The 57671-nt window shown below is 70.9% G+C and carries 46 protein-coding genes, 1 tRNA gene and 1 riboswitch (2 of these 48 only partly in view); of the genes, 19 read left to right on the plus strand and 28 right to left on the minus strand.

Going from position 1 to position 57671, the window contains the following annotated elements:
• The 7 genes in view from AB0I66_RS33005 to AB0I66_RS33035 are tightly spaced (at most 55 nt apart) and all read left to right on the plus strand, a layout consistent with a single transcriptional unit that may run on beyond the window.
• Window positions 1-985, plus strand: partial view of an aminotransferase class I/II-fold pyridoxal phosphate-dependent enzyme gene (locus tag AB0I66_RS33005; RefSeq protein WP_363211659.1) — the 3' portion only. The gene continues 854 nt to the left of window position 1, outside the view; the window shows 985 of its 1839 coding nt (coding positions 855-1839); the start codon falls outside the window, past its left edge; the stop codon is at window positions 983-985.
• A gap of 10 nt (window positions 986-995) precedes the next feature.
• Complete coding sequence (locus AB0I66_RS33010) at window positions 996-2588, plus strand: D-alanine--poly(phosphoribitol) ligase (RefSeq protein ID WP_363211660.1); 1593 nt, start codon at window positions 996-998, stop codon at window positions 2586-2588.
• Between the two features lie 55 nt (window positions 2589-2643).
• The gene (locus tag AB0I66_RS33015) at window positions 2644-3501 is read left to right on the plus strand and encodes an alpha/beta fold hydrolase (RefSeq protein ID WP_363211661.1); all 858 of its coding nucleotides are present in this window, start codon (window positions 2644-2646) and stop codon (window positions 3499-3501) included.
• Window positions 3498-4556, plus strand: coding sequence for a methyltransferase (locus AB0I66_RS33020; protein ID WP_363211662.1), 1059 nt, complete (start codon window positions 3498-3500; stop codon window positions 4554-4556). Before AB0I66_RS33015 ends, AB0I66_RS33020 begins: the two co-directional genes overlap by 4 nt.
• Window positions 4557-4593: 37 nt before the next feature.
• A complete protein-coding gene (locus AB0I66_RS33025) occupies window positions 4594-7329 on the plus strand; it encodes a PEP/pyruvate-binding domain-containing protein (protein ID WP_363211663.1) in 2736 nt (911 codons plus the stop codon).
• A 2-nt stretch (window positions 7330-7331) separates the two neighbouring features.
• Entirely contained in the window at window positions 7332-8141 is an 810-nt protein-coding gene (locus tag AB0I66_RS33030; RefSeq protein ID WP_363211664.1) for a hypothetical protein, read from the plus strand.
• Window positions 8142-8149: 8 nt separating this feature from the next.
• Window positions 8150-9367, plus strand: coding sequence for a RedV protein (locus AB0I66_RS33035; protein WP_363211665.1), 1218 nt, complete (start codon window positions 8150-8152; stop codon window positions 9365-9367).
• A gap of 301 nt (window positions 9368-9668) precedes the next feature.
• On the opposite strand, the gene AB0I66_RS33040 is transcribed toward AB0I66_RS33035, so the two are convergent.
• A complete protein-coding gene (locus tag AB0I66_RS33040; protein WP_363211666.1) occupies window positions 9669-11060 on the minus strand; it encodes a cystathionine beta-synthase in 1392 nt (463 codons plus the stop codon).
• Between the two features lie 149 nt (window positions 11061-11209).
• On the opposite strand from AB0I66_RS33040, the gene AB0I66_RS33045 reads away from it, so the two are divergent.
• The 3 genes from AB0I66_RS33045 to AB0I66_RS33055 all read left to right on the plus strand — a co-directional run bounded on the left by AB0I66_RS33045 (window position 11210) and on the right by AB0I66_RS33055 (window position 14832).
• Window positions 11210-12232, plus strand: coding sequence for an SGNH/GDSL hydrolase family protein (locus AB0I66_RS33045; protein WP_363211667.1), 1023 nt, complete (start codon window positions 11210-11212; stop codon window positions 12230-12232).
• A 318-nt stretch (window positions 12233-12550) separates the two neighbouring features.
• Window positions 12551-13771: an acetyl-CoA C-acetyltransferase gene (locus tag AB0I66_RS33050; RefSeq protein WP_363211668.1), complete on the plus strand. Its 1221-nt coding sequence runs from the start codon at window positions 12551-12553 to the stop codon at window positions 13769-13771.
• 233 nt (window positions 13772-14004) lie between these two features.
• Window positions 14005-14832 (plus strand): hypothetical protein, encoded by an 828-nt coding sequence (locus AB0I66_RS33055; RefSeq protein WP_363211669.1) that lies wholly within the window; start codon window positions 14005-14007, stop codon window positions 14830-14832.
• A gap of 42 nt (window positions 14833-14874) precedes the next feature.
• On the opposite strand, the gene AB0I66_RS33060 is transcribed toward AB0I66_RS33055, so the two are convergent.
• Window positions 14875-15156, minus strand: a complete 282-nt coding sequence (locus tag AB0I66_RS33060; RefSeq protein ID WP_363211969.1) for a hypothetical protein — start codon at window positions 15154-15156, stop codon at window positions 14875-14877.
• Window positions 15157-15288: 132 nt separating this feature from the next.
• Here AB0I66_RS33060 and AB0I66_RS33065 point away from each other — a divergent pair, with 132 nt between their 5' ends.
• Entirely contained in the window at window positions 15289-15519 is a 231-nt protein-coding gene (locus AB0I66_RS33065) for a DUF4287 domain-containing protein (protein WP_361832622.1), read from the plus strand.
• 103 nt (window positions 15520-15622) lie between these two features.
• On the opposite strand, the gene AB0I66_RS33070 is transcribed toward AB0I66_RS33065, so the two are convergent.
• From AB0I66_RS33070 to AB0I66_RS33080, 3 genes are all read right to left on the minus strand, one after another.
• Entirely contained in the window at window positions 15623-16534 is a 912-nt protein-coding gene (locus AB0I66_RS33070; RefSeq protein WP_363211670.1) for a Bax inhibitor-1/YccA family protein, read from the minus strand.
• A 66-nt stretch (window positions 16535-16600) separates the two neighbouring features.
• Window positions 16601-17998, minus strand: coding sequence for an MFS transporter (locus AB0I66_RS33075; protein WP_363211671.1), 1398 nt, complete (start codon window positions 17996-17998; stop codon window positions 16601-16603).
• A gap of 54 nt (window positions 17999-18052) precedes the next feature.
• Window positions 18053-19231 (minus strand): 4-hydroxybenzoate 3-monooxygenase, encoded by a 1179-nt coding sequence (locus AB0I66_RS33080; RefSeq protein WP_363211672.1) that lies wholly within the window; start codon window positions 19229-19231, stop codon window positions 18053-18055.
• A gap of 147 nt (window positions 19232-19378) precedes the next feature.
• Here AB0I66_RS33080 and AB0I66_RS33085 point away from each other — a divergent pair, with 147 nt between their 5' ends.
• The gene (locus tag AB0I66_RS33085) at window positions 19379-21016 is read left to right on the plus strand and encodes an IclR family transcriptional regulator C-terminal domain-containing protein (protein WP_363211673.1); all 1638 of its coding nucleotides are present in this window, start codon (window positions 19379-19381) and stop codon (window positions 21014-21016) included.
• Window positions 21017-21038: 22 nt separating this feature from the next.
• On the opposite strand, the gene AB0I66_RS33090 is transcribed toward AB0I66_RS33085, so the two are convergent.
• A tRNA-Leu gene (locus AB0I66_RS33090) sits at window positions 21039-21121 on the minus strand.
• Between the two features lie 387 nt (window positions 21122-21508).
• Here AB0I66_RS33090 and AB0I66_RS33095 point away from each other — a divergent pair.
• Together AB0I66_RS33095 and AB0I66_RS33100 are read left to right on the plus strand one after the other, a co-directional pair.
• Entirely contained in the window at window positions 21509-22279 is a 771-nt protein-coding gene (locus AB0I66_RS33095; protein ID WP_363211674.1) for an ABC transporter ATP-binding protein, read from the plus strand.
• A gap of 57 nt (window positions 22280-22336) precedes the next feature.
• Entirely contained in the window at window positions 22337-24844 is a 2508-nt protein-coding gene (locus tag AB0I66_RS33100; protein WP_363211675.1) for an FtsX-like permease family protein, read from the plus strand.
• 68 nt (window positions 24845-24912) lie between these two features.
• On the opposite strand, the gene AB0I66_RS33105 is transcribed toward AB0I66_RS33100, so the two are convergent.
• The 15 genes from AB0I66_RS33105 to AB0I66_RS33175 all read right to left on the minus strand — a co-directional run bounded on the left by AB0I66_RS33105 (window position 24913) and on the right by AB0I66_RS33175 (window position 42050).
• Entirely contained in the window at window positions 24913-26208 is a 1296-nt protein-coding gene (locus AB0I66_RS33105; protein ID WP_363211676.1) for a cyclopropane-fatty-acyl-phospholipid synthase family protein, read from the minus strand.
• Between the two features lie 200 nt (window positions 26209-26408).
• Window positions 26409-27812 carry an NAD(P)/FAD-dependent oxidoreductase gene (locus tag AB0I66_RS33110; RefSeq protein ID WP_363211678.1) on the minus strand — a complete coding sequence of 468 codons (1404 nt, stop codon included), beginning with the start codon at window positions 27810-27812 and terminating at the stop codon, window positions 26409-26411.
• Between the two features lie 398 nt (window positions 27813-28210).
• The gene (locus tag AB0I66_RS33115; RefSeq protein ID WP_363211680.1) at window positions 28211-29137 is read right to left on the minus strand and encodes a Ppx/GppA phosphatase family protein; all 927 of its coding nucleotides are present in this window, start codon (window positions 29135-29137) and stop codon (window positions 28211-28213) included.
• Window positions 29134-29688 carry a DUF501 domain-containing protein gene (locus AB0I66_RS33120; protein WP_363211681.1) on the minus strand — a complete coding sequence of 185 codons (555 nt, stop codon included), beginning with the start codon at window positions 29686-29688 and terminating at the stop codon, window positions 29134-29136. The genes AB0I66_RS33115 and AB0I66_RS33120 overlap by 4 nt, the downstream gene beginning before the upstream one ends.
• Before the next feature lie 65 nt (window positions 29689-29753).
• Window positions 29754-30236: a septum formation initiator family protein gene (locus tag AB0I66_RS33125; protein WP_363211682.1), complete on the minus strand. Its 483-nt coding sequence runs from the start codon at window positions 30234-30236 to the stop codon at window positions 29754-29756.
• A gap of 138 nt (window positions 30237-30374) precedes the next feature.
• Window positions 30375-31655 (minus strand): phosphopyruvate hydratase, encoded by a 1281-nt coding sequence (eno, locus tag AB0I66_RS33130; protein ID WP_363211683.1) that lies wholly within the window; start codon window positions 31653-31655, stop codon window positions 30375-30377.
• A gap of 226 nt (window positions 31656-31881) precedes the next feature.
• Window positions 31882-32589: a transglycosylase family protein gene (locus AB0I66_RS33135; RefSeq protein ID WP_363211684.1), complete on the minus strand. Its 708-nt coding sequence runs from the start codon at window positions 32587-32589 to the stop codon at window positions 31882-31884.
• Between the two features lie 3 nt (window positions 32590-32592).
• Window positions 32593-32787, minus strand: a riboswitch (cyclic di-AMP (ydaO/yuaA leader).
• Window positions 32788-32968: 181 nt separating this feature from the next.
• On the minus strand, window positions 32969-33961 hold the full coding sequence (locus AB0I66_RS33140; RefSeq protein WP_363211685.1) for a transglycosylase family protein: 993 nt from the start codon (window positions 33959-33961) through the stop codon (window positions 32969-32971).
• A 163-nt stretch (window positions 33962-34124) separates the two neighbouring features.
• A complete protein-coding gene (locus AB0I66_RS33145) occupies window positions 34125-35438 on the minus strand; it encodes a cytochrome P450 (protein ID WP_363211686.1) in 1314 nt (437 codons plus the stop codon).
• Between the two features lie 76 nt (window positions 35439-35514).
• Window positions 35515-35766 carry a PIN domain-containing protein gene (locus AB0I66_RS33150; RefSeq protein ID WP_363211688.1) on the minus strand — a complete coding sequence of 84 codons (252 nt, stop codon included), beginning with the start codon at window positions 35764-35766 and terminating at the stop codon, window positions 35515-35517.
• On the minus strand, window positions 35763-36749 hold the full coding sequence (locus AB0I66_RS33155) for a nucleoside triphosphate pyrophosphohydrolase (protein WP_363211689.1): 987 nt from the start codon (window positions 36747-36749) through the stop codon (window positions 35763-35765). Before AB0I66_RS33155 ends, AB0I66_RS33150 begins: the two co-directional genes overlap by 4 nt.
• 45 nt (window positions 36750-36794) lie before the next feature.
• The gene (locus AB0I66_RS33160) at window positions 36795-37460 is read right to left on the minus strand and encodes a SurA N-terminal domain-containing protein (protein WP_363211690.1); all 666 of its coding nucleotides are present in this window, start codon (window positions 37458-37460) and stop codon (window positions 36795-36797) included.
• Window positions 37461-37591: 131 nt separating this feature from the next.
• On the minus strand, window positions 37592-39115 hold the full coding sequence (locus AB0I66_RS33165) for a serine/threonine-protein kinase (RefSeq protein WP_363211970.1): 1524 nt from the start codon (window positions 39113-39115) through the stop codon (window positions 37592-37594).
• Between the two features lie 59 nt (window positions 39116-39174).
• On the minus strand, window positions 39175-39738 hold the full coding sequence (locus AB0I66_RS33170; protein WP_363211691.1) for a hypothetical protein: 564 nt from the start codon (window positions 39736-39738) through the stop codon (window positions 39175-39177).
• A gap of 194 nt (window positions 39739-39932) precedes the next feature.
• Window positions 39933-42050, minus strand: a complete 2118-nt coding sequence (locus AB0I66_RS33175) for an N-6 DNA methylase (RefSeq protein WP_363211692.1) — start codon at window positions 42048-42050, stop codon at window positions 39933-39935.
• Between the two features lie 209 nt (window positions 42051-42259).
• On the opposite strand from AB0I66_RS33175, the gene AB0I66_RS33180 reads away from it, so the two are divergent.
• A complete protein-coding gene (locus AB0I66_RS33180; protein WP_363211693.1) occupies window positions 42260-43054 on the plus strand; it encodes a hypothetical protein in 795 nt (264 codons plus the stop codon).
• Between the two features lie 36 nt (window positions 43055-43090).
• Here the strand turns inward: AB0I66_RS33180 and AB0I66_RS33185 are convergent, their stop codons facing one another.
• The 3 genes from AB0I66_RS33185 to AB0I66_RS33195 all read right to left on the minus strand — a co-directional run bounded on the left by AB0I66_RS33185 (window position 43091) and on the right by AB0I66_RS33195 (window position 45331).
• The gene (locus AB0I66_RS33185; protein WP_363211694.1) at window positions 43091-43834 is read right to left on the minus strand and encodes an N-acetyltransferase; all 744 of its coding nucleotides are present in this window, start codon (window positions 43832-43834) and stop codon (window positions 43091-43093) included.
• A gap of 61 nt (window positions 43835-43895) precedes the next feature.
• Window positions 43896-44585, minus strand: a complete 690-nt coding sequence (locus AB0I66_RS33190; RefSeq protein WP_363211971.1) for an HNH endonuclease family protein — start codon at window positions 44583-44585, stop codon at window positions 43896-43898.
• A 32-nt stretch (window positions 44586-44617) separates the two neighbouring features.
• Window positions 44618-45331, minus strand: coding sequence for an MOSC N-terminal beta barrel domain-containing protein (locus AB0I66_RS33195; RefSeq protein ID WP_363211695.1), 714 nt, complete (start codon window positions 45329-45331; stop codon window positions 44618-44620).
• A 143-nt stretch (window positions 45332-45474) separates the two neighbouring features.
• Between AB0I66_RS33195 and AB0I66_RS33200 the strand changes: the two genes are divergently transcribed.
• Window positions 45475-45897 (plus strand): nuclear transport factor 2 family protein, encoded by a 423-nt coding sequence (locus tag AB0I66_RS33200; RefSeq protein ID WP_363211696.1) that lies wholly within the window; start codon window positions 45475-45477, stop codon window positions 45895-45897.
• Window positions 45898-46057: 160 nt separating this feature from the next.
• Here AB0I66_RS33200 and mfd read toward each other — a convergent pair whose 3' ends face one another.
• The 3 genes from mfd to AB0I66_RS33215 form a co-directional block, all read right to left on the minus strand.
• Window positions 46058-49588 (minus strand): transcription-repair coupling factor, encoded by a 3531-nt coding sequence (gene mfd, locus AB0I66_RS33205; RefSeq protein ID WP_363211697.1) that lies wholly within the window; start codon window positions 49586-49588, stop codon window positions 46058-46060.
• A gap of 241 nt (window positions 49589-49829) precedes the next feature.
• The gene (locus AB0I66_RS33210; protein ID WP_363211698.1) at window positions 49830-52415 is read right to left on the minus strand and encodes an FtsX-like permease family protein; all 2586 of its coding nucleotides are present in this window, start codon (window positions 52413-52415) and stop codon (window positions 49830-49832) included.
• Entirely contained in the window at window positions 52412-53200 is a 789-nt protein-coding gene (locus AB0I66_RS33215; RefSeq protein WP_363211699.1) for an ABC transporter ATP-binding protein, read from the minus strand. The genes AB0I66_RS33210 and AB0I66_RS33215 overlap by 4 nt, the downstream gene beginning before the upstream one ends.
• Window positions 53201-53624: 424 nt before the next feature.
• On the opposite strand from AB0I66_RS33215, the gene AB0I66_RS33220 reads away from it, so the two are divergent.
• The 3 genes from AB0I66_RS33220 (at window position 53625) to AB0I66_RS33230 (ending at window position 57555) form a co-directional block, all read left to right on the plus strand.
• Window positions 53625-55232 carry an MFS transporter gene (locus AB0I66_RS33220; RefSeq protein WP_363211700.1) on the plus strand — a complete coding sequence of 536 codons (1608 nt, stop codon included), beginning with the start codon at window positions 53625-53627 and terminating at the stop codon, window positions 55230-55232.
• A 287-nt stretch (window positions 55233-55519) separates the two neighbouring features.
• Window positions 55520-55903 carry a DUF485 domain-containing protein gene (locus AB0I66_RS33225; protein WP_363211972.1) on the plus strand — a complete coding sequence of 128 codons (384 nt, stop codon included), beginning with the start codon at window positions 55520-55522 and terminating at the stop codon, window positions 55901-55903.
• Between the two features lie 71 nt (window positions 55904-55974).
• Window positions 55975-57555, plus strand: coding sequence for a cation acetate symporter (locus AB0I66_RS33230; protein WP_363211973.1), 1581 nt, complete (start codon window positions 55975-55977; stop codon window positions 57553-57555).
• Window positions 57556-57623: 68 nt separating this feature from the next.
• On the opposite strand, the gene AB0I66_RS33235 is transcribed toward AB0I66_RS33230, so the two are convergent.
• A protein-coding gene (locus AB0I66_RS33235; protein WP_363211701.1) for a cellulose-binding protein crosses the window boundary here: on the minus strand, window positions 57624-57671 show its end. 837 nt of this gene lie beyond the right edge of the window; 48 of the gene's 885 nt are visible here — the last part of the coding sequence; its start codon lies beyond the right edge, outside the window — the gene reads right to left on this strand; the stop codon is at window positions 57624-57626.

A 57671-nucleotide genomic window follows, 5' to 3' on the forward strand; every position in this document is an offset into this window, starting at 1 on the left:
TGCCACGCACACCGGCTCACGCATCATCGGCGGCACCAACGAGCTGCACCGTGAGCTGGAGCGCAGGCTCGCCCGGCTCAAGGGCCGGCAGGCCTGCGCGGTGTTCCCCGGCGGGTACTCGGCCAACCTCGGCGTCATCTCCGGCCTGGTCAAGAGCTATGACGCGGCCGTGGTCGACAAGCTCAACCACATGAGCATCGTGGACGGCTGCAAGCTGTCCGGCGCCGTCCGCAAGATCTACCGGCACAACGACATGGCCGATCTCGAACGCGTGCTGCAGCGCTGCCAGAGCGAGGCGATGGGCAAGCTCATCGTGGTCGACGGCGTGTTCAGCATGCACGGCGACATCTGCGACCTGCCCGAGATCGTCCGCCTGGCCCGGGAGTACGGCGCTCGGGTGCTGGTCGACGACGCCCACGCCACCGGCGTCCTCGGCGAGCGCGGCACCGGCACCGCCGAGCACTTCGGCCTCAAGGGCCAGGTCGACCTGGAGCTCGGCACGATGAGCAAGACCCTCGCCGGCATGGGCGGCTTCGTCGTCGGCGACGAAGAGGTCATCGACTATCTGCGCTTCTACGCCAACTCCTATGTCTTCGCGGCGAACATCCCGCCCGGCACGGCCGCCGGCCTGATCGCCTCCATCGACGTCATGGAGTCCGAGCCGGAGCGCGTCACCCGGCTCTGGGAGAACATCCGGACGCTGCGCACCGCTCTGACGGACGCCGGTTTCGACCTGGAGCAGTCCGAGAGCGCCATCCTGCCGATCGTCATCGGCGACGAGCGCACCGCGATGGAGATGGGCCGGGCCGTGCGCGCCCGCGGCCTGTTCTGCCAGACCGTCGTCTTCCCCGGCGTGCCGCTGGGCGACGCCCGGCTGCGGATCAGTGTCACCAGCGAGCACACCGCCGCCGACCTGCGGGAAGCGGCCGGAATCTTCGTCGAGGCCGGACGTGAGGCCGGGGTGCTCGCCCCGTCCGAACAGTGAGGGGCGCACCGTGAACAAGGGGAACATCTCCGTGATCCGGCTGCCGCGGAACCTGAGCGGGAGCGATCTCGCCCGTCCGGCGCTGGTCGGCGACGAGCCGGTCACGTACGCCGAGTTGACCCGGCGGGTGGACGCCCTCGCGCTGCGGCTGCGCACGGTCACCGCCGGGCCGGGCGAGCGGGTGGCCGTCTGGCTGGGCAAGCAGCCGCGCTATGTGGAGGCGATCCTCGCCACCCTGGAGGCCGGATGCGTGTACGTGCCGCTGGACGGCGCGCAGCCCGCCGGCCGGGTGGCCACGATCCTCGGCGACTCCTCGCCCACCGTGCTGTTCACCGACAGGGCACGGTTCTCCCGGCTCCGACGCGACGAGCTGCCGCGCTCGCTCCGCGCCGTCGTCCTCTCGGACGATGACGACGGCGCGGAGGCGGGGGACGCGGAGGAGCCGGTGCCCGTCCGCGGCTGGGCGGCGTTCGTCGCGGCCACGCCCACCGGAGCGGCGGCACCCGCCGAGCGCACCGTCGCACCCGACGACCTGGCCGCCCTGCTCTACACCTCGGGTTCGACCGGAACGCCCAAGGGCGTGAAGATCTCCCACCGGAACCTGGCCAACTTCGTCGGCTGGGCGTCACAGGAGCTGGACGTGGGTCCGGGCGACGTGTTCGCGAACCACGCCTCGTTCAACTTCGACCTCAGCACCTTCGACCTGTTCACCGCGCTCGCCGTCCGGGCCTCCCTGTGGGTGATCCCGGACGCCCGGTCCAAGGATGTGTCCGCGCTCGCCGAGGGCATCCGCGAGCACGGCGTCACCGTCTGGTACTCGGTGCCCTCCATCCTGCATCTGCTCACCACGTCGGGGGCGCTGACACCGCGGACCGCGTCCACACTGCGGTACGTGCTCTTCGCGGGCGAGGTCTACCCCATCGGTCAACTGACGCTCCTCTCAAGCCTGTTGCGTGAGGAGACCGAGCTCTACAACCTCTACGGGCCCACCGAGACCAACGTCTGCACCTTCCACCGGTGCACCCCCGCCGACCTGAAACGGGACCATCCCCTGCCGATCGGCACCCCGATCAAGGGCGCCCATGTCCGGGTCGAGGACGAGGACGGGAACACCGTCGACGACGCGCGGGAGCCCGGCGAGCTCGTCGTCAGCGGCGCGTGCGTCACCCCCGGCTACTGGGGCCTGGAGCACGAGCCGGCCGCCGACGACCACCGCAAGGGACAGCACCGCACCGGGGACCTGGTGACCTACGAGGACGGCCGGCTGGTCTACCGCGGCCGCAAGGACCGGATGGTCAAACTCTCCGGCTACCGGGTGGAGCTCGGCGAGGTCGAGGCGGCCGTGCTGCGGCACCCGGCCGTCGAGGACGCCGCGGTCATCACCGCGGAGACGGGCGGCCGGACCGGGATCGCCGTGTACTACGTGCTGCGCGAGGGCGCGAGACAGCCGAACCTGCTCCAGTTCAAGCAGCACTGCAAGGAGCATCTGCCGCCCTACATGCTGCCGCACTCGGCGACCCGGCTCGACGCCCTGCCGCGCAACGCGAACGGCAAGACCGACTACCGCGCCCTCGCCCGCGACGCCGCCGCACCGCCCTCCTGACCGGCCACGCCCCACCGGTCCCCCGCCCTGCCCACACCACACACCGAAGGTCACCGTGCACCCAGCCCGACCGCCCGTCCGCACACCACCGGAAGCCCGTGCCGCCGGCCCGTGGTTCCCCGCGGGGGGCTCCGGCACCTCCGCGCCGGGAGCGCTGCCGCTGGTGTGCTTCCCGTACGCGGGCGCCACCCCTTCGGTCTTCCACCGCTGGACCGCCGCGCTCGGCACCGGCGTACGGGTCGAGCCCCTGCTGCTGCCCGGCCGTGGACTGCGGCTCGCGGAGGAGCCGTTCACCTCGATGGCGCCTCTGGTCGAGGCGATCACCGAAGCTCTGCTGGAGCGGGGCCTCGACGCGGACTGCGGGTTCTTCGGGCACAGCATGGGCTCCGTCCTCGCGTACGAGGTCGCCTGCGCGCTGCGGACGCGCGGACGGCCCGGCCCCAGGGGCCTGTTCCTCTCCGGCAGCCGGGCTCCGCACAGCTACGGCAACCGCAGCGACAGCACCCTGCCGGACGAGGAACTCATCGCCCTGCTCGGCGACCTGGGCGGTGTGGGCGGCGGCCGAGACGCCGTACGCCAGACCTATCTGCGCCGCCGGCTGCCCGCGCTCCGCGCCGATCTGCGGGTCTGCGACCACTACCGGTGGCAACGGCGGCCCCCGCTGGACATACCGCTGACCGTGCTGGCCGGTTCGCACGATCCGCTGGCCACCGCAGGGCAGGCCGAGTCCTGGCGTGCGTACACCACGGCCGCGTTCCACCGGCGCCAGGTGCCCGGCGGCCACTTCTACCTGCTCGACGAACCGGAGCTTCTCCTGCGCGAGCTGCGCGACTGGTGCGCAGCCCTGGCCTCCGCCGAATCGGCCACGCCCGGCCTCCACGGTCCTGCCCACACACCACAGAGGTACTCATGACGTCGACCGGACACCGCTCCCGCAAGGCCTCGACGCGGACGACCGCGGCGACGGTGGCAAGGCTGCTGCGCTCCCCGCAGATCAGACTGCTCCTCTCCCTCTCGGGCAAGCTGGTCGTCCCGGTCTACCGGGCGGCCTTCCTCACCGGCGCGGCCTCCAGCGGCGTACTGCGCCGGCTGGCCGACGGCCCCGCCGATCTGCGCACCCTGGCCGTGGAGTTGGGCGCCGAGGGCGACACGCACCGGCTCGGGCGCTGGCTCGACGCCGGGGTGAAGCTCGGCCAGCTCCAGTCGCGCGACGGCCGGTACGCGCTGAAGAGCCGGCTGGCCAAGCAGCTGGCCCGGGTGGAGAACGACGCGGCCGCTGGAGCCCTCGAAGAGGTCGTCCGCTTCCACTACCCGGTGCTCCTCGACGCGCCGCGCATGGTGCGGGAAGGGCGCTCGTTCAGCCTCGGCGACCAGGACGGCTCGGTCATCGCCCGCTCCTCGCTGGTCGTGCAGCCGTTCATCGAGGAGGCCGTCTCCCGCATCCTGGACCGGCAGGGCGCCGTCCGGCTCCTGGAGATCGGCTGCGGCAGCGGCGTGTACGTGCGCCACGCCGCCGCGCTCAACCCCAGGCTCACCGCGCTCGCCGTCGACCTGCAGCCCGAGGTGGCGGCGGAAGCCGCCCGCAACATGGACCGCTGGGGGCTCGCCGACCGTGTCACCACCCGCCAGGGAGACCTGCGCGACCTGGCATCGGACGAGCGCTACGACCTGGTCACCCTGCACAACAACATCTACTACTTCCCCGAGGACGACCGCGTCGAGGCGCTCTCGCGGGCGCGCGAGGCCCTGGCCCCCGGTGGCCGGCTGCTCCTCACCACCTCGTGCCAGGGCGGCAGCCCGAGCCTCGAAGTCCTGAACCTCTGGTTCGAGTTCGCCGACTTCGGCGGCCCGCTGCCGGTGGAGGAAGAGCTGGTCGGACAGCTGCGGAAGGCGGGGTTCACCGACGTGGAGGCCCACCGGATCGTCCCCGGCGAACAGTTCCGCGCCTTCGTCGCCACCAACCCCTGACACACGCCACCCATCCCGGCCCATCCTGGAGGCCTGCATGACCGCCACCGACGGCACGCCGAACACGGAAACACCCGAGGACGACCCCGAGTTCGTCGTCATCCTCGGCAGCGGCACCCCGGTCGCCACCGAGCATCTGGGCGGCAAGGCCGCCCGGCTCGGCGAGATGATCGAGGCCGGGGTGCCGGTCCCGCCCGGGTTCTGTCTCACCACCCGGCTCTTCCAGCGCTTCATGGACGAATCGGGTCTCGCCGAGGAGATGCGCAGCGGCGACACCCCGATCCGCAAGGAGATCGTCGCCCGCGAACTCCCCGAGCCCATCGCCCGGCTGATCCTGGACGCGTACGCGGCGATGGGACGGCCGCGGGTCGCCGTGCGGTCCTCGGCGAGCAAGGAGGACTCGGCCGCCCAGTCCTTCGCCGGACAGCACGACACGTTGCTGGACGTCGGCGGGGACGAGGCGGTGCTGACCGCGGTGAAGGAGTGCTGGGCCTCGCTGTGGTCGGACCGGGCGACGGTCTACCGGGAGGGCGGCGAATCGGTCGGCGCCATGGCCGTGGTCGTCCAGGAAATGGTGCACGCGGACGTCAGCGGCGTTCTGTTCACCATCGACCCGATGGGCGGCAGGCCGCACCGCATGGTCGTGGAGTCCTGCTGGGGCCTGGGCGAGGGCCTGGTGTCGGGCAAGGTCACCAGCGACCTGTTCGTGGTGGACGACCGCACCCTGGAGGTCGTCGAGAAGCGGGTGCGGTACAAGGTCACCCAGTGCGCGGCCGTGGAACCCGGCCGGGTCGCCATGGTCAAGGTCGACACCGCCAAGCGGAACCGGGCCAGCCTCACCACCGAGCAGCTGGGTGAACTCGCCCGGCTCGCCGTCCAGGTGCGCGACAGCTACGGCACCGAGCAGGACATCGAGTGGGTGCTCAAGGACGGCCGGATCTCGCTGCTCCAGACCCGGCCCATCACCACCAGGCCGCGGCCGGCCGGCAAGCACAGCCCGTACATCAAGGACGTCCCCGACCACGTCCGGCAGAACACCATGTGGTCCCGCATGGACATCGGCGAGATCTTCGTCGGCGAGATGACCCCGCTCGGGCTGAGCTTCGCCCGCTACTACCAGCAGAACATCCACGGCGACTGCGTCCGGTCCATCGGCACGCGCGACACCGGCGACATGGATCTGCACATGGGCTACCTGCAGGGCCATGTGTACCTGAACGTCTCCTACACCTCGTACGTCCTCACCCAGAGCCCTCCCACCAAGGACGCGTCCGTCTTCACGGAACGCTTCGCCAGCGAGGAGGTGGACATGCCCTCCTACCGCTCTCCCTTCGGCCAGTTCACCAGCGGTCTGCGGAGCGTGGCCGCCGCCGGTGTCTGGGCGCGCAGCTTCGCCCTGGAGCTGGCCCGGATGCGCAGGCGCTGCGAGCGGATGGCTGACTCCCGCCACCGCGCGTACGACCGGGCCCGTGCCATCGACCTCAGCAAGCTGGACCGCGCCGAGCTGGGCCTCGAATTCCGTCGCTACCTGGCGTACTGCAACGCGATGAACGTGGGCTACATGCCCTACTACATCAACGCGTTCGCCTTCTACAGCGCGTTCTCCGACCTGTGCGGCCAGTGGCTCGGCGACAAGGGCACCAACCTGCAGAACCGCATCAAGACGGACATGTCGAATCTGCGGACCGTCGAATCCGCCCGTGAGCTCTGGGATCTCGCCCAGGCCGCCCGGCGGCGCCCAGAGGTGCTGCGGACGATCATGGAGTCCTCGCTGACGGACATCGAGGCCGAGCTGTGCGCCACCGATGACGGCCGCGACTTCTGGACGTCCTCCGTCCTGCCGTTCATGCGCGCCAACGGCACCCGCGGCAGCCAGGAGATGGAGCTCACCCACCCGCGCTGGGTGGACGATCCCGCCTACGTCTTCCAGATGGTCCGCCGCTACGCGCAGGACCAGGAGTTCTCCATCGACGACCTGCTGCGCGGCGACGCCACCGTCGCCCAGGAGGCCGAGGCCGCGCTGCGGGAACTGCCCGCGGTGAAGCGGGCCGTGCTGCGGAAGATCATGTCGCTCTTCGCCACCTGCAGCGAACTGCGCGAGATCAGCCGGATGGCGATGGTCACCTCGGTCTGGCTGATCCGCACCGTCGTCTACGAGGTCGGCCGCCGCCTCGTGGAAGAGGGCGTCCTGCGCTCCGCGGACGAGATCGCTTACCTCGACTTCGAGGACATACGCACCTATCTCAACGGCAACCGCGCCGCGACCGAGATCTTCCCGCGGGCCCGCCTCGACGAGCGCCGGCGCACCCACGAGTACCACAGCCGGCTGCCCGAGCCGCCGCTCACCTTCATCGGCGAGTACGACGTCACCCAGGCCCTGCGCACACCGGACGACACCGCCCGCCTCGAGGGGCTCGGCTCCAGCCCCGGCAGGATCGTCGGCCGGGCGCGGATCATCGAGGACCTGGCCTGGCAGGCCGACGAGTTCCAGCCGGGCGAGATCCTCGTCGCCCGTTTCACCGACGCGTCCTGGACACCCCTGTTCGCCATCGCGGGCGGCGTCGTCACGGACATCGGCTCGATGCTGTCGCACAGCTCCATCGTGTCCCGCGAGTTCGGTCTGCCGTCGGTGGTGAACTGCAAGCACGCCACCCAGCGCATCAACACCGGGGACATGATCCTGGTGGACGGCGACGCCGGTCTGATCGAGGTGGTGCAGCCCGCCGGGTCCACGGACACGCCGGACGCGGCGGTCACGGAAACCGAGGACTGACCGTGCCCCGCACGCGACCGCGCGGCGGGCCCGCCGGGCGCCACGCGCTCCTGGCGGGCCTCGACCACCGGCTGCGGCTCGACCCCGCACGCCCGCTCCTCGTCCACCGGGCGCCGGGCCCTCTCACCTTCGCCGTGGTCTCCATCGCCTGGCTGCGGGCCCTGGAACCCGGCGTACGGGAGCGTCTCGCCGAGACCCGGCTGCACGCGTCCGAGCGTGGCTTCCTCCGCGGACTCACCCTGCCCAAGCGGCGCTCCGAGTGGCTGGCCGGCCGGCTCGCCCTCAAACACGCGGTCGCCGACCAGCTGCGCGGGAGTGACCCGTCGGCGCCCGGTGGCACGCGCGACCCGCGCGACATCGTCGTACGAACGGTCGCCGACGGCCCGCGTGCCGGGAAGCCGTTCGTCGAGGAGCCCGCGCACATCGCGCTCTCCCACTCGCTCGACTACGCCATCGCCGTCAGCGGCACCCGTCCGCTCGGCATCGACCTGGAGGGGCAGCCGATGGGGCCGTACGTCGCGCGGATGCTCGCCGTGCCCGGCGGCAGGCACGTCCCCGCCGGGCTGCGGCGGGTGGCGGGCATGCCGCTCGCGCTGCGCTGGGCCTGCCGGGAGGCCGTCGTCAAGTACACCGGCGTCGCCGGCCGGAGCGCGCTCAGCCAGACCACGGTCACCGACTGGCTGCCCGACGGCACCTTCCGATGGTCCCCCGGGGCCGCCCTGCTCCAGCACTCCCGTGGAGCCGAATCCCTGCCGGCCCACGGCTGGGCACGACAACTCGGCTCGTACGCACTGGCCGTCACATGGAGGTAAGACCCGCCGTGGTCACCGCAGATCTCACTTCGTCCCGCATCCTGGTCACCTGCAGTGACTTCACCCGGGCGCTGCAGACCGCTGCCGAGACGGCCCGGCTCGCCCCGTCCTCGCACAACTGCCAGCCCTGGGCGCTGGTCAGGCTGAGCGGCGCCCGGGCCCGCGCGAGCGCGGCCCGGCTGCTCGGCTCACCGGGCGGTTCGCTCCCACGGGACGACAGCGAGTACGTGGCCGTCGTCCTCGACCGGACCCGGCAACTGGACTCGCTGGCGTCGCACGAACTCGAGATGCAGCTGAGCTGCGGCGCGTTCACCCAGCTGCTCGTACAGGCCCTGGCCTGTCAGGGCTGGTGGCTGGAGCGCAGCGCGCTCACGGACGAGCCCGGAGGATGGGCGTACCGCTCCGTGCCCGCGCCCGTACGAGCGCTCCACGACCTCGGCTGGCGCCCCGGCTGGTCACTGCTCGCCGTCCTCGAACTCCGGTACGCGGGGATGCCCGAGGGAAGCCTGACGGAGTACCAGGAAGTCGCCGCGCGCCGCCGGACCAACCGCGGGCCCTATCTGGACCGGGCCGTCGACGCCGACGACATCGAGCAACTCCTCACCGCCACACCGGGGTTGTCCGCGGACGCGCCCGTCGGCATCCGGCACCTGCGCTCCCGCGAGGAGCGCGAGCGCTTCGTCGACTTCGTCGCCCGGCACGCCGACCGCGACTTCAGCGACGCGGCCGCCTGGCGCGAGACATACGGCTACGTCCGGCCCACCCGGGCCGAGGCCGCGCGCCGGGGCGACGGTTTCAGCCTGAGCCAGCTCTTCGGCCGCCTCCACCCGGTGCGCGCCATGATGCTGCGTACCGCGCTGCGGCCCACCACCATGCGGGCGCTCAAACACTTCGGCTATCCGCACATCCTGGCCGGCCGGCTCGCCGCCGCCGTCCGGCCCACGCCCGCCATCGTCGCCATGGGGTTCACCGAGACCTCGCCCAGCGCGGCCGACGCCCTGCGCGGCGGGGCCCGGCTCGCCGACTACTGGCTCGCCGCCACGCGCCGCGGGCTTGCGCTCCATCCGATCAGCATCGTCCTCCAGCACGAGGACCTGCGCCTTCGGCTGCAGTCCACGCTGGCCCTGCCTGGGCGCACCTTCTTCATCAGCAGGCTCGGCCACCCCGGGTCCGGCTTCCCGCCGGCTCCCCGCCGGGCCCCGGACAGCTTCACCCACACCCTGTAGGCGGTCGTCGCGCGGGCGGCGCGGCACGTATACGAAGTTCATGCGCGGGGACCGCCGCACCCCCGGTTCACCGGGGGGCGGGACGACGGCGGTCCCCGCGGGGGACCTGGGCCGGGTCAGGACCGGGCCCACGTCCGGGCGTTCAGAGGTCCGGGAGCCGCTCCGGAGTTCCTGTACGCCGCCAACCACCAATGTGCCGCAGGCGTGTTAAGCGGGTGCTGCGCGGACGTGTCGCGCTCGTACCACTTCCGCGAAGTTCGCCCCACGCCGCACCGCTCGCGGCGCGGGGCGCACCCGGCGGCTACTGGCCCTGCTGCTCCGCGAGGAAGGCCAGCAGGTCCTGACGGCTCACCACGCCGGTCGGCTTGCCCTCGACCAGGACAATCGCCGCGTCGGCCCTGCCGAGCACCGACATCAGGTCGGCGACCGGTTCGCCGGAGCCGACCTGCGGAAGCGGGTCCGACATGTGCTTCTCCAGCGGGTCGCCGAGCGAGGCGCGCTGCGCGAACAAGGCGTCCAGGAGCTCGCGTTCGACGACGGAGCCGATGACCTCCGCGGCCATCACGTCCGGGTGGCCGGCGCCCGGCTTGACGATGGGCATCTGCGAGACGCCGTACTCCCGCAGTACGTCGATGGCCTCGCCGACCGTCTCCTCCGGGTGCATGTGGACGAGTGAGGGCAGCTCGCCACCCTCCTTGCGGCGCAGTACGTCACCGACGCGAGGCGCGTCGCCCGCCTGCTCCAGGAACCCGTAGTCGTTCATCCACTCGTCGCTGAAGATCTTGCTCATGTAGCCGCGACCGGAGTCGGGCAGCAGCACGACCACGACGTCGTCGGGCCCGAGCCGCTCGGCCACCCGCAGCGCGGCCACGACGGCCATCCCGCAGGACCCGCCGACGAGCAGCCCCTCCTCCTTCGCTAGCCGCCGCGTCATCTGGAAGGAGTCCTTGTCGGACACCGCGATGATCTCGTCGGTCACGTTCCGGTCGTACGCCGTCGGCCAGAAGTCCTCGCCGACCCCCTCGACGAGGTAGGGGCGCCCGGAGCCCCCGGAGTACACGGACCCCTCGGGGTCGGCGCCGACGACGGTGACCCGCCCCTCGGAGATCTCCTTCAGATACCCGCCCGTCCCGGAGATGGTGCCGCCGGTCCCGATGCCCGCCACGAAATGGGTGATCTTCCCTTCCGTCTGCTCCCACAGCTCAGGGCCGGTGGAGTGGTAGTGGGAAAGGGGATTGTTCGGGTTGCTGTACTGGTCGGGCTTCCAGGCGCCGGGCGTCTCGCGCACGAGGCGGTCGGAGACGTTGTAGTACGAGTCCGGGTGCTCGGGGTCGACCGCGGTGGGGCAGACGACCACGTCGGCGCCGTACGCCCGCAGGACGTTGATCTTGTCGAGCGACACCTTGTCCGGGCACACGAAGATGCACTTGTAGCCCTTCTGCTGGGCCACGATGGCGAGGCCGACCCCGGTGTTGCCGGAGGTGGGCTCGACGATGGTGCCGCCGGGCTTCAGCTCCCCGCTCTGCTCGGCCGCCTCGATCATGCGCAGCGCGATGCGGTCCTTCACGGAACCGCCGGGGTTGAAGTACTCGACCTTGGCCAGGACGGTCGCCTGAATGCCCGTGGTCACGTTGTTGAGCCTCACCAGCGGGGTGTTGCCGACGAGACTGATCATCGAGTCGTGGAATTGCACCGTTGTCTCCGGGCTGCGATGTAGTGCGACGAATGGGTGTCGTCAGCCTAAGGGTCCCGTTCAGTCGTTCACCTCCGCTTGCGATTGGCCGACCGTCCTTACGGGGCAATGAGTTGATGTAGGGCGGTACGAGGAGGTGGCTGCAGGGCATGTCGAGGGCGAGGGTGGCGCGGCGGATCGCGGCGGGCGCGGCTTACGGCGGCGGAGGTATCGGGCTGCTCGGAGCGGCAGCCGTGGGAGTGGTCCTCGCGGAGGTCCAGCTGGCGAAGCGGTCCGTCGGGAACAGCGGGGAGCATCCGGCTCCACCGCGGGCGGACGGGCGGTACGGCTGGGGCTACGCGGACCGGCAGGACGGGGCTGAGCCCTTGCGGTTCGCGATGCTCGGCGATTCCACGGCGGCGGGGCAGGGTGTGTACCGGGCCAGGCAGACCCCCGCCGCGCTGCTGGCGGCGGGGCTCGCGGCGGTGGCCGAGCGGCCGGTGGAGCTGCGGAACGTGGCGCTGCCGGGCGCCCAGTCGGACGACCTCGACCGCCAGGTGACGCTGCTCCTCGCCGACCTCGCGTCGTGGGCGCCGGACGTGTGCGTCGTGATGATCGGCGCGAACGACGTGACGCACCGGATGCCCGCGACGCGGTCCGTGCGCCTTCTGGCGTCGGCGGTGCGCAGGCTGCGGACGGCGGGCGCGGAGGTGGTGGTCGGAACCTGCCCCGACCTGGGGACGGTGGAGAACGTCTACCAGCCCCTGCGCTGGATGGCCCGGCGGGTGTCGCGCCAGCTGGCCGCCGCGCAGACCATCGGGGTGGTCGAGCAGGGCGGCCGCACGGTCTCGCTCGGGGACCTGCTCGGCCCCGAGTTCCTGGCGAACCCCCGGGAGCTGTTCGGTCCCGACAACTACCACCCCTCCGCGGAGGGGTACGCGACCGCGGCGATGGCGGTGCTGCCGACGCTGTGCGCCTCGCTGGGCCTGTGGCCGGAGGAGGAGCGCCCCGACGTGTCGCGGCGCGAAGGCTTCCTGCCGGTGGCGCGGGCTGCCGCGCAGGCCGCGTCGGAGGGCGGCACGGAGGTGGCCGCCGCGATGCCCACGGGCCCACGAGGCCCCTGGGCCCTCATCAAACGCCGACGCCGCCGCCGTATCCACCACACCCCGGACCCTTCTCCGCTGCCGCAGTAGCCCTGCGGGGGTCCCGGTCTGCCACCGGCCGGTGGGGCGCTGCGTGCCGCCCCACCTTGTCCCGCCGGGCAACGGGGCGGGCATGGCTTCAATGCCGGGTGAACGGGTGGGTGGGTGGGGGAAAGCCGCCGCGCAGCGGTGGGCTGGAGTGGTGGTGCAGCGGCGGGCCGGCGTAGGCACCGGTCAAGGCGACCCCGCCAGCCTGAGCAAGCGCTTAGAAAAATGCGGCCCGCATCACAGTCCCCGCCCGATGACCTATGGCGATACGTGCAGGTAACTTCCCAAGGAGTCCTGCCCCCTCGCCCCAGGAGTTCCGTGATGCCCGAAGCCGTGATCGTCTCCGCCGCCCGCACCCCGATCGGCCGCGCCTTCAAGGGCTCCCTGAAGGATCTGCGGCCGGACGACCTGACCGCCACGATCATCGAGGCCGCCCTCGCCAAGGTCCCCGAGCTGGACCCGAAGCTCATCGACGACCTGATGCTCGGCTGTGGTCTGCCCGGCGGCGAGCAGGGGCACAACCTCGGCCGCATCGTCGCCGTACAGATGGGCATGGACCACCTGCCGGGCTGCACCATCACCCGGTACTGCTCCTCCTCCCTGCAGACCTCCCGCATGGCCCTGCACGCCATCAAGGCCGGGGAGGGCGACGTCTTCATCTCCGCCGGCGTGGAGATGGTCTCCCGCAGCGTGAAGGGGTCGAGCGACGGACTTCCCGACACCCACAACCCCCTCTTCGCCGACGCCGAGGCCCGCACCGAGGCCGTGTCGAAGACCGAGGGCGCGGACTGGCACGACCCCCGCGAGGACGGCCTGATCCCGGACGCCTACATCTCGATGGGGCAGACCGCCGAGAACCTGGCCCGCGCCAAGGGCGTCACCCGCAAGGACATGGACGAGTTCGGCGTCCGGTCCCAGAACCTCGCCGAGGAAGCCATCAAGAACGGCTTCTGGGAGCGGGAGATCACCCCGGTGACGACCCCCGACGGCACCGTCGTCAGCAAGGACGACGGCCCCCGCGCCGGCGTCACCCTCGAAGGCGTCGAGGGCCTCAAGCCCGTCTTCCGCCCCGACGGCCTCGTCACCGCGGGCAACTGCTGCCCGCTCAACGACGGCGCCGCCGCCCTCGTGATCATGAGCGACACCAAGGCCCGCGAGCTCGGCCTGACCCCGCTGGCCCGCATCGTCTCCACCGGCGTCACCGGCCTCTCCCCCGAGATCATGGGCCTCGGCCCGGTCGAGGCGTCGAAGCAGGCCCTGTCCCGCGCCGGTCTCACCGTCGACGACATCGACCTCTTCGAGATCAACGAGGCCTTCGCCGCCCAGGTGATCCCCTCCTACCGCGACCTGAACATCCCGCTCGACAAGCTGAACGTCAACGGCGGCGCCATCGCGGTGGGCCACCCCTTCGGCATGACCGGCGCCCGCATCACCGGCACCCTCATCAACAGCCTCCAGTTCCACGACAAGCAGTTCGGTCTGGAGACGATGTGCGTCGGCGGCGGCCAGGGCATGGCCATGGTCATCGAGCGCCTCAGCTGACCCTCTGACCCCCGCGAATCCCTCACGTCTCCATTGATTCGTGACTCAATCTCCCCCAGGATGTGACCTATCTCCTGGGGGAGATGCATATGCCCAGCTCAGAGCCCATCTGTGGATAAACACCGGGCCGAAAGACCTGTCCAATTCGTGACGTAATGCACTGACAGGTGGATCGTGCAGGCTTCAAGCTGATGTAGGAAGTCGGGGGTCGACTTGAAACCGGGAGTACGTCAGTGAGCGCTCTGCCTATTGCCTTGCTGCTCTCCACGGCCGCTGCCACGGCCGTGGGTGCCGCCGCCCTGCACGCCGTGCACGGGCTGCGGAAGCAGCTTGCCGAAATCACCGCCCTGCGCACCGAGCTGGTTCAGAGCCACTCGGCGACCGCGCACGCCACCGTGCCCGCCGCCCGCACCACTCCGGACACCGACGAGATACGCACGGCTGTCGCCGAGGCCCTCGCCGAGGAACGGGAGCGCGAGCTGGCCGAGGCGCGGGCCTTCTGGGCCGCCCAGGAAGCCCGTGACGCGTCGGACGCGCCCTCCCTGCTGAGCGGCCTGCCCGGCCTCTCCGACATGGCCGACGAGCTGTTCCTGCCCCGCCAGGCGGACCTCGCCGGCCTGGAGTCGGACAGCCTGGAGCCGGTCATCGAGCCGTACGCGGACCCGGTCGACGAGTTCGCGGGCGACTCGCCCGAGCTGGCCGCGGCCCGCCGCCGCCACCCCTCGCACCCGGACTTCGTGCCGGTCCAGTCCCCCGTCAACGGCGACCACGAGCGCACTGTCGCCTGTCTTGAGGAACTGGCCGACGCCCGCACGGCGCTCGCCGACGTCCGCCCGGGCCCGCTCGGCACACTGGACGTCTACGTCTTCGCCGACGGCACCACGCTCTGCATGACGCCGGGCCACCGCGAGACCGCGGAGCTGCTCGCCGACGCCCTGCGCGACGGCCACACCCCGGTCCTGCTGGGCGGCTCCGGAGTCTCCGGCGCCTACGCACTGACCTTCGAGTGCGGCACCGAGAACGTCTACATCCTGGCCGACCGCGTCATCGCGTCGGTCTGACCGAAGCGGCCCCGGCGTCCGCCGGGGTCGGCCCACACCCCGTCACACCCCGGCGCGCTTCTGCGCCTTCTCCACGAGCGTCAGCGCCTCCGCGAGCTGACCCTCGTCGTCGAGCACAAGGGCCAGATCCCGCCCCGCCACCGTGATCTGGTCGGCCGCCGCGAACATCCCGGCGTCCGGCATCTCCCGTGGCTCCGCGTCCGGCACCTCGATCCGCTGCGCCCACGCCGCCAGTTCCCTGGCCAGAGCGAGCGCCTCGGTCGCCGCCCCCCGCTGCAGGCGGCTCTGCGGGGCGGCCCGCAAGCGGTCGGCGAATTGGTCCACTGCGGCCGTCAAAGGCGTCGTATCAAGCACCCGGCGACCTTATGCGCCTGGGCGGGACTGTTGCCAACGTCCCGACGCTCAGGCACGGTGGCGTGAAGGACGGAACACATCGCGACGCGTCCGGAGGCGCCGATGTCACAAGTCTTCTCCGAGGAGACCCACCGCAACCTGATCGCCCGAATCCCCCACTGCACCGGTCGTGAGATCTCCGACTGGATCCGCGCCGTGGACGAAGGCCCTTCTCTCTTCCGCTTCGAGGAGAAGGTCAGCTGGCTCCGCGCGGAGCACAACCTGGCTTATGGGCACGCCAAGGCAATCATTCACGAGTACGACTTGCGCCGGGCCGCGCGCAAGCTGCTCTGACTCCCCTGTCCCCCTCACACACCACTCACCCACCACTCACCCACAACGGCGAAGGGCCCCGCGGAACATGCGTTCCGCGGGGCCCTTCGTCGAGTCGGGCGCGTCAGTCGTTGCCCTGCAGGATGGCGATCAGACGCAGGAACTCGAGGTAGATCCAGACGAGCGTCATCGTCAGGCCGAACGCCGCGAGCCAGGCCTCTTCCTTCGGCGCGCCGTACGCGATGCCGTCCTCGACCTGCTTGAAGTCCAGGGCCAGGAAGCACGCGCCGAGCAGGATGCCGACGATGCCGAAGACGATGCCGAGGCCGCCGCTGCGGAAGCCGAGGCCGTCACCGCCGCCGAAGACCATGAACAGCAGGTTCACGGCGGTAAGGAGCAGGAAGCCCATCGCCGCGGCCATCACGAAGCCGTAGAAGCGACGGTTGACGCGAATCCAGCCCGCCTTGTAGGCGATCAGGACACCGGCGAAGACGGCCATCGTGCCGAGCACGGCCTGCATGGCCGCGCCGTCCGCGATGCGGTTGTCGACGACGCTGGAGACGACACCGAGGAAGACACCTTCCAGGGCGGCGTACGCCAGGATCAGCGCGGGCGATGCCTTGCGCTTGAACGCCTGCACCAGGCCGAGCACCATCGCGACGAGGCCTGCGCCGATCGCGATGCCGTACGACTTGCTGATGTTGGCGTCGTCCACCGGCAGCAGTGCCCAGGCGAGGGCGGCCGTCACCAGGAGCGTGCCGAGCGTGGTGGCCGTACGCAGGACGACGTCGTCCATCGTCATGCGGCCTGCGGTGGTTACGGGCGCCTGGGGGGCGCCGTGCTGCAGGTCCTGCTGGGCGTACGGGTTCGTCGCGTACGGATTGGTGGGCGCCTGCTGGGCACCCGCGTACGGGTTGCCCTGCTGGGTCTGCGTCCCGACGGCGGGTCCCCCGGCCTGCGGCTGCGTGCCGAAGCCCGCGTAGCCGTTGTCGCGGCTGAACCCCCGTCGCGAGAAGACCGGGTTACTGCTCCTCATTTCACTCCTCCATGGCCACCGTGTGTGGCTTTGGCTCAAGAGTAATGCGTAGGCAAAAGGAAGACCCTAGTGCTTGGGGAGGATCTTTCCCTCCTTGTGACCAAGAACGTTCGGCCCAGTGCTCTCTGTTCCCGGTGAGACGGGCGATACTCCCTCGTCGGCCGGGGTGCGGCGGCTGCGCCGGACGAGTGGCACCAGCGAGATCGCGACAGCTCCGAGGACGGCGGCCACGGCGAACGTGGTGAATCCGAGGGACGCGTTTCCGCCGGAGACGACGGCGCCTCCCAGCCACGGTCCGACGACGGCCCCGGTGCGTCCGACGCCGGTGATCCAGCCGAGCCCGGTGGCGCGCTGGGCGGGGGTGTAGACGGACGGGGCGGAGGCGTAGACCATCACCTGCGCCGAGAACAGCCAGATGCCGGTGACGAAGACGACTCCGTACGCGACACCGAGCGGCAGCTCCGCCTTGAGCAGGAACGCGCCGCAGGCGGTGAGCAGGAACCAGATCGCGGAGATCCGCACGGCGCCGAACCTGTCCGCCATCCGCCCCGCGACCAGCATGCCGACGATGCCGCCCGCGTTGATCACCATGAGGAAGGTGACGGAGGAGGAGAGGGAGTAGCCGGAGGCGCGCATCAGCTCGGGGAGCCAGGTGGAGACCCCGTAGACCAGGAGCAGACCGGCGAAGGAAGCCAGCCACAGGAGCGGCGTCGCGAACCGCTGGCCGGGGCCGAAGAGCGAGGCGACGGCGGCGAAGCGGCCCTTGGCGCCCGCCTCGGGGGCTTCGGCGAGGGTCGGGGACGGCAGCAGGTACCGGGCGGCGACGGCCTCGGCCTCGGTGGTGCGGCCCTTGGCGAGCAGCACGCCGGGCGATTCGGGCAGCCACTTCAGTACGAGGGGGATGGCGACGGCCGCGGGGATGACGCCCGCCCAGAAGACGACGCGCCAGCCGTGGTCGGGCCCGAGCCAGAGCCCGAGGCCCGTGGCCGCCATGCCGCCCGCGTGGTACGAGGTCATCATCAGGCCGGTGGCGAGCGCGGCCCTGCGCGGCGGCGCGAACTCGGCGACGATCGCGAGGCTGATCGGCATCAGGCCGCCGAGCCCGAGCCCGGCGATGAACCGGCCGCCTCCGAAGACGGCGGCGGTGGGCGCGAGCGCACAGATCGCGGAGCCCAGGGAGAACAGCGCGACGCTGCCCGTGACCATCGGCTTGCGCCCGATCCAGTCGGTGAGCGTGCCGCAGCCGAGGGCGCCGATGAGCATGCCGAAGGTGGTCCAGGAGCCGATGGTGCCGGCGGTCGACGTGGTGAAGCCGAAGTCCTTGTCGTCGATGAGATGCGGCATCACGGCGCCGTAGATGTTGACGTCCATGCCGTCGAAGAAGACGACGAGCCAGCACAGGGCTATGACGGGGACGACGGATCTGAAGGTCCGCTGGGGCGCGGCACCTCGGGGAGCGGTCACGGGGCTCTCACTTCTTTGTGGGACCTGGTGGGGACGGGGGTTTTCGCGGCGGGCTCAGTCGAGCGGGAAGCCCGTGTAGCTCTCGGCGAGGTCGGTCTCCGCCGCGCGGGCGGTGGTGATGCGGTCCAGCTGGGCGAGCTGGATGCGGTCGTCGAAGGGGGTGGCTTCGGGAGCGCGGTGCAGCATCGTGGTCATGGCGTACGAGAAGCGCTCGGCCTGCCAGACGCGGCGCAGGCAGGTCGCGGAGTACGCCTCCATGCGGGCGTCGGAGCCGGTGTCGCGGAGTTCGGTGAGCGCGCGGGCGAAGGTGACGACGTCGCCGACGGCGAGGTTGAGGCCCTTGGCGCCGGTGGGCGGGACGATGTGGGCGGCGTCCCCGGCGAGGAAGACGCGTCCGTGCCGCATGGGCTCGTGGACCTGGCTGCGCATGGGCGTGACGGACTTGGCGGTGATGGGCCCGCGCTTGAGGGTCCACTGCGGGTCGTCCGTCTCCAGGCGGCGGTCGAGCTCGTCCCAGATCTCCTCGTCGCCCCAGTCGGCGGCGTCGGTGCCCGCCGGGACCTGGAGGTAGGCGCGCGTGACGGCCGGGGAGCGCATGGAGAGCAGCGCGAAGCCGCGGTCGTGGCGGGCGTAGACGAGCTCGTCGTGCGAGGGCGGCACGTCGGCGAGGATGCCGAGCCAGCCGAAGGGGTACGTCCGCTCGAAGACCCGGGAGACGTCGGCGGGCACGGCCTTGCGGGCCACGCCCCAGGAGCCGTCGCAGCCCACCACGTAGTCGCACTCCAGGACGTCCTCGCGGCCCTGGTGGCGGAAGCGGACGCGCGGGTTCTCCGTCTCGGCGCCCTCCACGGCGAGCGCCTCCGCCTCGAACAGCAGCGGGCCCCCGGCGGCGAGCTGCAGGGCTATGAGGTCCTTGCAGACCTCGGTCTGTGCGTAGACCATCACGGATCGGCCGCCGGTCAGCGCGGGGAAGTCGACGCGGTGCCTGCGGCGGTCGAAGCGCAGCTCGATGCCGTCGTGCGGGATGCCCTCGCGGTCCATGCGGGCCGCGGCGCCCGCCTCGCGCAGGACGTCGACGGTGCCCTGTTCCAGGATTCCGGCGCGCTGGCGCTGTTCGACGTAGGCGCGGTCCCGGGTCTCCAGGACGACGGAATCGATGCCCGCGTTGTGCAGCAGGCGGGCGAGGAGCAGGCCCGCCGGTCCGGCTCCGATGATTCCGACGGTGGTACGCATCGGCCGACCCCTCCACTTGTTCGACAACTGCCACTTGTTCGCCTGGTGAACTTTCGTTCATAATGTGCTGACGGGAGTCTCCGACCGGACCCAGCGGCTGTCAACGGTTGCGAGGCACCTGATTTCCGCCGTGCGAGGAGCGAGGCCATGCCAGAAGAGTCCGTACGCCCCCTGGAGCGCGGTCTCGCGGTGCTTCGCGCCCTCGCGGTCGCCGAACAGGTCAGGGCGGGCGACCTCGTGCGCGCGACCGGCCTCGCGCGTTCGACCGTGGACCGGGTCGTGGCGACCCTGGCCCGCCTGGGCTACGTACGCGAGCACGGCCAGGAACTCCACCTCACGCCCCGCCTGATGGAGCTCGGCAACGCCTACCTGGCGGCGAGCGGGCTGAGCGGCGAGGTCGCGGCGCGCACCGCCCGGCTCGCGGACGAGCTGGACGAGTCGGTGTCCCTGGCGGTGCCGGACGGCGACGGCGTCCGCTTCATCACGCAGGCCGCGCGGCGCCGAGCGATGTCGGTGGCCTTCCGCATCGGCGACCTGCTCCCCGCCGAACGGTGCGCGCCGGGCGCGCTGTTCGCCGCCGAGTGGGACGAGGCGGCGTGGGCGGCCTGGCGGGCGCGCGTGGCCGCCGACCCCGAGGGCCACGCCTTCCCCGCGCTGCCGCCCGGCCCCGCGTCCCCGCCCCCGGACCTCGCGGAACGGGTGGAGCGCTCGCGCGAGACGGGCTGGGCCCTGGACGACCAGCTGATCGAGCCGGGCCTGATCGCGACGGCGGTCCCGGTGCGCGACGCGGCGGGCCGCCCGCGGTACGCCCTGTCCGCGGTGAGCCACACCAGCAGACACACGGCGCGGGGCCTCGCGGAGCTCGTGCTGCCACGACTCCGCGAGGAGGCGGCGCACCTGGAGTCACTCCCGACCGTCACACCGCCGTACACAGAACCGGAGTTGACACCCGCTCAGCCGCCGGACACGGTCGGCGCCAAGGTCGAACTCGGCCCCGGCTTCCTCCAGTCGCTGGCCCGCGGCCTCGGCGTCCTGCGCGCCCTGGGCGCGGCCCACGGCGACGGCCTGCCTCTCACCGCCATCGCCGCCGCCACCGGCCTGCCACGGGCCACCGCACGCCGCTGCCTGCACACCCTGGAACTTGAGGGGTACGCGGCGCACGACGGCCGCCTCCACCGCCCGCTCCCCCGCATCCTGGAACTCGGCTACGCCCGCCTCTCCCGCCTGGGCTTCGCCGACATCGCCGAGCCGCACCTGCGCCAACTGACGGGCCGCGTACACCAGTCGGCGTCGGTGACGGTGCTCGACGGCACGGACATCCTGTACGTGGCACGCGCGGCGACGGTCCGCGTCATGAGCGTCTACATCACGCTCGGCACACGCTTCCCCGCCTACCCCACGGCCATGGGCCGGGTCCTGCTCGCCGGGCTCCCCCGAGAGGACCGCGAACGCCTCCTGAAGGCGGCCCCGCCCCGCCCCCTTACCCACCGCACGGTCACCGACCCGACGACCCTGCACGCCGTCCTGGACCGCGCCGCGGCCGACGGCCACGCCACCGCGGACGAGGAACTGGAGGAGGGCCTGCGCTCGGTGGCCGTACCGATCAAGGACGCGAAGGGCCAGGTGATCGCCGCCCTGAACGTGGCACAGCACGCGGGGACCGCGCCACTGGAGGAGACCGTCGGGGCGCTGCTTCCCGCACTGCGCGAGACGGCGGCGGCCATCGAGGCGGACCTGCACACGGCCGCACGCTTCAACGGCGCACTGATGCCTTGGCGCTCGTGACCCGCCGAGGCCTTGGCGGAGGTGCCCGGAGCCGGACTTGAACCGGCACGCCCGCTAGGGGCAGCGAGGTTTAAGCTCGCCGTGTCTGCATTCCACCATCCGGGCAGGCCATGGGCTCCGCATCAAGTGATTCGACCCTATCGGGAGGCGTCCCCCGAACAGCGGAACAACAGCCCGATGTTGTCTTATTTTATTGACGTCTGAGGGTGCATCAGCCACCGGTACGGCCCATCGGTACATGCCGCAGGCCCTTCCACCGCTGTGCGGCCTCCGGGACGGAATGACGGAATTTAGCCGCCTACGCGCCGCGTGCGGGTCTCTGGTGAGTGCTACCTGCGTCAGGGACCGGGGTCATCCCCAGGTATGACACGAGCTCCCGGAGTCCGACTGCAGAGGGCCATCGGAACCGGAACAGCGGCTGACTACATGGCGCGGATCTGCCCGCACGATGGAGTACGTCCCCACTCGTCGTCCCGACAGGAGCACCACCCCGTGACCACCACCCCCTTCGCCGCCCGCAGCACCGCGGTGGCCGCACGCGCCACGGACCTCTCCAAGGTGTACGGACAGGGCGAGACCCAGGTGGTCGCCCTGGACCATGTCTCCGTCGACTTCGGGCAGGGTGAGTTCACCGCGATCATGGGCCCCTCGGGCTCCGGCAAGTCGACCCTGATGCACTGTGTCGCGGGGCTCGACAGCTTCAGCGGCGGCTCGGTGCGGATCGGTGAGACCGAGCTCTCCACCCTCAAGGACAAGCAGCTCACCAAGCTCCGCCGGGACAAGATCGGCTTCATCTTCCAGGCCTTCAACCTGCTGCCGACGCTGACGGCCCTGGAGAACATCACGCTGCCGATGGACATCGCGGGCCGCAAGCCGGACAAGCAGTGGCTGGAGCAGGTCATCTCGATGGTCGGCCTGGCGGGGCGGCTCAGCCACCGGCCGACCGAGCTCTCCGGCGGGCAGCAGCAGCGCGTCGCCGTGGCCCGCGCGCTCGCCTCGCAGCCCGACATCATCTTCGGCGACGAGCCAACCGGAAACCTGGACTCGCGCTCGGGCGCCGAGGTCCTGGGCTTCCTGCGCAACTCCGTGCGGGAGCTGGGCCAGACCGTCGTCATGGTCACCCACGACCCGGTGGCCGCGGCGTACGCGGACCGCGTGATCTTCCTCGCCGACGGCCGGATCGTCGACGAGATGCTCTCGCCGACGGCGGACGGCGTCCTCGACCGGATGAAGGACTTCGACGCCAAGGGGCGAACGAGCTAGCCGCCGACCCGCCCCTCCGCTTCTCGTCCGCCTTCTCCCCCACCAGGACTCACACCCATGTTCCGTACCGCCCTGCGCAACGTGCTCGCGCACAAGGCGAGGCTGTTGATGACGGTCCTCGCCGTCATGCTCGGCGTCGCCTTCGTCTCCGGCACCCTCGTCTTCACCGACACCTTCGGCAACGCCTACAAGAACAAGTCCGCCAAGAGCTTCGACCACGTCTCCGTCGCCATCCAGCCGTGGGGCGGCGAGGCGGACGAGACCAAGCAGAAGCCGCGCCTGACCGACTCCCTGCTCAAGAAGGCGGACGGCCTGCCCGGAGCCGACTCCGCGATCGCCGGCGTCAACGGCTTCACCGCGCTCGCCGACAAGGACGGCAAGCTGGTGGGCGGCGAGTGGGGCACTTCGGGCGCCAACTACTTCCCGGGCAAGGACGGCAAGGACCCGCGCTACGACTTCACCAAGGGCGCCGCCCCGAAGTCCGCCAATGACATCGCCCTCGACTCCCGCACCGCCGAGCGCACCGGATACAAGGTCGGCGACACGGTCCGCTACTCCACCGACGGACCGGTGAAGACGGCGAAGATCAGCGGCGTCTTCGACACCGAGGACGGCAGCGTCCTCGCGGGCGGCAGCCTGGTGGTGTTCGACAACGACACCGCGCTGAAGGTCCTCGGCAAGACCGAGTACGACGAGATCGACGTGAAGGCCGCCGCGGGCACCTCCGAGACGGCGCTCAAGAGCTCGGTCGACAAGATCCTCCCGAAGGACTCCAAGGCCCTGACCGGTGCCGAGCTCAAGTCCGACCAGGACGACATGATCGAACGGCAGACCAGCTCGATGAGCCAGGTGCTGCTCATCTTCGCGGGCATCGCGCTCTTCGTCGGCATCTTCATCATCGCCAACACCTTCACCATGCTGGTCGCCCAGCGCACCAAGGAGCTCGCGCTGATGCGCGCCGTCGGCGCCTCGCGCCGCCAGGTGACGCGCTCCGTGCTCATCGAGGCGTTCATCGTGGGCCTGGTCGCCGCCGTGACCGGCTTCGCGCTCGGCATCGGCGTGGCCCTCGGCCTGGAGTCCCTGATGAACTCCGCGGGCGCCTCGCTGCCCGACGGGCCGATCATCATCTCCCCGACGACGATCGTCGTCGCCCTGATCATCGGTGTGGTCGTCACCATGCTGGCCGCCTGGCTGCCGGGCCGCCGCGCCGCGAAGATCCCGCCGGTCGCCGCGATGAACAGCGTCCACGCGACGCCGACCACGCGCGGTCTCGTCGTGCGCAACACCATCGGCTCGATCATCGTCGCCATCGGCGTGGTCATGCTCCTCGCGGACGACAACTACGTGATGGCCGGCGGCGCCGCGACGATCCTCGTCGGCGTCATCGTCCTCACCCCGCTCCTTTCGCGCCCGTTCATCGCCGCCTCGGCCCCGCTCCTGAAGCCGTTCGGCGTCCCGGGCAAGCTGTCCCGGCTGAACGCGGTGCGCAACCCGCGCCGCACGGCCTCCACCGCCTCGGCCCTGATGATCGGCCTGACCCTCATCACGGCGATGACGGTGGTCGCGACCTCGATGAGCACCGCCATCAACAAGATGGCCGCGGACTCCCTGAAGGCCGACTACACCGTCTCCATGGCGAACTACCAGCCGCTGACCCCCGAGGTCCGCGAGAAGCTGGACAAGCTCCCGGCCGTCGAGGCGAGCAGCCCGCTGCGTGAGGCCTACGGCGAGGTGGAGGGCTCGTACTCCTCGGTCTACGGCATCGACGAGAAGGCCTTCGGCAAGCTGGCCGGCCTGGACTTCACCAGCGGCTCCCTCGCGGGCCTGAGCGGAAAGTCCACGCTCCTGGACAAGGAGACCGCGGACAAGAAGGGCCTGAAGACCGGCGACACGATCCCGGTGAAGTTCGACGACGACAAGACGGTCAAGCTGAAGATCGCGGGTGTCTACAAGCAGAACGAGATGCTCGACGGCCTGTTCACGCCGCTCGCCGTGGTCGACCCGCACCTGTCCAAGATCACCGACCAGCAGGTCCTGGTGAAGATGAAGGACGGCGTCTCCGACGCGTCCGAGGACTCCATCGTCAAGGCCCTCGGCGACAACCCGGCCATCAAGATCCAGGACAAGGACGCCATCAGCAACGAGATCGGTGGCGCGATCAACATGATGCTGTACATGCTCTACGGCCTCCTGGCGATGGCCATCCTGATCGCGGTGCTCGGCGTCATCAACACGCTGGCCATGTCGGTCTTCGAGCGGAAGCACGAGATCGGCATGCTGCGGGCCATCGGCCTCGACCGCGCGAAGGTCAAGCAGATGGTGCGCCTGGAGGCGGTCATCATCTCCCTGTTCGGCGCGGTGCTCGGCATCGGCCTCGGGATCTTCATGGGCTGGGCCGCGGGCAACAGCATCGTCGGCTCGCTGAAGACGTACACGATGGAGATCCCGGTCGGCCGTATCGCGGTCTTCCTCGCGATCGCGGCGCTCGTCGGTGTCCTCGCGGCGGTGTGGCCGGCCCGCAGTGCGGCCAGGCTGAACCCGCTCATGGCCATCAAGAGCGAGTAGCGCGGAAGCAGGCGACAGAAGCGGGGCCCCGGACGCACACGCCGTCCGGGGCCCCGCTCGCGTACGTCCTACTGCCAGGCGCGGGCCCGCAGCGGCATCCCGGAGGTGCCGGCCTCCGGGGTCTTCACCGCGAGGACCTGGTTGACGCCGATGCGGTTGCGCTCGAAGGAGAGCGCGGAGGCCGCCATGTAGAGGCGCCAGATGCGGGCGCGGCCGGGCGAGGTGAGCCGCTGGCCCTCCTTCCAGCGGGCCTCCAGGTTGGCGACCCAGCGGCGCAGGGTGAGGGCGTAGTGCTCGCGGATCGCCTCCACGTCACGCACCTCGAACCCGGCGCGCTCCAGCTGCGCGACGGTGGACCCCACGGGGGCGAGCTCGCCGCCGGGGAAGACATAGGCGTCGATGAAGGCGTCGACCTCGTAACTCGACTCGTCGGCCTGCGGGCGGCGCGCGATCTGGTGGTTGAGGAGCCGGCCACCGGGCTTGAGGAGGGCGTGCAGGTCCTGTGCGTACTCCAAGTACCTCTCGGCGCCGACGTGTTCGGCCATGCCGATGGAGGAGATGGCGTCGTACGGACCGTCGCGCACGTCGCGGTAGTCCTGGACGCGGATCTCGACCCGGTCGGTCAGGCCCTCCTCCGCGATGCGTTTCCTGGCGTACGCGGCCTGCTCCTGGGAGAGCGTGACGCCGACGACGGTGACACCGTGCTCGCGGGCCGCGTGGATCGCCATGGAGCCCCAGCCGCAGCCGACGTCGAGCAGGCGCATGCCGGGCTTCAGGGCGAGCTTGCGGGAGATGAGGTCGAGCTTGTCGCGCTGGGCGTCCTCCAGGGTGCCGTCGGGCGACTCCCAGTAGGCGCACGAGTAGACCATCGAGGGGCCGAGCACCAGCTCGTAGAAGTCGTTGCCCACGTCGTAGTGGTGGCTGATGGCCTGCCGGTCGCTGCGCTTGGTGTGCAGGTGGAGGGTGCGCCGCCTGCGCATCTCCTCCGGCGGCGGGGCGGGCGGCAGGAAGGGCGCGGCGAGTCCGATCAGGCCGCGGGCTGCGGCGCGGAACCGCGGGTCGCGCAGCGACTCCCTGAGACTCTTGGCGTCCTCGTCGCGCTCCCAGATGAACCCGGCGAGCCGTTCGAGCGCGGCGTACAGATCGCCCTCGACGTCCAGGTCCCCGGCCACCCAGGCGCGGGCCAGGCCCAGCTCGCCCGGCTTCCACATCAGACGGCGCAGGGCGCGGCGGCTGCGTACAACGAGGATGGGGGCACCCGGCGGGCCTGCTTCCGAACCGTCCCAGGCACGAATGCGCACGGGGAGCGGGGCTCCCAGCAGTTGTTCGGCGAGGCTCTCTAGCCGCAGTGCGGCGTGTGGCATGGTGCACACCTCCGTGACGGAAATCCCGGACAGCTCAACACCACGTAAACACCAACACGACGCTTGCGCAGTCCCGTTGCCGCGTCACGGATCGGCAAAATAAGTGTAAGCACCATGTATACGGCGCCGGGAAAGCCCGAAGGGGCCGCCCGCACCACGGATGGCGGACGGCCCCTTCGGGGTGGATCAGTGACCGGAGGTCAGGAGGCCTTGGCCTTCTCCTCGGCCTTGACGGCCGGGGCCTCGGCCTTGGCCGCGGCGGGCTTCGGCGCGGGCTTGGCGGCCTCGTAGAACTCCTCGCGAGGAGTCTCCATGGCACCGAGCGAGACGACCTCACGCTTGAGGAAGACCGCGAGAGTCCAGTCCGCGAAGACGCGGATCTTGCGGTTGAACGTCGGCATCGCCATGCCGTGGTACGCGCGGTGCATGTACCAGGCGAGACGGCCCTTGAGCTTGATCTTCATCTTGCCCATGACGATCATCGCGACGCCCTTGTGCAGGCCGAGACCGGCGACCGCACCCTTGTTGGCGTGGCTGTACTCCTTCTGCGGGAAGCCCCGCATGCCGGAGATCACGTTGTCGCCGAGGACCTTGGCCTGACGCAGCGCGTGCTGGGCGTTCGGCGGGCACCAGGCGTTCTCGTTGCCGGCCTTGCGGCCGACCATGTCCGGGACCTGGGCGTTGTCGCCCGCGGCCCAGATGTAGTCGGTGCCCTGGACCTGGAGGGTCGTCTGGGTGTCGACGTGGCCACGGGGGCCGAGCGGCAGACCGAAGCGGGCGAGCGCCGGGTTGGGCTTGACGCCCGCGGTCCACACGATGGTGCTGGAGTCGACCTCGAGGCCGTTGTTGAGCACCACGTGGCCGTCCACGCAGGAGTCCATGCCGGTCTTGAGGTAGACCTCGACACCGCGGCCCTCGAGGTGCTCCTTGCCGTACTGGCCGAGCTTCGGGCCGACCTCGGGGAGGATCTTGTCCGCGACGTCGACGAGCACGAAGCGCATGTCCTCGCGCTTCACGTTGTTGTAGTACTTGGCCGCGTCGCGGGCCATGTCCTCGACCTCACCGATGGTCTCCGCACCCGCGAAGCCACCGCCGACGAAGACGAAGGTCAGCGCCTTGCGGCGGACGTCCTCGTCCGTCGTGGAGTCAGCCTTGTCCAGCTGCTCGAGGACGTGGTTGCGCAGGCCGATGGCCTCCTCGATGCCCTTCATGCCGATGCCCTGCTCGGCGAGGCCGGGGATCGGGAAGGTGCGGGAGACCGCGCCCATCGCGATGACCAGGTAGTCGAAAGGCAGCTCGTACGCCTCGCCCACGAGGGGGGCGATCGTGGCGACCTTGCGGTCCTGGTCGATGGTGGTGACCCGGCCGGTCAGAACTTCCGCCTTGGGCAGCACGCGTCGCAGCGGGACGACGACGTGCCGAGGCGAAATGCTGCCGGCGGCGGCTTCGGGGAGGAAGGGCTGGTAGGTCATGTACGACCGGGGGTCGACGACCGTGACGGTCGCCTCTCCGTAGCGCATCTTCTTGAGAATGCGCCGAGCTGCGTACAGGCCTACGTACCCACCGCCTACTACGAGGATCCTGGGACGCTCCGTGGTGCTCATGCCATCGAGTATCCACCTGCCCGGCGGGGGTCGCTCGTGCGCCCCTTCACAAGCATGGGTGGACCCTCTGCTATAGTTCGCCGCCCACGTGACGCAGGCCATAGAGCCCCAGGGGAACCACGGGATGACCCGGGACGTTGTGCACCCCTTGTGAGCTGCCGCTCTGGCCCATCGGACGCAGTGGACCACTCGATGGACCCACCCTCCGGACCCCCTCCCGAACCTTCACTGTCGTGGGTCGCGGGGCCCTCTCGGGTCACTTTTAGGGGTCCGGAACCCCTGAACATCGACCAACCGAGCCGATTTCCTTGTGAAGAACTTCACGAACTTTCCCGACGGCATGTCGTCGGGGGCCCTTCCGGGCCCCTCGACAGCCGCTCAGACGCTACATCAGGCGCTCAGGCGATCGACCAGCCGATGCCGTCGAGGATGTCGTGCTCACTGACGACAACCTCCCGCGCACCGGTCCTTTCCATGATCGAAAGGAGGACGAGGGCGCCCGACACGATCACGTCCACGCGCCCCGGATGCATCACCGGGATCGCGGCCCGCTCGTCGTGCGTGGCCCCGGCCAGACGGCCGACGATCTCGCTCACCTGCTCGTAGGAGACACGGGAGTGGTGGATCGCCGCGGAGTCGTACGCGTCGAGGCCGAGCGCGATCGCGGACACCGTCGTCACCGAGCCCGCGAGGCCGACCAGGGTGCGCGCCTCGCGGATCGGCACCGTCTCCTCGGCCAGGTCGAGCGCGGCCGTGATGTCGGCGCGGACGGCGGCCAGTTCGGCGAGCGCGGGCGGATCGCTGCGGATGTGCCGCTCCGTGAGGCGCACACAGCCGATGTCGACGGAGCGGGCGGCGCGGACGGTGTCGTCGCCGACGACGAACTCCGTGGAGCCGCCGCCGATGTCGACGACGAGATACGGCTTGGCGAGGTGATCGCTGCCCGTCAGCTCCTTCGTCGCCCCCGTGAAGGAGAACTCGGCCTCCTGGTCACCGCTGATGACCTCCGGCTCGACGCCGAGGATGTCCAGGACCCCGCGGACGAAGTCGTCGCGGTTCTCGGCGTCGCGGGAGGCGGAGGTCGCCACGAAACGGACGCGTTCGGCGCCGTGGGCCTTGATGACCTCGGCGTACTCGCGGCACGCGGCGAAGGTCCGCTCCAGGGCCTCCGGGGCCAGACGGCCCGTCTTGTCCACGCCCTGGCCGAGGCGGACGATCGTCATCCTGCGGTCCAGGTCGACGAGTTCACCGGTCCGCGGGTCGGCGTCCGCCACAAGGAGGCGGATGGAGTTCGTGCCGCAGTCGATCGCGGCGACGCGGGTCATGCGGGCTCTCCCGTGCTCTCCCCCGCGGGCTCACCCTCCGCGAGGGACACGCACGCTCCCTTGCGCCACCACTCCGGGAGCATCGCGATCGCCTCGTCGCCCAGCGGATTCACGCCGGGACCCGCGGCCAGCGAGTGGCCGACCAGGACGTGCAGGCACTTCACGCGGTCCGGCATGCCGCCCGCGCTCGGGAAGCCCTCCAGGACCTCGATGGCGTCACGGCGCGCGATGTAGTCCTCGTGCGCCTTGCGGTAGGCCGCGGCCAGCTCGGGGTCCGTCTTCAGACGCTCCGACATCTCCTTCATGACGCCGTTGGCCTCAAGGGTGCCGATCGCGGACGCGGCCCGCGGGCACGTCAGGTAGTACGTCGTCGGGAACGGCGTCCCGTCGGGAAGGCGCGGCGCCGTCTCGACGACGTCCGGCTGCCCGCACGGGCAGCGGTGGGCGATGGCCCGCAGGCCGCGCGGCGGGCGGCCGAGCTGCTGCTTGAATGCCTCGACGTCGGCGTCGGTGGGCTCGGTGCGCGGGGTGGTCGGCGGGGGCGTTTCCATGCCTGTCTTTCGATCGGTTCCGTAGAGGTTTCTGTGGGGCTCAGTCGTCGTGGGGCTTACGGAGCTCAGCCGTCGTCGGCCGGGCGGTCCGCCTTGTCGACGCCGTCCCATACGTTCGAGTACCAGGGCCTGGCGGCGGCCCCCTGGTCGGTGCGCTGCTTCTGCGCCGCCTCGGGGTCGATCACCGTGTAGCCGGTCTCACCCGGCATCACATAGTGCAGCCGGTCCCGGATGCGCTGCTCCGCGTACGCGTCGTCACGCCAGCGGGCCTTCTCGTCCTTCAGCCTCTCGACGTGCTCGCGGCGCTCGGCCTGCTCCTTGCGCTGGTCGGCGATCTCCGCGCGCTGGGAGACGTACTGCCTTATCGGGTAGGCGAGCGCGACGACCAGCGAGCACAGCACGAGCGCGAGGAGCGCGGCGCGTCCCGTGAGCCGGGAGCGGCGCGCCTGGCGCTTGGTCTGGGAGCGGTAGACACGCTCCGCGGTCTGCTCGCCGAGCAGCCGCAGCCTGGTCGCGGTGGAGAACCGGTCGCGGTCCTTCACGGCCATGTGTGCCGCCTCCCCGATACGTACGAACGTCCCCGCACACGGTACGGGACCGAGTACGGGGACGTACGTATCTACTCAGCGGAGCCGAGCACCTGAGCTGTTCAGCCCTTGAAGCGGGGGACCGCCGAGCGCAGGGCGTCAGCCCTTGAAGCGGGGAAACGCGCTACGGCCCGCGTACACCGCGGCGTCGTCCAGGATCTCCTCGATGCGCAGGAGCTGGTTGTACTTGGCGACGCGCTCGGAGCGGGCCGGGGCGCCGGTCTTGATCTGGCCGCAGTTGGTGGCGACGGCGAGGTCGGCGATGGTGACGTCCTCGGTCTCGCCGGAGCGGTGCGACATCATGCACTTGAAGCCGCTGCGCTGCGCCATCTCGACGGCGTCGAGGGTCTCGGTCAGCGAGCCGATCTGGTTGACCTTCACCAGGAGGGCGTTGGCCGACTTCTCCTCGATGCCACGGGCGAGGCGCTCGGGGTTGGTGACGAACAGGTCGTCGCCGACGAGCTGGACCTTGTCGCCGAGCTTCTCGGTGATGACGTTCCAGCCGGCCCAGTCGTCCTCGAACAGCGGGTCCTCGATGGAGACGAGGGGGTACGAGGCGACGAGCTCCTCGTAGTACTCGGTCATCTCGGCGGCCGAGCGGGACTTGCCCTCGAAGTCGTACGAGCCGTCCTTGTAGAACTCGGACGCGGCGACGTCGAGCGCGAGCGCGATCTGCTCGCCGGGGACGTAACCGGCCTGCTTGATGGCCTCGAGGATGAGGTCGAGCGCGGCGCGGTTGGACTCCAGGTTCGGGGCGAAGCCGCCCTCGTCGCCCAGGCCGGTGGAGAGGCCCTTGTCCTTCAGGACCTTCTTCAGCGTGTGGTAGACCTCGGTGCCCCAGCGCAGGGCCTCGGAGAACGACTCGGCGCCGATCGGCGCGATCATGAACTCCTGGATGTCGACGTTCGAGTCGGCGTGCGACCCGCCGTTCAGGATGTTCATCATCGGAACGGGCAGCAGGTGCGCGTTCGGGCCGCCGAGGTAGCGGAAGAGCGGGAGGTCGGAGGCCTCCGACGCGGCGTGCGCGACGGCGAGCGAGACGCCGAGGATGGCGTTGGCGCCGAGCGAGCCCTTGTTGTCGGTGGCGTCGAGGTCGAACATCGCCTGGTCGATCAGGCGCTGCTCGGTCGCGTCGTACCCGACGAGCTCCGGGCCGATCTGCTCGATGACGGCGAGGACGGCCTTCTCCACGCCCTTGCCCATGTAACGGTTGGGGTCACCGTCACGGAGTTCGATGGCCTCGAAAGCACCGGTGGACGCACCGGACGGAACGGCGGCACGACCCGTGCTGCCGTCGTCGAGGCCGACCTCGACCTCGACCGTGGGGTTGCCTCGGGAGTCCAGGATTTCCCGGGCTACGACGACGTCGATGGACGGCACGAGCATCTCCTTCTGGGATGTGACGCGGGTACGCGAGGCGTTGGCCTCGCGGACACGAGCCTAACCGGCTCCCGGACAAGAGCCAGCCGAGCGACCGTCCTGTGGACAAACCGAGAGCAAAAAGTTTCCGAACGGAACAAACATACCCCGCCCCGGTGCGTACGGGGGATACGCGCACCGGGGCGGGGTGGACCCGAGGGGACGGGGTGGGGACGGCAGCTACCGCTTAGCTCAGGTGGAGCTGCTGACCGGGGAAGATCATGTCGGCGTTCTCGATGATGTCGCCGTTGAGCTTGTACACCTTGTGCCAGCCGCCCTTGACGTCCTCCGCCTTGGCGATCTTGGAGAGGGTGTCACCCTTCTTGACCTTGTACTCGCCGTCACCCTTCTTGACCGTCTTGCCGGTCGGGGTCTCGACGGTCTTCTTGGACTCGGCCTTCGGCGCGGCCTCCGCCTTCGGAGCGGCCTGCTGCGGCTGCTCGGTCTGCGGCGTGGGCTGGCTCTTGGGCTGCTCCTGGGTCTGCTGCGGGGCGCTCTCCTGCGCACCGCCACCCTCGTTGGAGGCGCCCGAGAGGCCGACACCGCAGCTCGGCCAGGCACCCTTGCCCTGACCCGCGAGGACCTTCTCGCCGATCTCGATCTGCTGGGCCTTGGAGGCCTTGTCGGCGGTGGGCGCGTACTTCGTGCCGCCGTACGCCGCCCAGGTGGACGACGAGAACTGCAGGCCGCCCGTGTAGCCGTTGCCGGTGTTGATGGACCAGTTGCCGCCCGACTCGCACTGGGCGACGGCGTCCCACTCGGAGTTCGTGGCGGCGGAGGCCTGGCCGGCCGCCATCAGCGGGGCTGCGACCGCGACACCGGTGACGCCGGCGAGCGTGGCGACACGGGTGGCCTTGGACGGGCGGCGGTGCTTGCCCTTGCTGGAAAACAGCATGAGTGATCCCCTCACCGACGCCTGCGAGGTGAGCTGTCGGGTTCGGGCCGATGAAGTTGCCCGGCCGCACTTCCTGAGTGCGACTTAACCCCTAGCCGTTCCCGTCCGTCTCCCCGCCTCGCTCTCGCGAGGCCGTTCAACGGCCGGGCCCGGCGGAAACCTTGGGTCCCCCGCTCCTGCCTACGGCGCTTACGCGACGACTGTTCCCGAACGGCCGTTGGCAGGACTCGGCGTACCGACCGGCGGGGCCCGCTGTGGCGAGCGGTCACGACCGTAGACATGCGATCGCCCGAATTTCAAAGACGATCAGGGCTTCTGAGACCCATGTCTCACTTGCGCCAATTGGGACATCAAGCGCAAAGCGACTCGCCAACTACCCCTACTTTTCGCCCAAATCGAGGCTCTGACCGGGAAGGATGAGGTCGGGGTCGGTGCCGACCGACTTCTCGTTCTCGGCGTACAGCTCGGTCCACCCGCCCTGCACCTCCAGGTCGTCGGCGATGACCGAGAGGCTGTCCCCGGAACGGACCGTGTACGTCCCGTCGGTGACGTCGTGCTCGCGCTCGTCGCCGCGTGAGGCGTGCCGGCCCGAACCCTCGCGGGCTGAGCCTTCGGACGCCTCGTCGTCGGCGCTGCCGCCGCGGTGGCGGCCTTCGCCCTCGCCGGTGGAGGGGGTGGGGGCGGGCGAAGTGGCCTCTTCGCGCCCGGACTTGTCCGGGTCACCGGACTTGGTCGAGTCACCGGCCTCGGCCGACTCGTCCGAGTCATCCGACTTGCCCGACTCGTCGTGATTCTTGTCTCGTGACGCGTCGTCGGCGTCCGGCTTCCCGGACGGCTCGGCGTCGTCCGAGGGGTCGGCCGACTCGCTCGGCGACGCGTCCGTCTCATCCGACCCGCCCGGCTTCGACGACTCGTCGTCCGAACCGGTCGATTCCGACGGCTCGTCAGAAGGGATGGTCGTGATCGGGGCGCCCGGGTCGACGTCGGCGGCGGCGCCGCCCTCGGTGAGACCGGCGACCGGCGCGCAGCTCGGCCAGTGGTCGGGCCCCTGGTCGTCGAGAATCTTCTCGGCCACGGAGATCTGCTGGGAACGGCTCGCCTGGTCGGCGCTCGGCGCGAAGTCGAGGCCGCCGTACTCCTCCCAGGTCTCCTGCGAGAGCTGGAGCCCGCCGTAGTAGCCGTTGCCCGCGTCCGAGCTCCAGGATCCGCCGCTCTCGCACTCCGCGACCTTGTCCCACGTGGCGGTGTCCGCCGCGCTCGCGCTGGTGGCGCCGAGCAGCGGGATCGCGATGGCCGATCCCGCCACTCCTGCCGCGACGATCAGGGCCGGGGCCTGGCGGGGGCGTCGGTGACGACCATTGCCGGAGAGCATGCGGTTGCCTTTCGCGTGACTGGAGCGACGACTGCGGCACGGGATGCCGAGTCGTCGGTGAACGTAGCGGCAGTCGAACGCTTGTCACAAGTCGATGCAGCGGAGATCACGTGAAAGTCACAGTCTTGACGGTCCGTCAGCTAAACGTCGTTCCAGGGGTCGATTATTTGCTCTGCTGTGCGGGTGTGAACTCCACGGGAAGCGTGCGCAGTCCCCGCATGATCAGCCCGCCGCGCCATCTCAAATCACCAGGTTCCACCGCCAGGCGCAGGTCAGGGAGGCGCCGCAGGAGGGTCGCGAGGGCGGCCTGCCCTTCGAGTCTGGCCAGCGGTGCGCCGAGACAGTAATGAATGCCATGGCCGTAGCCGAGGTGTTGGTTGTCGCGGCGGGAGAGGTCGAGCGTGTCCGGCCGGTCGAATCGCGCGGGGTCGCGATCAGCGGCGGCGAGGACCACGAGGACGGGGTCGCCGGCGGCGATGTCCTCCCCTCCGACGGTCAGCGGCTCGGTGGCGTACCGCCAGGTGGCGAGTTCGACGGGACCGTCGAAGCGGAGGAGCTCCTCCAGTCCCGTTTCCAGGAGGCCGATGTCGCCGCCCGCGAGCGACTCCTGGAGCCGCTCGCGCTGCTCGGGGTGGGTGAGGAGGGCGTACGTGCCGTTGCCGATGAGATTGACGGTGGTCTCGAATCCCGCGAAGAGAAGGATGAAGGCCATCGCGGCGGCCTCGTTCTCGGTGAGGTGCTCGCCGTGGTCGGAGGCGCGGATGAGTCCGGAGATGAGGTCGTCGCCCGGCTCCAGCCGCTTGCGGTGGATCAGCTCGGCGAGATAGCCGCGCATCTTCTTGACGGACCGGGCGACCCCGCCCCTGGGCCCTCCCCCGTGCCGGATCATCATGCCCGCCCAGTCGCGGAAGTCGTCCTGGTCCTCGCGGGGGACGCCGAGCAGGTCGCAGATCGCGTAGATGGGGAGCGGGAAGGCGAAGTCGTGGATGAGGTCGGCCTCCCCCTTCTCCGCGAACTGGTCGATGAGGTGGTCGGTCAGTTCCTGGACGCGGGGGGCGAACTCGGCGATACGGCGGGGCGTGAACGCCTTGGAGACGAGGCGGCGCAGGCGGGTGTGGTCCGGCGGGTCGATGTTGAGCAGATGCGTCATGAGGTTGGCGCTGCGCTCGCCGGGGATGCCGGTCTTGCCCTTCGCGGGCTCGCCGTGATGGGCCGGGTTCTTGCTGAGCCGCTGGTCGGCGAGCGCCTGCTTGGCGTCGGCGTACCGGGTGACCAGCCATGCGTCCACACCACTGGGCAGCCGCGTCTTGCGCACGGGCGCGTGCTCGCGGAGCCAGGCGTAGGCGGGGTAGGGGTCGGTGGCGAACTCCCAGGTGAAGAGCTCTGGTGCGACTGGCCCCTGGGCCTCGGACACGTGGGCCCCTGCGGGGCAGGCAGCGGGGGTGTCCCCGGCGGGGGCGGGCGGCTGGTCTTGCATGGGACGACGTTATCCGGCGCCGTCATCACCGGCTCCGCCGAGTTCGTCCTCAAGCGCCGGACGGGCCGGAAGCCTCCTACGCCGGGGCGCTCACCGGAAAGCCGAGCTCCTCGGCCGCGCGAGCCAACTCCTGGTCATAGGTGACGAACTCCGTGATGTCCTGCCGGAAGGGGTCGGCGCTCGCCAGGTGAATGGCGTCGAGCGTGCCGAGCCGCGGGGTGCGATAGGCGGCGGCTCGCGCCATGACCGTGGTGGTGACGTCGGCCAGATAGACGCCGCGTACGGCCTGCCCCGCAAAGAAGAATCGGTGGCTGCGCGCGCCCCTCAAGCCCCCGTCCCCGCACCCTCCGCCGCCAGCACCGCATCCCGGTAAGCCCTTGCCGCCGCCCGCAGGGCCGCCTCCGGGTCGACTCCGTCCGCCTCCGCGCGCAGCGCCAGCGCGAGGAGTTCGTAGCCGACTCCTTCCCCGGAGGGGACCGGCACCTCCAGGCCCGCCGTCCGTGCCCGTGAGGCCAGCTTGGCGGTGAGGGCCAGGCCCGGCTGGCCCAGGGGGATTCCCTCCGTCACCGACGCGCGCTGCTTCTCCTCCGCCTTCGTGCGGAGCCAGTGCGCCTTGACGTCCTCGGGGGTGTCCGCCGAGTCGTCGCCGAAGACGTGCGGGTGGCGGTGGATGAGCTTCTCGACGATCGTGCCCGCCACGTCGTCGACGGAGAAGGGGGATTCGGCGTCCTCCTCCGCGATACGGGCGTGGAAGACCACCTGAAGCAGGACGTCGCCCAGCTCTTCGCGCAGTTCGTCCCTGTCGCCCTCCTCGATCGCCTCGACCAGTTCGTACGCCTCCTCGATCGCGTACTTCGCCAGGCCCTTGTGCGTCTGCTGGGACGACCAGGGGCACTCGACCCGGATCTGGTCCATGACCTGGACGAGGTCGAGGAGCCGCGCGCCCGGCAGGTCGTACGACGCCGGGAGCAGCTCCAGGTCGGGCATCGCGACGCGGCCCGAGCCCGCGAGCCTCGCGAGGCCGTCCGTCAGGGCGCTGTCGCCCTCGGCCGTGGCGACGACGAGGACCGTGCGGCCGCCGGCGCAGGCGTCGACGAGCTCCTGGGCCGTGGGCGACGTCTGCTCCACGCGCACGCCCGCCTCGCGCAGGTACGGCAGTTGAGGGTGCGCGGCGTCGGCGCACAGGACCTCGTCGGCCCCGTGCAGGGCCTGCCACGCGGGCCAGGACAGCAGGCCGGGGGCCACCCGGTGGCTGGTGGTGAGGAGGATGACGCGGCCGGGGGCGTCGGCCGGGAGCGTGGTTGCGTTCACCCGTCGAACGTAACCCACGCCGCCGACGGCCCCCGACCGGCGTCCTTACGCCTGCTTGGGGGCCGCGGCGGCGTCCTTGGACACCTCGCGCACCCACGGCGTCTTGCTGTCGGCGCGCTTGCTCTTCTCCACGTCCCACGTGCCGTAGCGCGGGTTCAGGTTCACGTCCAGCTTCTTGGAGGCCTTGGAGAGCTCCTTCCAGAAGATCGCCTGGCCCTCCGGGGCGTTCATGTCCGCGCCCAGTTTCCTGGCGAGCTTCTGCGCCTCGATCTCCGTGCGGAGGCTGGCCTCCAGCTGGGACGGGGCGACGCTGTACTGCTGGAGCCAGCCCTGTTCGAGCTGCTTCTTGCCGCCCGCCTGCTGTTCGAGGCCCGCTCGCATCGTCTGGATGTCGCGGCGTGAGACGTCCACCCCGGCGTCGACGGCCGCGCGGTGCAGCACCTTGTCGAGGACCATCGTGTGCAGCGTGCTGCGGGTGAGGCCGCCGGACTTGGCGATGGCCTGCTCGTACTGCTGCTCGTCCGGGATCGCGGCGCGCTGTGCGGCGCGCACCTCGTTCACCCGGCCCTCCAGCTGCGAGACCGTGATCCGGTCGTTGCCCACGACGGCCGCGGCGCCCGGATGGGCTTCGGCGCCGCAGGCGGTCAGGAGGGGGGCCGCGGCGATCGCGGCGGCGGAGAGGGTGAGCGCGGTGCGACGGCGGCGGTGCAAGTGAGCCTCCCGGTCGGAGATTGTGCGGCGGTGCACAAAGTCTTGCGGTGATCGATGTTAGGGAGTGGCCGGTCTCTCGGCCACCTATTCGACCAACGATTCTCGGAGAGTTGGGGCACCCTCGGCCCGCACTAACCCCGCACTTGTCCCAGCCACTGCAACGTCCGCCTGATCTCCGCCGGGAACGGGTGCCCGACCCCGTGCATCCGTTCGGCGTCCATCAGCAGGCGCGCCAGCGTGTCGTGGGCCGCCGCGCGGTCGCCGAGGGCGAGGAGCAGATGGCCGATGCGGCGGCGGATGTCGAGAGGGCGCTCGCGGTCGTCGGATGCGTAGCGGTTCTCGTAATAAGGGAGGAGCGCCCTGTACTCCGCGAGGGCCGCCGCCGGTTCGCCCAGTTGCTCCAGGCACTGCGCGGCCTCGTAGCGGAACTGGAGGGAGTGCGGGTCGGCCTGGCCTGACTCGGCGGCGCGCTCGTCGGCGAGGCGGCGCAGTTCGGGCAGGGCGCGGCGGTACTGACCGTCGTCCATGAGGGTCGCCGCGTACTGCTTGCGCAGGGAGCGGACCACCGGGGAGTGCTCGCCGTGCTTGGCGGCGGCCGCGGGCAGGATCGAGCCGAGGATGTCCACGGCCTGGGTGATGCGGCCCTCGCCGAGGAGCCGCTTGACCTCGTCGACCGCGTGCACCACGTCGGTGTGGCTGCCGGGGGTCTGCCGGTGGTCGGTCCGGTCCGGCTGGATGGCGGGGGCGGGCGCCGGGGTCGTCGCGCGGTCCGGCCACGGGGCGTGCGGGCGCAGGAAGGGGCGGGTGGGGTCGAGCGGACCGCCGGTCGGTATGCCGCGCGCGGGGAGCAGCGGGACCAGTTCCTCGTAGACCTCCTGGGCGCTGGCGTGCCGGTGCTGGGGGTCCTTGGCGAGGAGCCGGAGCACCAGGGCTTCGAGTGCCTCGGGGACCTCCGCGCGCAGGCGGCGGACCGGGAGCGGCGGTTCGTAGAGGTGGCGGTGCAGGACGCCGAGCGCGGTGGAACCGGAGAACGGCACGTCCCCGCTGAGGAGTTCGTGGAGAAGGACGCCCAGGGCGTAGAGATCGGTGTACGGGCCTACCGCGCCGCCCATCGCCTGCTCGGGGGCCATGTACGCGGGGCTGCCGATGGGCGAACCGGTGTGGGTGAGGCGGGTGGTGTCGGTGTCCATGACCGAGGCGATGCCCAGGTCGAGGATGCTGATCGTGCCGTCCTGCTTGACCATCACGTTGCGCGGCTTGAGGTCGCGGTGCACGATCGGCACGGCGTGCACCGCGGAGAGCACGGCGCATACCTGCGCGGCGATGGCGACGGCCCACTGCCACGGGTAGGGGTCGTGTTCGGCGAGGTGGTCGCCGAGGTCCGCCCCGTCGACGTACTGCATGACGAGGTAGAGGTCCTCGCCCTCGGTGCCCGCGTCGTGGACGGTGACGAGGCCCGGGTGGTCGACCTGTGCGGTGACGCGGCACTCGCGCACGAAGCGGCGGCGCAGTTCGTCGGCCTCGGCGCCCGCGACGCGGTCGGGGCGCAGGAGCTTGACCGCGACGCGGCGGTCGAGGCGCTGGTCGTACGCCGTCCAGACCTGGCCCATGCCGCCCTGGCCGATGAGCGTGGAGAGTTCGTAGCGCCCTGCGATGACACGGCCGCCGCGGCCACCGCCGCCGCCCGCCCCCGGTGACGTCCCCGATGACACGTTCAGTTGCCGCCTTCCTGCTTGCGCAGGTAGTCACTGAGCTCGTCGAGCTCGGCCTGTACTTGGTGGATGCGGGCCGGTGCGGGGCGCGTGGGCGGGGGCGGCGTCTGCTGGACCGGCGGCTGGTGCAGTTGGGTGGGCTGGAGGTGGACGGGGGCGGGTCCCTGCTGCTGCGGGTAGCCGTACGCGGGCTGCGGTCCCGCGTAGCCCGGGTACTGCTGCCGGTAGCGGCTGAAGTGCCGGATGTCCGCGAACAGGTAGTAGGCGACGGCGGCGAGGAGCGTGGTCAGGAGGATGACCATGCCCGCGTTGCCCGGTCCCTGGAACTCCTCGTCGCCCGGGTCGACGCCGACGAGCACGAGGGCCGTCACGTCGAGCGCGGTCACGAGACCGAAGAGCACCCAGTCGTACGACTTGCGGGTCACGATCGCGAGGCGCAGCATCGGCGCCCAGGCGAGCAGGCCGCAGGTGACGACGGCGAGGACCACGAACAGCACGCGCAGCGTCACGTGGGAGCCGCCGGGGTTCGGCGGCGGTTGCTGCGGCGCATAGCCGTGGCCGTGCATGGCTGCTCCTGGTGCCTGATGCGGCCGTACGTTCCCGCGGGGGAACGCACGGCCGAAAGTCGAAATACGAACTGATGCTGATTCGAGCGTATAGGCCGACACGTGGAAGCGGCCCGGGGTTGTACCGAACCGTTGCCGTACTGGTCACGTCCTGATCGCGGCCCGATCCCGCGCCCGCCCGGAACCCGGTCGACTCATTCCGGCGGAAGCGTGCCGTCCGTCAGTCCGTCGTGCAGTCCCCGCACCAACTGTTCGCCCAGCCTGCCCGCGAGACGCAGGGCGTCCTCGAAGGCGGCGAGTGCGCGAAACCGCTCGCCGTAGCCTCGCTGCCCCTCCAGCGGCAGGCGCGGCAGCCGCAGTCGGCGGACGTCGAGCCTGGCGGCGGTGGAGGCGTAGCTGCTCGCCTGGCGGTTGTTGGCGGTGCCGCGCAGGAAGCCGGCGAGGAACCACGGGTCGAGGGCGGCCGGGTCGGGGCGCAGGAGGGTGAGCCCACGGCCGAGCACGGCGCCCGCGGTGCCGTCGTCGATGACGCGGGCCGCGGTGCCGCCGCCGGAGACAGGGATGACGACGTCCCCGGGGCGGGTCACCACGGAACTGTCCTGTGCCGGATCGGCCGACGGGGCGGCCATCGGGTCGAGCGTGCCGGAGGGCCCCGTCCCGGCCAGCACGTCGTGCTCGGTGAGGACGCGCGTGACGCCGGGGGCGGCAGCACCGGACCCCGGCCCCGCTCCCGGCCCCATCCCCGTACGCAGCAACAGGGCGCCCGCGCGCGCCAGTTCGCCCACGGTCGTCACCGGCCAGTGTTCCGCGTCGCCCGGTTTCGCGGGCGGCGGCATGAGATCTCCGGTGCGCCGCACGGCTTCGCCGAGCCGCTCGCGGACGGCGGCCAGCTCCTCGGCCCCGCCGCCCGCGGCCGGTGGCGGCAGACGGCGGGCCGGGGCCAGGTCGACCTCGTCGTCGAGGAGTTCGAGCACCGGCACGCTGCGGGCGAGACCGGGCCGCTCGCCGACCGTGCCGTGCCGGTCGAAGCCGCGCCAGACGTCCACCACGGTGTCCTGCACCGGACGCCACGCCTGCCGGTCCCTGCCGTCGGCGGCACAGAGCCCCGCCGTCTCGACGAGGAGCAGCTCCGGCGGGGTCTTCGCGCCGGGCGTCGGCCTCTTCAGGACCCAGACGTGCAGGGGGATGTTGTACGGGGGCGCGGCGCCCGCGGGCAGCGCGATCACGGCACGCAGGGCGCCACGGCGCAGGAGATCGGCGCGGACACGGCGCCCGGAGCGGCGGGACGCGGCGGCGGGCGGCATCAGGAGGACGGCGGTGCCGCCGTCCCGGAGGCGGGCCAACGCGTGCTGGACCCAGGCGAGTTCGGACTCCGTACGGGCCGGGAAGCCGTACTCCCAGCGGGGGTCGTAGGCGAGTTCGTCGTGCCCCCAGTTGCGTTCGTTGAACGGCGGGTGGCAGAGCACGGCGTCGGCCCGCTCCTCGCCGAAGGCGTCCGCGCGCAGGGTGTCGGCTGCCGCGGCGCGCACGGTGGCGTCGGAGTGCAGGGCGAGGCGCAGCGCGGTGAGGGCGGCGAGTTCGGGGGCGCTGTCCTGGCCGTGGAGGCGCTGGTCCGGGCGGGGGGCGACGGCTCGCAGCAGGGCGCCGGTCCCGCACGCGGGGTCGAGCACGGTCGGGGCGGGTCCCGCGAGCGCGGCCATCAGGTCGGCGGGCCCGGCCGGAGTGAGCGTGTACTGGCGGGGGTTGGCGTCGATGTACCGCCCGATCAGGAACTCGTACGTCTGCCGGGCCCCCAGCTCGGAGGCGAGCTCGGCCGCGCCGCGCAGCAGCGGGACGGAGGGCAGGAGCTGTCCGGCGTCCGGGACGTGCACCGCCGCCCGCTGCGGGGCTGCCGCGACGGCCGGGGGTTCGCCGAACCGCGGGGTGACGACTTGTTCGAGGGCCGCAGGCAGCAGCTCCGCCATCCGCTCGTCCGACACCGCACTCACCTTGAGCCAGTCCGGGTGGCGGTCGTGCACGAGGAGCAGGGCGCAGCCCGCGTGAAGGAGTGCGGTGACGGGGCCCGCGGGGTGGCCCGCGAGGTGCTGCCAGACGCGTTCCTTCAGCGGGACCTCGCCCAGCTCGCCCAGCTTGCCCTGGGCGCGCAGCCACGCCTCGACCTCCACGAGCGCGAAGGAGGGGCTGGTCTCGGTGCCTCCGACGGGCTTGGGGAAGTCGGGGTGGCGGCGGCGCCAGTTGCTGACGGCCGCCCGGCCGACACCGGCGAGCCGGGCGATCCCGGCGGCGGTCACCTCTGTCGCGTTCTCCCCCACCGACTGGCTCCCCTCGGTCCCGCTGCCCCGCCGCGAAGAGATGCCCACCGCGGCGCCGTGAGCGCCGATCGTACTCACTCCCACGCGGGACCGCTCGCTTCACGGTGTTAACAAGCTACGCACCTCACTTCGTGTTGACTCGGTTCACAAGCTCTGCTGAGATATCGGTAGCACTTCCGAGTTCCCGTGGGGGGATCTTCATGCGCTTCATGCGACGTACCACTCTTGCCGCTGTATGCCTGGCCACTGCCGCGACCGTCGGCCTCACGGCCTGCGGCACCGACACAGGCGGCTCCAAGAAGAGCGAGGGGAAGGTGACGGGGGCCGCCAAGGAAGGCGGCAGGGAGGCCAAGAAGGAGACCGGCCCCTTCCCCGGCATGTCCGGGCCCGACATCGTCGACAAGGCGGTGAAGGCGACGACCGACGCCAAGTCTCTCAAGGTGAAGGGCAGCGTCCCCGACGAGACCGGCACCATCGAGCTGGACATGGCCTTCGACACCAAGGGGCAGTGCGCGGGCACGATGGGGATGGGCGGGGAGGGTTCGCTCGACCTGATCACGACCGCGCGCACGGTCTACATGAAGTACGACGAGGAGTTCCTGCGCGCCCAGGGCAAGGGCCAGCCCGCGGCCGAGACCGAGGCCGCCGTGGACATGCTCGCGGGCCGGTGGGTGAAGACCTCCGCGACCGGCGGCGACGCCAAGGACATCGCCTCGTTCTGCGACCTGGACGTGCTGCTCGCCGAGTTCAAGGACGTCAACTCCGCCGCCCGCAGGGGGAAGACGACCACGGTCGACGGCACACCCGCCCTCACGCTCACCGAGAGCGACGGCAAGGACCGGTACACCCTCTACGTCGCGACGGAGGGCAAGCCGTATCTGCTGAAGGTCGTGAACGAGACCGCCAAGACGCCCGAGAGCCTGGCGTTCAGCGAGTTCGACAAGCCGGTGAACGCGCAGCCGCCCGCCGGCGACGTCATGGACATCGACAAGCTCGCGGGCTGACCCGCCCGCCCCACGTCGGCCGCGGTGCGGCCGGGCTCACAGCACGTGCCGCACCCACACGTTCGGCTCCACGTACACCGCGTACCCGCGCTCCGGCTCGCAGAGCACCGGCACCAGCGCGCCCGGCACCTCGACGGGACCGGCGGTGTCGAACGGCAGCCCGGTCCACGACCGCCACTGCGCGAGCGAACCGGACACGGTCATCGACGCGTGGGCCACCTTCTCGATGGTGCCGCCCGCCCGTACGTGCACCCGCAGCCACGGGTCGGCGGGCAGCCCGTCGTCCCGCCTGCGGTCCGCGTACGCGTCGATCAGCGCGGCCGGTTCGAGGTGCTTGGCGTTCGGGCGGACCGGGGCGACGACCTCCGCGAAGCCACGCGCGCGTGCGTTCTCGCGCATCGCGGCGAGCATCCGCCCCGAGACCCCCTGCCCGAGGAACTCCGTCGCCACGGTGATCTCGATCGCGCTCACCGTGTCCGGCTTCCTGCCGTGCCGCAGGTCCGAGAACGCCCAGAGCATGACCTGGTCCCAGCCGCCGTCCGGCAGTTCGCCGCGCCCGTCGGCGGCCAGCGCGAACGGCACGCTGAACGCCTTGGCCGCGACCGTGCCCCGCTCGTCGGTGGCCACCAGGACGTACTCGGGGAAGTCCTTGACGATGCGCCCGATCATCGACCACGCGATGGGGTCGTTGCCGATGAACTCCGGCCAGGTGTCGTCCATCGCCCAGAGCGGCCCGGCGAGTCCGGGCCGCTCGGCCAGCGTCGTGATCTTCAGGTCCATGCCGCGGACGCTAGCTGGCGCGGGCCCGCCTGTTAAGTCGTTTTCCGCCGTACGAAGCGGCTCAGCGCGCGTGGAACCGTCCGGGCGCGGCCGTCGGTCCCTCGCCCACGGGCAGCTTCTCCCGCGGACAGGCCGACAGGACCCGCTTCATCGCGTCCCGTTCGGCGCCCGTCACCCACACCTCGTACTTCTTCTTGACCGCCACCTGCCGCGCCACATAGGCGCACCGGTAGCCCTTGTCCGGCGGCAGCCACGTGGCCGTGTCGCCGTCCCCCTTGCCGCGGTTGGGGCCCGCGTCGACGGCCAGCAGGTTGAGCGGGTCGTTGGCGAAGGCGATGCGCTTGCTCGGCTCCCACTTGCCCGCACCCTTCTGCCAGGCGTCGGAGAGGGCGACGAGATGGTCGATGTCGACCTGGCTGCGACCGCGCACGAACGTTACGTCTTTGCCGGTGTACGGATCGGGCGAGAGCTCACCGGAGACCACTTCGCAGTCGCCGTCACGGTACTTCACGTCCTTGAGGTCGCGCTTGAGTATGTCGTCGCGGGTGCCGCAGTCGTTGGAGTCCGTGTCGGCCCAGGGGCTGCCGAAGCGGTCGCGGTCGTAGCCGGTCCTGGGCGCGCGGCCCTTGACGGTGAGCGTGTCGACCGCGGCGAGCGCGGGGCCCGCCTCGGCGTCAGGTCCGGAGGAGCCGCCGGCCTTCTCCTCCAGGGAGCAGCCGGTGACCGTTCCGGTGACGGCGAGCGCGAGCAGCAGCACCGCCCGGACTCCCTTGCCGTGAGCGCTCACAGGACGGTCACCTCGGCCCCGAGTGCGAGCGTGCCGGGCGTCACGACGTCCGCGTACACCCCGATGCACATGCCGCGCGACGCGGTGAGCGTCTTGAGGATGCGGTTGTCGGCCGGGAGGCCGCGCTGGGCCTGGGTGGTCATCACGCAGCGCTCGATGCGCGCGACGACGCGCAGGCGCGGGCCGCCGTCGAAGGCGATCTCGCGTCCCACCCAGTCCTCCTCGATCCACGGCTCCTCGGTGCCGATCACGATGTTCTTGCGCAGCCTGCGTACGTCTACGGGGTCGGAGTCACCGAGCAGCTCGCCGAGCGCGCGCAGCGAGGCGGTGCCGACGAGGGAGACGGCGCCCGCGTCCTGATGACTCACCTCGCCCTCGCGGGCCAATTCCACGCCCGCGCCGAAGAGTTCTCCGATCCGGGGGTCGCCCGGGCGCAGGGTCTCGCCGTCCGGGGTGGTGACCACGGGATCACCGCCGTCTCCCTCGCCGCTCTCGTCACCCTCGTACGCGGCGGCGTACTCCAGCATCCCGGGCGTCCGCCGGAAGCGGCGGCTGTTCTTGCCACTGCCCAGCTTCCCGTCCTCGTGGCGCAGGGCCCACAGCCGGTCACCGGCCACGCCCCGCTCGTCGAGGACGAGCCGCTCGCGCTCCTCCCCCAGCATCGACTTCACCGGAAAACAGCCGAGCCCCGCAATGACCCCAAGCCCCACGGCACTTCCCCTCCCCTGGCCCACGCACTTCGGTCTCTCCCCGTCACCGTAATGGCGTCGGCATTACCTCCGGCGTAATCGACCCTTCCCCGGCGCTGCGGAAGTATCGACGGCATCGCAGGAACACCGACCGAGGAGTCCGGATGACCGTCAAGCCCTCCACCGAAGAGACGACCCGCGCCGCTGTCCAGGCCTTCCTGGGTTTCCGGCTCAGCGGTGACAGCGAGGGCCTGACCGCCCTCTTCGCCGACGAGGTCGACTGGATGCTCGCCGAGAACCCGGGCGTGCCGTGGATCCGGCCGCGGACCACCGCCGCCGAGTGCGCCGCCCAGTCCGCCGAACTGGCCACGCACACGGTGCCGGAGAAGGCCGGTGCCACGGTCGACACCCTGCTCGTCGACGGCACCGATGCCGTGATCTTCGGCCGGCTGTGGGGCACCGTGCGCGCCACCGGCAAGTCCTTCGAGGGCCCCTTCGCCCTGCGCCTGACCGTCGAGGACGGCCGGGTCACGCGCCACCACCTCTACGAGAACAGCCGCTCGATCGCCGACGCGTGCGCTGCCTGAGCGGCCACACGACCCGCCCCACGCACCGCGTCCGGCCTGGGCCGATTAAGCGCCCGCGTCGCCGACCCAAGCCGTCAGGCCGTGGCGGCCGGTTCTCGTCCGCCGGTCCGATGTGGCCGGTCGCGCAGTTCCCCGCGCCCCTGAAGGGGCCTACAAGCCCCTACGAGCCCAGGATCGAGGTCAAGAACTCCCCCACCCAGCCGAGCAGTTCGCGTCCGACCAGGGGCTTTCCGCCGACCTTGGCCGTCTTCGGGCGCGGGACCAGGAGCTGGTGGACGTTCGCCTTGATGACCGTGCCGGGGTAGAGGCGCTTGAGCCTCAGTTCCTGCGACTCCCGCAGGTCCGCCGGGGCGAACCGGATGTTGTTGCCCTGCAGCACGATCTCGCCGACCCCGCACGCACGGGCCAGCATGCGCAGGCCCGCCACCAGGAGGAGGTTCTCCACCGGCTCCGGCAACTTGCCGTAACGGTCGGTGAGTTCCTCCCGTACCGCCTTGACGTCCTCTTCGCTGCTCGCCGAGGCGATCGAGCGGTAGGCCGCCAGGCGCAGCCGCTCGCCGGGGGCGTAGTCGTGCGGGACGTGCGCGTCGACCGGCAGCTCGACCTTGACCTCCAGCGGCGGCTCCTCCTCCACGCCGCCCTCCAGCGAGGCGCGGTAGTCGGCCACCGCCTCGCCGACCATGCGTACGTAGAGGTCGAAGCCGACGCCCGCGATGTGCCCGGACTGCTCGCCGCCCAGGAGATTGCCCGCGCCGCGGATCTCCAGGTCCTTCATCGCCACGTACATGCCCGCGCCCATCTCCGTGTGCTGGGCGATCGTGGCGAGGCGCTCGTGGGCGGTCTCGGTCAGGGGCTTCTCCGGCGGGTAGAGGAAGTAGGCGTAGCCGCGCTCGCGGCCACGGCCGACACGGCCGCGCAACTGGTGGAGCTGGGAGAGGCCGAAGTTGTCGCCTCGCTCGACGATCAGCGTGTTGGCGTTGGAGATGTCGATGCCCGACTCGACGATCGTCGTCGAGACGAGCACGTCGAACTTCTTCTCCCAGAAGTCCACCACCACTTGTTCCAGGGCCTGTTCGGACATCTGGCCGTGCGCGGTGGCGATGCGGGCCTCGGGGACGATGTCCCGCAGGCGGGCAGCCGCGCGGTCGATGGACTCGACGCGGTTGTGGATGTAGAAGACCTGGCCCTCGCGGAGCAGCTCGCGGCGGACGGCCGCGCCGATCTGCTTCTCCTCGTAGGGACCGACGAAGGTCAGGACCGGGTGGCGCTCCTCGGGGGGCGTGGTGATCGTCGACATCTCGCGGATGCCGGTGACGGCCATTTCGAGCGTACGGGGAATGGGGGTGGCCGACATGGTCAGCACGTCCACGTTCGCGCGCAGCTTCTTCAGCTGCTCCTTGTGCTCGACGCCGAAGCGCTGCTCCTCGTCGACGATGACAAGGCCGAGGTCCTTGAACTTCGTCTCGGAGGAGAACAGGCGGTGCGTGCCGATGACGATGTCGACCGAGCCGTCGCGCAGGCCCTCCAGGGTGGCCTTGGACTCGGTCTCCGTCTGGAAGCGGCTCAGCGCCCGCACCTTCACCGGGAACTGCGAGTAGCGCTCGGAGAACGTGCCGAAGTGCTGCTGGACGAGCAGCGTCGTCGGGACCAGGACCGCCACCTGCTTGCCGTCCTGCACGGCCTTGAAGGCGGCGCGGACCGCGATCTCCGTCTTTCCGTAGCCGACGTCGCCACAGATCAGGCGGTCCATCGGGACCGTCTTCTCCATGTCCTCCTTGACCTCGGCGATGGTGGTGAGCTGGTCGGGCGTCTCCACGTACGGGAAGGCGTCCTCCAGCTCGCGCTGCCAGGGGGTGTCGGGCGCGAAGGAGTGGCCGGGGGCCGCCATGCGGGCGCTGTAGAGCTTGATGAGGTCGGCGGCGATCTCCTTGACCGCCTTCTTCGCTCGCGCCTTCGTCTTCGTCCAGTCGGCGCCGCCCAGCCGGTGCAGCGTGGGGGCCTCGCCGCCGACGTACTTGGTGATCTGCTCCAGCTGGTCGGTGGGGATGTAGAGCCGGTCGCCGGGCTGGCCGCGCTTGGCGGGGGCGTACTCCACGACCAGGTACTCGCGGGTGGCGCCCTGGACGGTGCGCTGCACCATCTCGATGTAGCGGCCGACGCCGTGCTGCTCGTGGACGATGTAGTCGCCGGCCTCCAGGGTCAGCGGGTCGATCGTCTTGCGGCGCCGCGCGGGCATCCGCTGGCCGTCCTTGCCGGCCGCCTTCTGGCCGGAGAGGTCGGTCTCGGTGAGGACGGCGAGCTTGAGCGCCGGGTCGATGAAGCCGTAGTCGATGGAGCCGCAGGAGACGTGCACCAGCGAGGGCGTGAGCTCGCCCAGCTCGCCGTCCAGACGGGCCGCGATGCCCTCACCGCCGAGCACCTCGACGGTACGGGCGGCCGGTCCGTGGCCCTCGGTCACGTACACGGTGCGCCAGCCGTCGGCGAGCCAGCCCTTGGTGTCGGCGAGCGCCTTCGCCGTGTCGCCGCGGTAGGTCTCCGTGGCGTGCATGCCGAGCTTGAGGGTGTCATCCCCCAGCTCTTCGTCGGCGGCGAAGGGCGAGACGGACCACCACATCATGCCGAGGTCGCTCGCGTGGTCGCGGACGTCGGCGATGCCCCACAGGGAGGCCGCGCCCACGTCGATGGGCGCCTCTCCGCCCCCGGCGGTCGCGGCCCAGCTGGCCTGGAGGAACTCCTGCGAGGTCGCCACCAGGTCGGCGGCGCGGGTGCGCACGCGCTCGGGGTCGCAGACCACGGCCATGCTGTCCTGCGGCATGACGTCGAGCAGCAGCTCCATGTCGTCGACGAGGACCGGCGCGAGGGACTCCATGCCCTCGACGGCGATGCCTTCGGCGATCTTGCCGAGCAGCTCGCCCAGCTCGGGGTGCTGCTCGGCGAGGGCGGCGGCCCGCTCCCGTACGTCGTCGGTGAGGAGCAGCTCGCGGCAGGGCGGGGCCCACAGGCCGTGCTCGGCGACTTCCAGGGAGCGCTGGTCGGCGACCTTGAAGTAGCGGATCTCCTCGACGTCGTCGCCCCAGAACTCGACACGGAGCGGGTGCTCCTCGGTCGGCGGGAAGACGTCGAGGATGCCGCCGCGCACGGCGAACTCGCCGCGCTTCTCGACCAGCTCCACCCGGGAGTACGCGGCTGCCGCGAGGGCCTCCACGGTCGCGTTCAGGTCCACGCTCTCGCCGGTGCGCAGGGCCACGGGCTCCAGGTCGCCCAGGCCCTTGACCTGCGGCTGGAGGACCGAACGCACGGGGGCGACGATGACGGAGACCGGGCCCGTCTCGGGGTCGTCGGGGCGCGGGTGCGCGAGGCGGCGCAGGACGGCGAGGCGGCGGCCGACGGTGTCGGAGCGGGGCGAGAGGCGCTCGTGCGGAAGCGTCTCCCAGGAGGGGTACTCGGCGACGCCGTCCGGCGGGACGATCGTGCGCAGGGCTGCCGCCAGGTCCTCGGCCTCTCGCCCGGTCGCTGTCACGGCGAGGACGGTGCGCCCGGTCTCACGGGCCAGGGCCGCGATGGCGAAGGGGCGCGCTGCCGGCGGGCCGACCAGGTCCACGTGCATGCGGTTGCCGTCGGTGGCGGCCTTGACCGCTTCGGCGAGTGCGGAGTCCTTGACGACAGCGTCGAGCAGACCGTGCAGGCTCATGTGGGCTTTCGCTTTCCGTCCAGGTTCCAGGGCACGCGGGGGCAACGCGAACCGCCCGGCACGTCGCACGGGCCGGGGGATCTCCAGCGTACGACTCCGGACTGACAGCCGCTGGCCGTCGGGGCCCACCCGGAAAGATCCGGCGCGCGATTGCGGCCCGTCCGGGCGTAGATCCACACGAGTCGGCCCCCGGCAGGCATCGCCTGCCGGGGGCCGACCCCCCGCACCCCCGTAGCGGGAGCTATTCCGTGGCGATGGCGTTCAGTACGTTCATCCGGCCCGCCCTGAAGGCGGGGACCAGGGCCGCGAACAGGCCCACGAAGGCCGAGCCGATGAAGACCGTGATGATCGTCGGCCAGGGGATCTCCAGGACCTTCAGGCCCTCCAGGGCGAGCAGCTTCTGGGCCGTCGCGCCCCAGCCCATGCCGAGACCGAGGCCGAGCAGCGCGCCGAAGAGGGCGATGACCACCGACTCCAGGCGGATCATGCGGCGCAGCTGGCGGCGCGAGAGGCCGATGGCCCGCATCAGGCCGATCTCACGGGTCCGCTCGACCACCGAGAGGGCCAGGGTGTTCACCACACCCAGGATCGCGACGATGATCGCGAGGCCGAGCAGGCCGTAGACCATGTTCAGCATCTGGCCGACCTGGTCCTTCAGCGTCTGCTTGAAGTCGGTCTGGTCCATGACCTTGTACTGCGGGTAGTCGGACATGGCCGCCTTCAGCGACGTGTACGCGGCGTCCTGCTTGCCCTCCGCCGCCTTCGCGAACATGATCTCGTTCGGCGGCATCCGGTCGGCGGGCACGTACTTCGCGGCGGTCTCGATGTTCACGTACATCGCGCCCGAATCGATCGACGTCTCGCTCGACGTGATGGCCCGGACGGTGATGTCAGCCGTCCTGCCGTGGTCGAAGGCGAGCTCCACCTTGTCGCCGAGCTTGATGCCGTGGTCCTTGGCGAAGTCCTCGCCGACCGACATGGAGTCCGGCTTGTAGGCGTCGGCGAGCTTGCCGGCGACGGTCTCGCTGCGCAGGTCCTCGGCGTATGTCGCGTCGGCGGCGCTCAGGCCCACCTTCTTCGCGGTCTTGCCGTTCGAGGCGGTCAGGTCGGCCTTGATGTCCTTGTACTCGGTGATGTGGGCGATGTGGTCGGCCTTCTCCAGGGACTTCGCGGCCTTCGGCGTGATCGCCTGGCCGTTGTTCGACTGGATGATGAAGTCCGCGCCGACCGACTTGTCGAGCTCGTCCGTCGCGGAGGCGACCATCGAGGAGCCGACCACCGAGAGGCAGGCGACCAGGGCGAGGCCGATCATCAGGGCCGCCCCGGTGGCGCCGGTGCGGCGCGGGTTGCGCAGGGCGTTGCGCTCGGCCATCCGCCCGACGGGTCCGAACATCCGCAGCAGTACGGCGCTGATGACGCGGACCACGCCGTTGGCGAGGACCGGGCCGATGACGACGAAGCCGATGAGGGTGAGGACCACGCCGCCGCCGAGGAAGAGCGAGCCCTCGCTCGCCTTGTCCGCCTGCGAGGCGGTGTAGAGGCCGAAGGCGCCGGCGCCGGTGAGGACCAGGCCGATGATCGCGCGCAGGACGCTCGCCTTGCCGTCGGCCGGTGTCCCGGCGTCGCGCAGGGCTGCCATCGGGGAGACCTTGGCGGCGCGCCGGGCGGGGAGGTAGGCGGCGAGGACGGTGACGACGACGCCGAGGACCATGCCGACCACGGGGGTCGTCCACTTGACGGTGAGGTCCTGGGTGGACAGCTCCATGCCTATGCCGGACATGAGCTGCATCAGGCCGACGGCGAGCCCGACGCCCGCGCCGACCCCGAGGACCGAGCCGATGACGCCGAGAAGGAGCGCCTCGACGAGCACGGAGCGGTTGACCTGCTTGCGGCTGGAGCCGATGGCGCGCATCAGGCCGATCTCGCGGGTCCGCTGGGCGACCAGCATCGAGAAGGTGTTGATGATGAGGAAGATGCCGACGAGGAAGGCGATCCCGGCGAAGCCGAGCATCGCGTACTTCATCACGTCGAGGAATCCGCTGACGCTCTCACGGCCGTCGTCCGAGGTCTCCTGCTGCGTCTTGACCTTGTACGCGGAAGCCTCCGCGCCCATGGTCTCGCCGACGTTCCGCTTGAGGACGGTGTCGCTGACGCCTGCTTCGGCGGTGACGTTGACGTGCGTGAACCGCCCTGTGCCGCCGAGGAGTTCGCGCTGTGCCGTCGCGGTGTCGAAGTAGACGATGGCGGCGCCGGGGTTGGTCACCTTGAAGGTGGCTATGCCGGAGATCTTGGCGGTGTGGTCGCCGGAGACGGCGATCGTGCGCAGCTCGTCACCGATCTTGAGGTGGTGCTTGTCGGCGGTGTCGGCGTCGACCATCACGTCGGTGGGGCCGCGCGGGGCGTGCCCCGAGGTGATGTCCATCGAACGCAGGTCGTTGTGCGTCCAGTTGCCCGCGATGGTGGGACCACCGCCGGTCGGACCCACGTTCTTCTTCTCGGAGTTGACGACGGTGACGGCGGTGCTGCTGACCGCGCCCTCCGCGGACTTCGCGCCCTCGGCCTTCTTCGCCTGCCCGACGACCGAGGCGGGAATCGACTCGGGCCTCCCGCTGTCGGGCGTCTCGCCCGAGTCCTCGGCGTTCTTGTTCGTGACGGTGACGTCCGCGGACGTCGCGGCGAAGAGCTTGTCGAACGTCGTGTTCATCGTGTCGGAGAAGACGAGCGTGCCGCAGACGAACGCCACCGACAGGACCACGGCCACCGCGGAGAGCGCCATGCGGCCCTTGTGCGCGAAGAAGTTGCGCATCGAGGTCTTGAGGACGGTCATGACGTGCGCCCCCGGGCGTCGAAGTCCTTCATGCGGTCGAGGACGGACTCGGCGGTCGGCGAGTACATCTCGTCGACGATGCGGCCGTCCGCAAGGTAGAGCACGCGGTCCGCGTACGAGGCGGCCACCGGGTCGTGCGTGACCATCACGATGGTCTGGCCCAGCTCGGTCACCGACTTGCGCAGGAAGCCCAACACCTCTGCGCCCGCACGGGAGTCGAGGTTTCCGGTCGGCTCGTCACCGAAGATGATCTCGGGGCGCGCGGCAAGGGCGCGGGCCACGGCGACGCGCTGCTGCTGGCCGCCGGAGAGCTCGGTCGGGCGGTGCTTGAGGCGGCCGGCGAGACCGACGGTCTCCACGACCTGGTCCAGCCAGCCGCGGTCGGGCTTGCGGCCCGCGATGTCCATCGGGAGCGTGATGTTCTCGATGGCGTTGAGCGTCGGCAGGAGGTTGAACGCCTGGAAGATGAAGCCGATCCGGTCCCGGCGCAGCTGCGTGAGCTTCTTGTCCTTCAGGCCGGTGATCTCGGTCTCGTCGAGGTAGATCTGCCCGGAGGACACGGTGTCCAGGCCCGCGAGGCAGTGCATCAGGGTCGACTTGCCGGAGCCGGAGGGACCCATGATCGCGGTGAACTGCCCGCGGGCGATGTCCACGTCGATCTCGTCGAGCGCCACGACCCGGGTCTCCCCGGTCCCGTACGCCTTCACGACCTGGCGAGCCCGTGCCGCCACGGCCGTACGCCCTCCAGTGCCCCCGTGCCTGGGAATGGTTACAGCCGTTGCCACGGTAAGTCTCCTAAGTCGGTTACGCGGTGGATCGGGTGTGCTCGGACGTGTTCGCCGCGCATAAAGAGTCTGGTCGTCCGACGGGCCGGGCGCGCTGGTGCCCAGCGCAGTCTTTTGCTGGGGAAAACCCCACCCCCGGAGGTGTGGCTGGTCCGACCCGGGGCCTCCCCCGGTCCGCCCCCGGTCCGCCCCCGTCGGCATAAAGCCAATCTAAGAAGCGCCCGGGGCCTTCTCGTCCTCCGGCAGTACGAACGCTCCCCGGTCCGTAGTACGGAGGTTCCCCTAGGGGATCTCCACCTCCCGGGGGAGCAGTTCTCGGGGTTGCTCCACCCTCCTGCCGATCGGACACCGGCCCACCTGCCGGGATGCTCCGCACCCCTGCCCCGCGGCCCACCCGGGTGAGAAGGTGGCCGCAAGCAATTAGATGCAGGGGGAAGGAATCTCGGTGGGCGGCACAGGCGACATACCCTCGGCCACGCAGGACACCCGGCGGCGCGGCCCCGTCGTGGCCGCCCTCATGCTCGCCATGGCGCTCGCCGCCCTCGACTCCACGATCGTCTCGACGGCCATCCCCCAGATCGTCGGCGACCTCGGCGGCTTCTCCGTCTTCTCCTGGCTCTTCTCCGGCTATCTGCTCGCCGTCACCGTCACCCTGCCCATCTACGGCAAGCTCTCCGACACCTTCGGCCGCAAGCCCGTCCTCATCGCGGGCAGCATCCTCTTCCTGATCGGCTCGGCCCTGTGCGCCGTGGCCTGGAACATGGGGGCGCTCATCGCCTTCCGCATCGTCCAGGGCCTGGGCGGCGGCGCGCTCCAGGGGACGGTGCAGACGCTCGCCGCCGACCTCTATCCCCTCAAGGAACGCCCCAAGATCCAGGCGAAGTTGTCCACCGTGTGGGCCGCCTCGTCCATCGCGGGCCCGGCGCTCGGCGGGCTCATCGCCGCGTACGCCGACTGGCGCTGGATCTTCCTCATCAACCTGCCCATCGGCGCGGTGGCGCTCTGGCTGATCGTGCGTCACCTCCACGAGCCGCAGCGCGAGAAGGCGACCCGGGGGCGCACCGACTGGGCGGGCGCGCTCGCCGTCTTCGCCTGCGGCGGCGTCCTGCTCACCGCGCTCGTGCAGGGCGGCGTCGCCTGGGGCTGGCTCTCCGCGCCGTCGCTCGCGCTGTTCGCGGGCGGGCTGCTGCTCGCGGCGGCCGTCGTGGTCGTCGAGCGGCGCGCGGCGGAGCCGATCATCCCCGGCTGGGTCTGGCGCCGGCGCACCATCGCCGCGGTCAACCTCGCCCTGGGCGCGCTCGGCCTCCTGATGGTCGCGCCGACGGTCTTCCTGCCGACGTACGCCCAGTCCGTGCTCGGCCTGGCGCCGGTCGCCGCCGGGTTCGTGCTCTCCGTGATGACGCTGAGCTGGCCGGTCTCCGCCGCCCTGAGCCAGCACGTCTACCGCAGGCTCGGCTTCCGCGACACGGCGCTCATCGGCATCGGGGGCGCCGCGCTCTTCCTCTTCGCGTTCCCCTTCCTGCCCTATCCGGGGCAGGCCTGGCAGCCGGCGCTGATCATGCTGCTGCTCGGCGCGGCGCTCGGCCTCTTCCAACTGCCGCTGATCGTCGGGGTGCAGTCCACCGTCGGCTGGTCCGAGCGCGGCACGGCCACCGCCTCGATCCTCTTCTGCCGCCAGATAGGCCAGACCCTGGGCGCCGCGCTCTTCGGCGCGGTCGCCAACGGGGTCCTCACCTCGCGGCTCGGCGGCGCGGGCTCCCTGGACTCGGTGGCCCACGCACTGGAGGACCCAGCTTCGGTCGCCGACCCCGAACGGCTGCGGCGCGCCGTCGACTCGGCGGTCGACACGGTGTACGTGGGGGCGGGGTGCGCGGCGGTGCTCGCACTGCTCGTACTGGTGTTCCTCGCCCCTCGGCGGTTTCCGGTAATCGGGGCGGACACCCCGGAGAACGGGCAGGTCAGCGCCCCGGAAGGCGGAGAGAAGACCAAACTTGCCCCGCGCGAAAGCCCCGTGAACAGACCGGCGGACTAGACCGACCAACCAGTATGGTCAAAACCCTTCGCGGCTCTACTACTTACAAGTAACGTGCTCGATTCTCACCTCTCGCTCCCTGCGGTCCCGCACCGGACCGACGCCGCGCAAGGAGAACCGGGATGCCCTACCCTCACCAGCCCCAAAACCCGCACCACCACCCACAACACTCCCCGTACCCGCAGAGCCAGCCGAACCCTCAGCGCCCTCAGTACCCCCAGTACCCGCAACACCCTCAGCACCCTCAGCAGGCGCAGAACCCCCGTCCCCCGCAGCACCCACCGGGCCTGCACGCTCCCTCGTACCCCACCTACCCCTACCAGCCCGTCGTGCCGCCACCTCCCCCACCGCCCCCACGGCTCCCCCGCCACCCCGCACTCGGCCGCCACAGCGACCTGCGCCACCTGCGCAGCGCCTACCGCTGGCAGCGCCGCGTCGCCACGCTCACCGCGCTCGGCTACTTCACCCTCTTCCTGATCCTCTCCGCCTTCGCCCCGTCCCTGATGACGGACACGGTCTCCGGCGGCCTCTCCACCGGACTGCTGCTCGGCCTGTGCCAGGTGCCCGTCACGCTGCTCGCCATAGGGCTCTACGAGTACACGGCCCGCCGCAGGGTCGACCCGATGGCCGAACGGCTGCGCAAGCTGGCGGAGTTGGAGGCCAACCGATGAGCCCCTCCGCCCTGCCGGTGAGCCCCGGCATCAGAGGCGGCGTCACGCTGGCCGCCGACTCGGCCCAGGCCATGTCCCTGGTGGCGTTCACCGCCGTCGTCACCCTCACGCTGCTCCTGTGCGTGATGACGGGCCCCGACCGCGACAACCTCGGCGAGTTCTACACCGGCTACGGCGCCCTCTCGCCCATGCGCAACGGCCTGGCCATCGCGGGCGACTACATCTCGGCGGCGACCGTGCTCGGCACCGGCGGCATCATCGCGCTCCTCGGGTACGACGGTGTCGTCCTCGCCCTGAGCACCGCGCTCTCCCTGATGCTCCTGATGTTCCTGCTGGCCGAACCCCTGCGCAACGCGGGCCAGTTCACCATGGGCGACGTACTGGCACGCCGGATGCCCGGACGGGCCGTACGCATCACGGCCTGCGCGGCGACACTCGCCGCGCTGATCCCGCTCATGCTGGTGCAGTTGGCGGGCGCGGGCGACCTGCTCTCCTTCATCCTCGGATTCTCCGGCGAGGGCGTGAAGACCGCATGCGTCGTCGCACTCGGCGCGCTCATGATCAGTTACGCGGCGATCGGCGGCATGAAGGGCACCGCCCTCATCCAGATCCTGAAGATCGTGATGCTGCTCGGCTCCGGCGTGGTCATCGCCGCCCTGGTCCTGCGCCGCTTCGACTGGGACCTCGGCGCGCTGCTCGCCGCCGCCGAGAAGGGCAGCGGGGTCGGCCCCGCCTTCCTCCAGTCCGGCCTGCAGTTCGCGGGCGGCCCGCACCCTGGCCTGGACATGATCAGCTCGGAACTGACGGTGGTACTCGGCGGCGCCTGCCTCCCCCACGTCACGATGCGCATGTACACGGCCCGCAGCGCGCCCGAGATACGCCGCTCGATGTCCTGGGCGGTGTCCCTGGTGGCGCTCTTCGTCCTCATCATCACGATCGTCGGCTTCGGCGCGACGGCGATGATCGGCCGCGCGGCGATCGCGCAGGCGGACCCCCAGGGCAACACCGCCTACCTCCTGGGCTCCAAGGCGGTCTTCGGCGTCAACGCCTCGACGTTCGAGACCCTCATCTTCACCTCGGTCACCACGGCGATCTTCCTCACGCTGCTCGCCTCGGTCGCCGGAATGATCCTCGCCTGCGCCAACTCCCTGGCCCACGACGTCTTCGCACACCTGCGCCTGCGCAAGGAGCTCACCGCGCGCCGCGAGATGACACTGGCCCGCGTCTCGGCACTGGCCATAGGGGGCCTCGCGATCGTCCTCGCGGTCATGGTCCAGCACCACAACCTGCAACCGCTGGTCACCCTCTCCTTCTGCCTGGGCGCGTCAGCGCTCGCCCCGGCCCTGGTCTACAGCCTCTTCTGGCGCCGCTACACCCGCCGCGGCCTCCTGTGGACCCTGATCGGCGGCACCCTCGGCTCGATCATCCTCATGACGGGCACCAACCTGGTCTCGGGCTCCCCCACCTCAGCCTTCCCGGACCACGACTTCAACTGGTTCCCCTTCACCACCACGGGCATCGCCTCCATCCCCCTCGGCTTCCTCCTGGGCTGGCTGGGCACGGTGACATCGGGCCCCGGCGAGTCGGACAAGCAACGCAGGCGGTACGAGGCGGTGGAGGGCTGGATCCTGGCGGGGGTGACGAGGAGGTAGAAGAGCGAGGGCCGGATCCGGGGTGCTCGGGTGGGTGGGCGGGAAAAGCTCCGCCGCGCAGCGGCGGCCTAGGAAACCCGCCCGGTCAGCGCAGCGAGACTGCTCCGCACATGCTC

Origin of the sequence: Streptomyces sp. NPDC050439 (assembly GCF_040655335.1) — a bacterium.
GTDB lineage: Bacteria > Actinomycetota > Actinomycetes > Streptomycetales > Streptomycetaceae > Streptomyces.

Bases quoted from the DNA above. Each gene is read 5' to 3' on its own strand.
- AB0I66_RS33110 (WP_363211678.1), bottom strand. From the start codon at position 27,812: ATGAGCACCACGGAGCGTCCCAGGATCCTCGTAGTAGGCGGTGGGTAC.
- AB0I66_RS33070 (WP_363211670.1), bottom strand. From the start codon at position 16,534: ATGAGGAGCAGTAACCCGGTCTTCTCGCGACGGGGGTTCAGCCGCGAC.
- AB0I66_RS33020 (WP_363211662.1), top strand. From the start codon at position 3,498: ATGACGTCGACCGGACACCGCTCCCGCAAGGCCTCGACGCGGACGACC.
- AB0I66_RS33115 (WP_363211680.1), bottom strand. From the start codon at position 29,137: ATGACCCGCGTCGCCGCGATCGACTGCGGCACGAACTCCATCCGCCTC.
- AB0I66_RS33230 (WP_363211973.1), top strand. From the start codon at position 55,975: ATGTCCCTGGTGGCGTTCACCGCCGTCGTCACCCTCACGCTGCTCCTG.
- AB0I66_RS33085 (WP_363211673.1), top strand. From the start codon at position 19,379: ATGCCAGAAGAGTCCGTACGCCCCCTGGAGCGCGGTCTCGCGGTGCTT.
- AB0I66_RS33045 (WP_363211667.1), top strand. From the start codon at position 11,210: ATGTCGAGGGCGAGGGTGGCGCGGCGGATCGCGGCGGGCGCGGCTTAC.
- AB0I66_RS33100 (WP_363211675.1), top strand. From the start codon at position 22,337: ATGTTCCGTACCGCCCTGCGCAACGTGCTCGCGCACAAGGCGAGGCTG.
- AB0I66_RS33135 (WP_363211684.1), bottom strand. From the start codon at position 32,589: ATGCTGTTTTCCAGCAAGGGCAAGCACCGCCGCCCGTCCAAGGCCACC.
- AB0I66_RS33170 (WP_363211691.1), bottom strand. From the start codon at position 39,738: ATGCACGGCCACGGCTATGCGCCGCAGCAACCGCCGCCGAACCCCGGC.
- AB0I66_RS33145 (WP_363211686.1), bottom strand. From the start codon at position 35,438: ATGCAAGACCAGCCGCCCGCCCCCGCCGGGGACACCCCCGCTGCCTGC.
- AB0I66_RS33220 (WP_363211700.1), top strand. From the start codon at position 53,625: ATGCAGGGGGAAGGAATCTCGGTGGGCGGCACAGGCGACATACCCTCG.
- AB0I66_RS33200 (WP_363211696.1), top strand. From the start codon at position 45,475: ATGACCGTCAAGCCCTCCACCGAAGAGACGACCCGCGCCGCTGTCCAG.
- AB0I66_RS33120 (WP_363211681.1), bottom strand. From the start codon at position 29,688: ATGGAAACGCCCCCGCCGACCACCCCGCGCACCGAGCCCACCGACGCC.
- AB0I66_RS33050 (WP_363211668.1), top strand. From the start codon at position 12,551: ATGCCCGAAGCCGTGATCGTCTCCGCCGCCCGCACCCCGATCGGCCGC.
- AB0I66_RS33105 (WP_363211676.1), bottom strand. From the start codon at position 26,208: ATGCCACACGCCGCACTGCGGCTAGAGAGCCTCGCCGAACAACTGCTG.
- AB0I66_RS33140 (WP_363211685.1), bottom strand. From the start codon at position 33,961: ATGCTCTCCGGCAATGGTCGTCACCGACGCCCCCGCCAGGCCCCGGCC.
- AB0I66_RS33185 (WP_363211694.1), bottom strand. From the start codon at position 43,834: ATGGACCTGAAGATCACGACGCTGGCCGAGCGGCCCGGACTCGCCGGG.
- AB0I66_RS33210 (WP_363211698.1), bottom strand. From the start codon at position 52,415: ATGACCGTCCTCAAGACCTCGATGCGCAACTTCTTCGCGCACAAGGGC.
- AB0I66_RS33080 (WP_363211672.1), bottom strand. From the start codon at position 19,231: ATGCGTACCACCGTCGGAATCATCGGAGCCGGACCGGCGGGCCTGCTC.
- AB0I66_RS33125 (WP_363211682.1), bottom strand. From the start codon at position 30,236: ATGGCCGTGAAGGACCGCGACCGGTTCTCCACCGCGACCAGGCTGCGG.
- mfd (WP_363211697.1), bottom strand. From the start codon at position 49,588: ATGAGCCTGCACGGTCTGCTCGACGCTGTCGTCAAGGACTCCGCACTC.
- AB0I66_RS33025 (WP_363211663.1), top strand. From the start codon at position 4,594: ATGACCGCCACCGACGGCACGCCGAACACGGAAACACCCGAGGACGAC.
- AB0I66_RS33180 (WP_363211693.1), top strand. From the start codon at position 42,260: ATGCGACGTACCACTCTTGCCGCTGTATGCCTGGCCACTGCCGCGACC.
- AB0I66_RS33065 (WP_361832622.1), top strand. From the start codon at position 15,289: ATGTCACAAGTCTTCTCCGAGGAGACCCACCGCAACCTGATCGCCCGA.